The organism is Kribbella sp. NPDC048837 (assembly GCF_055586945.1).
Map to the genome: position 1 here is coordinate 1 of NZ_JBVJHF010000010.1, position 55,326 is coordinate 55,326.

Below are 55,326 nucleotides of genomic sequence, written 5' to 3' on the forward strand. Positions count from 1 at the left end.
TCCTTAGACAGCTCCACTTCACAACCGGAGGCCTTCACCTGTCAGACAGGCTCACCGATGCCGACCGGGACAACCTCCCTGGACATCACATCTAGACGAACTCCGTGCCGCCGGTACGACGGTGCTCCCCCGGTGTCCGCCCGTAGTGCCGCCGGAACGCCGTCGAGAACGGGCGTACGTCGGAGTACCCGCAGGACCGGGCCACGTCGGTCACGGTCAGCGTGGAATCGAGGAGCAACTGTGCGGCGAGTTCCAGCCGCAGCCGGCGCAGGGTCGACATGATCGACGCACCGGTCTGCTGCTGGAACAGCCGCTCGGCATGGCGCTCGGAGAGGTGGGCAGCCGCTGCCACGTCCCGGACGGTGATCGGCCGGGACAGGTTGTCGCGGAGGTGCCGTTGCATCGCCTCCACCACCAGTGGACCCCGGTCACGCCGTACGGGTTCCACGGCGAGGTCATCGTCGAGGGCGAAGGCTCGTGCGGTCTCGAGCACCAGAGTGGAGCCGAGAGCCGCCAGTGCGGTGGTGTAGCCGGAGAGCGGAGCCGCGGCCTCGGCGGCCAGTGCTGCGATGAGTGCCGGCAGCAACCCGGTCCGGTCGGACAGGACGGGACCGTCGGCGCGGGTCAGGCCGGACCACCAGCCTGCTTCGTCCGTTCCCGGGCGGAAGGTGAAGCCCCAGAACGCGATGCCCAGCGGCTCGGTCCGGCTCGACTCGATCTCGTGCACGTCGCCGGGGCGGGCCAGGAAGACCGAGCCCGGGTGGACGTCGTACTCGACGGCTCCTGAGTTGAAGCGGCCCTCGCCGGCGTACGCGAGGCAGACCTCGTGGAACGAGTGGCTGTGCCAGTAGTTGCGCCAGTACTCCGGGCGGTAGTGCCCCCAGCTGAGGAAGTCCGCACGGAAGCCGTCGACCTCGCAGGACTCCAGCAGTCCGGCGAGGTCGACGAAGCGGTCCGCCGCAGCGACGTCCGCGAGGCTCAAACAGCACTCCTGCCGGTCGGGTCGACTCCTCGCAGCATCATGCCCTGTCCGAGCGAGTGGTCGTGCGTCTTCACCGTCACCGGGTCCGCCGGGTCGCGGTACTGGATCAGCCAGGTCGTCCGGGCCTCGTCGCTCACGTTCACCCCGGACCCGTGCACGGTCAGGTAGGTGAAGAACAGTACGTCGCCCGCCTCGGCCGGCTGCGGTGTCGCCGACTCGAACGGTACGTCGGGCAGGTGGTACGAGCCCTCCGGGTCGTGCTCGCGCGGACCGTCCTTGTGGCTGCCCGGAATGACCCGGACACACCCCTTCTCCTCCGGCGCGTCGTCGAAGTGGAAGATCGCCGCACCGACCCGGTGGTAGGTGTGCGGGAAGAACGGGTAGTCCTGGTGCAGCGGGAACGGCGAACCGTTCTCCGGCGGCTTCACGAACAGCTTGGTGTGGTGCAGCTGGACGTTGTCCACACCCATCACCGCGGCGGCCACGTCGGTGAACCGCGGGTCCACCAGCAGCTTGGAGAACTCGGCGTCGTAGAACTGCGCGTCGTGCAGGTGCTGCAGCCGGGTCGCCCCGTCGGACAGCCCCATCGCGGACTTCCAGGTCGGGTCGTCGTGGCGGTTCAGCCGGGCCAGCAGGTCGTGGCTGCGCTGCCGGTAGTACGCCGCTTCCTCCTTGCTGAGCAGGCCTTTCACCAGCACGAAGCCGTCGTCGGCATACTGCCGCGCCAGCGTCGACAGCTCGGGCTTGTCAGAGGTGATCGTCATCTCGAAGTTCCTCCTGATCGGGTACTTCGAGCCTAGGAAGATCGGCGCCCGGACGGCAGGACCGCGCCGGACGCCGATGTTCGTCAAACGGACATGCTCACTGTCCCCGAGGGGTTACTCCTCCGCCGGCTTCTCGACCGGTACGGCGATCGGCCGGAGCCGGGCCCAGAGCACGAACAGGGCGGCGAACACGAGCATCGCCAGGCCACCCCAGAGGTTGATGTTGATCCCGTCCGCCTTGTCGATCTCCGCGGGGTCCGCGATGATCCCGAGGATCGTCAGCACCACGCCGTACAGCGCGACCAGCGCGGCGATCACCACGCGGATGTCGAACGCTCCGGCCTTCTTCTTCTGCTCAGCCATGATCAGTTCTCTTTCGTCAGCCGAAGACGATGTTCAGGACGACGGTGAGGGCCAGCGAGATCCCGGCCAGCAGGACCGGCTTGCGGTACCAGCCGTGGTCGCCCTCCTGCGGCACCTCGGTGCGCTGTTGCTTGGGCGTCAGCGAGTAGACGAGGCCGATCAGCTCGGTCTCCCGTTTGGGTATCGTCACCAGGCTGACGAGCACGCTGACCAGGATGTCCACCACGAAGGCCGCGCCCGCGCCGACGAAGCTCGCGCCCTGACCCGGCAGGTTGATCACGCCGTTCTCCGACAGGATGAACACCAGGACCGCCGTCGCCGTACCGCTCACCAGACCGATCCAGCCGGCCGTCGCGGTCATCCGCTTCCAGAACATACCGAGGATGAACGTGGCGAACAGCGGCGCGTTGAAGAACGAGAACAGCTGCTGCAGGTAGTCCATCAGGTTGCTGTAGCCGGACGCGATCGCCGCCGTCCCGATCGCGATCACGGTGCCGCCCACCGTGATCCAGCGGCCGGTTCGCAGATAGAACCCGTCCGGCCGGTCCTTGATGACGTACCGCTCGATGATGTCGTAGGACATCACGGTGTTGAACGAGCTGAGGTTGGCCGCCATCCCGGCCATGAACGAGGCGAGCAGACCGGTGATGGCCAGGCCGAGCATGCCGTTCGGCAGCAGGTCGCGCATCAGCAGCAGCAGCGCGTCGTTGTAGTCCACCTCGCCGCTGCCGGTGGCCTTGAACTGGGCCAGCTCGGGCACGATCACCGCGGCGATGATGCCCGGGATGATCACGATGAACGGGATGAACATCTTCGGGAACGAGCCGATGATCGGCGTCCGCCGGGCCGCCGACATGTTCTTCGACGCCATCGCCCGCTGCACCTCGACGAAGTTGGTCGTCCAGTAGCCGAACGACAGCACGAAGCCGAGACCGAAGACCAGGCCGATGACGGAGAGGAAGTCCGAGGTGAACCCGCTCAGGTTGTTGCCCGGCCAGGCGCTCATTTGCTCCGCGCCACCCGGCCCGGCGCTGACCTTGTCGACCAGGCCCTGCCAGCCCCCGACCTTGTGCAGGCCGATCAGCGTCAGCGGCAGCAGCGCGGCGACGATCACGAAGAACTGCAGTACCTCGTTGTAGATCGCCGCGGACAGGCCGCCCAGGGTGATGTAGCTGAGCACGATCGCCGCGGCCGCGAGCACCGACACCCAGATCGGCCAGCCGAGCAGCACGTTCACGATGGTCGCCAGCAGGAACAGGTTCACGCCCGCGATCAGCACCTGGGCGAGGGCGAAGCTGATCGCGTTCACCAGGTGCGCGGGCCGGCCGAACCGGCGCAGCATGAACTCGGGCACGCTGCGGACCTTCGAGCCGTAGTAGAACGGCATCATCACGACGCCGAGGAACAGCATCGCCGGGATCGCGCCGATCCAGAAGTAGTGCACGGTCGGCATGCCGTACTGGGCGCCGTTCGCGGACATGCCCATGATCTCGATCGCGCCGAGGTTCGCCGAGATGAACGCCAGGCCGGTCACCCAGGCCGGCAGCGACCGGCCGGACAGGAAGAAGTCGAGACTGTTCGAGACCGCGCGTTTGGCGAGGTACCCGATGCCGAGCACGAAGACGAAGTAGACCGCGATGATGATGTAGTCGATCGCCGTGGCATCCAGTCTGAGGATGGATTCTTGCGGAAGCATCGGCCCTCCGGTTCGCCGTTGTGACGCCTCGTGGTTATACCGCTGCTGAACGTTACTCCTGCTTTCAACTACAGTCCCGGCGACCCGCGCCAGGTGTTTCCTCCACCCGGATCTCCACCCCTGGACGGTCCGCGACCAGGGACCGCGCGTCCTACCGTCGCTGCCATGAGCTTCGGAACACTGCCCAACGCACTCGTCGTGATCGCCGTCGTCGTCGCCGTACTGGCCCGGCGGCTGTCCTGGTCCGAGCTGGAGAACTCCGACGCCGACGTCTGGCGCGGCCCGCTGGTGATGATGGGGATCGGGGTCTACCAGCTGTACGACCGGCACGCGCAGCTCGGCGTCCTGGACACCGGCCTGCTGGTCATCGGAGCCGCCCTCGCGCTGGTCGCCGGCGTCGCCTCCGGCCGGGTCGCCCAGGTCGAGCGGCGCGCCGGGAAGGTGTACTTCCGGCTCGGGTTGCCGGGACTGGGCATCATGGTGGCCTACCTGGTCGTCCGGCTCGGGCTGGCGGGACTGGGGCACCTGATCGGCGCGCCGGCCTCCGGTGGCGGTGCGCTGCTGGTCTCCCTGGGCGCGAACCTGCTGACCCAGTCGCTGGTCATCCAGTCCAAGGCACACCGCGACGCGGAGGAGTACACCAGCCGGTGAAGGTGAAGGCGTACCTGCCGACCCGGCCGCACGGTGAGAGCGGCTGGGTCGGTCGCGTGCTCACGGGCGGCGTCGCGATCGCCGTCCTCGCGACCGCCCATCCGGCCCACGGCTGGATCAGGATCGTGCTCGGCGCCGGCCTGGTCGCGTTCCTGATCGGTTCGTTCCTGATGGCCGAGCGCCCGTACGCCGCGTTCGCGGTGCTCTCGGCCGTTGCGGTGGGCAACGCCCTCATCTGCGGCTACGAGAACTCGAACTCGCTGGTGCTGGTGCTGGTCGCGGCCACCGATATCGCGGTGATCGACTTCGGCCGCCGCGGCAACCGCCCGATCGTTGCCGCCGGCATCGGTATCGCGGCGGGGTTCGCGGTCTCGGCCTGGTGGTTCGACCGCCCGGACAGCTGGTACTTCAGTCAGCTGCTGTGGACCGGCGTTCTGATCGCCTTCGGGCTGAACCGGCGGCAGTACGAGGTCCAGGCGCGGCAGACCGAGCAACTGCTCGAACAGACCCGGCTGGCGCAGAGCGAGCACGCCCGGGCCGCGGCGCTGGAGGAACGCGGCCGGATCGCCCGCGACCTGCACGACGTCCTCGCGCACTCGCTCGGTGCGCTGAGCGTCCAACTCGAGGTGGCCGAGGCGCTCCTGGACGAACGTGGTGACACCGCGGGCGCTCTCGAACGCGTCCGCCGGTCGCGGCGCCTCGCTGTCCAAGGGCTGATCGAAGCGCGGAACGCCGTGGCCGCCTTGCGCGCCGATGAGGTGCCGGAGCTGCCGCAGGCGATCGCCGCACTGGCGGAGCAGCACGAGAAGGACCACGGGACCCACGTCGGGGTCACGATCAGCGGGACGCCGAGCCGGCCCGAGTCCGGTATCACCGTGGCGCTACTCAGCACCGTCCGGGAAGCACTGACGAACGCGGCCAAGCACGCGGCAGGCCAGTCCGTCGACGTCGGTCTGAGGTTCGGCGGCGGCGTACGGGTCTCCGTGCGGAACAAGGGAGCGACGAGCGGAACAGGGTTTGGGCTGGCGGGGATGCGGGAGCGGCTGGCCCTGGTCGGTGGCACGCTGACGGCAGGTCCGGACGGGGACGACTGGCTGGTGGTCGCGGAGGTGCCAGATGAATGACAGCATCCGGGTGGTCGTGGCCGACGACCAGCAGGTGGTCCGGGAAGGGCTGGTCGCACTGCTCGGACTGCTGGACGGGATCGAGGTTGTCGGTGCGGCCGCGAACGGCGCCGACGCGATCGAGCTCGTTGCTCAGGGCAACGTGGACGTCGTGCTGATGGATCTGAAGATGCCGGTCCTGGACGGCGTCCAGGCGACCACGCGGATCACGGCCGACTTCCCGGAGGTCGCCGTACTCGTGCTGACGACGTACGCCGATGACGCCTCGATCGCGACCGCGCTCCGCGCCGGCGCGCGTGGGTACCTCACCAAGGACGCGGGCCGGGCCGAGATCGGCGCGGCACTCCGGTCGACCGCGGCCGGGCAGTCCACGTTCGACCCCGAGGTATCCAAGCGTTTGATCGCCGGACTCACCCCCGAACCGCCGGGCAACGACGGCCTGACCGCGCGCGAGACCGAGGTACTGCGTTTGATCGCGCGCGGACTCAGCAACCAGGAGATCGCCGCGCAGCTGTTCATCAGCGAGGCGACCGTGAAGACGCATATCAACAACACGTTCGCCAAGATCGGCGCCCGCCATCGGGCGGAGGCGGTCCGCTACGCCTACCGCAAGGGGATCGCGTCAGACCCGTAACTCGGCGATCACCGGCCGGTGGTCGCTGCCGGTGGGCTTCATCACCCACGCCTTGGTCGGGGTGACCCCGCGCACCATGATGTGGTCGATCCGGGCCATCGGGAACTTGGCCGGCCAGGTGAAGCCGAAGCCTTGTCCCGCCGCGCCCTGGGCGGAGCGGAGCCCGGCGGTCAGTGGGGCCAGGCTGCGGTCGTTCGCCGTACCGTTGAAGTCGCCCATCACGATCACGCCGGCCAGCTTCTCGTCGGCGATCTGCCGGCCCAGTGCCTTGATGGTGTCGTTGCGCTGGTCCGATGTGAAACCACTGGTGCCGACGCGCACGGACGCGAGGTGAGCGACGTACACCGCGACCTTTCCCTCGGGTGTACTGACCTCGGCCCGCAGTGCACGCGTCCACTTGAAGCCGACGTCGACCGACTCACTCTGCGCGACCGGGTACTTCGACCACAGAGCGACCGTGTCCCGGGAGACCTCGTAGGGATAGGTCTTGGCGAACTCGGCCTTGTAGACCTTCATGTCTGCCGTGGTGATCTCCTCCAGGGCCATCACATCGGCGTCGGCGGCGAGCAGGTCCTGCGCGGTCTGCTTCGGGTCCGGGTTGGCCGCGTCGACGTTGTGAGACAGAACACGCAGGTCGTAGGCGCCGCCACCCTTACCGGGGATCAGCAGGTCGCCGAACATCAGGCCCCACACCACCAGGGGCACGAGGAGCGCGACGCCGGCCGTGGCGGAGCGTCGTACCAGCGCTGCTACGGCCAGGACCGGTATGGCCAGGCCGACCCAGGGCAGGAAGGTATCGAGCAGGCTGCCGAGATTGCCGACCGAGTTCGGGACCCAGCGGTGGAACAGCAGCGGCAGCGCGGACAGGACCGCGAGGACGGCGATGAACCAGCCACGACGCCACATGCTGCCCTTCCGGCGCCGCCGTGAGGCGGTGCGCGGACGCGGCGGCTTGGCGGCGGCGACTGCGGTCTGGCGGTCCGACATGGAGCGATTGTTGCGGAGTCTCGGGCCGTACCAAAGTCCGTGCCCGGTCAAGGAGGCCGATTTCATCCCTCCGGACGACCGGATCAGGCCGAAATGATTAGCAGTCTGTGAGAGATCTGGTGCGTTGTGGGGACAGACCCGACAATGCGGGTATGCCGTCTGTGCAGAGCACCGAGCCGTTCGTGGTGAAGCGGCGCGGGCTGGGAACGACGAAGACCGCGCTCTACCTCGGCACGCTGCTGTTCGGATTGATGGTCCTGCTCACGGTGCTGCTGATCGTGGTCCAGTCGATCCGGGGCGGCCCGATCCGGGAGCCGCTCGAGGCGGTCTGGCTGGCCTGGGGCGGCATGCCGCTGATCTTCGCGGTCGGGCTGCCGATCCTGCTCCTGGTCGGCGCGGTCACCGCCTACGAGGAGCGCCGCGAGGCGGACACGGACGACGTCCTGCTGACGGTCGACGACGCCGGGATCTACCTGGGTGGCGAGCAGCCGCAGACGATCCCGTGGTCCGAGGTGCACGGCCTGTGCCGGGTCGAGCGCCACGACGACAACGGCGAGAGCGAATCCTGGCATCCGTACCTGATCGTCCTGCGGTACGACGACGACGCGTTGCCCCGCAGCTCGAAAGCCTGGGGCCCGTCACGCCCCTGGCCCGGTACGTTCGAGATCCTCGGGCGGCCGCTTCCGTTCGACGACCTGTGCGCGGCCGTCCGGCGGTGCGCCCCGGCCATCGAGGTCACCGACCGCGGCCGCGTCCCCGATTGAGCCCCCTCCCCCGGTTAGCGTCGGTCCATGGCCCGGTACGAGCTTCGCGGAACGCGGCCTCCTCCCGGTGAACGGAGCTTGAGATGGCCAAGCTGATCTACTCAGCGATCATGTCGCTCGACGGGTACGTCGAGGACGCCGACGGAACCTTCGAGTGGGCTGCCCCCGACGAGGAGGTGCACGCCTTCGTCAACGAGTTGGAGCGCCCGATCGGCACCTACCTCTACGGCCGCCGGATGTACGAAACGATGTCCTACTGGGAGACCGCCGGCGACGACTCCCCGGTGACCCGCGACTACGCCGGCATCTGGCGATCCGCCGAGAAGGTCGTCTACTCCCGAACCCTGCAAGCGGTCACCAGCGCCCGGACCCGCATCTGGCGAACCTTCGAACCCGACGCCGTCCAGCAACTGAAGGAGTCCTCAGCAGCCGACCTGAGCATCGGCGGCGCCAACCTGGGCAGCCAAGCCCTCAACACCGGCCTGGTCGACGAGCTCCACCTCTTACTCACCCCCATCATCGTCGGAGGCGGCAAGCGAGCGTTACCCGACCAACTCCGCACCAAGCTGGAGTTCCTCGACGAACACCGCTTCGAGAGCGGCGTCGTCCACCTCCACTACCAGGTGAACAACGCGCAGGGGTGATCCACCAGGCCGGTGTCATCAGCCTCACCTGCGAACTGGCACCAACCCGGCAACCGACCGCGCGACGCAGGAGAGCAACACGCGGGCGGCAGCCCGCAAACGGCCGGGCGATAGCCCGCAGGGAAACTTCGGGTGGGTGGGAGCGCGCGTAGCAGGTGCGACGTAGGAGTGCCTGCGTAGCACGCGTGGGAAGGAAACTAGCCCTTCGGACCCAGCAGCTTCTCCAAATCCGACAGCACGTCCATGGCTCCGAGCGGGCCGAGGCCCAGGAACCAGACCTCGTCGTCGACGCGCGCCACCTGGCCCTTCTTCACCGCCGGGAGCGCCTTCCAGAGGTTGCCGTTGACAACGGTGTTCTCGGCGGTGGTGTCCGGCTTGCCGTAGCTGGAGTAGAAGATCCAGTCGCCGTCGGCCTTGCCGATGTTCTCCTGCGACACCTCGACCGCGAGGTCCTGCACGTCCTGGATCTTGGGCCGCGGCAGCCCGATGTCCTTCAGGATCACGCCGATGAACGACAGGTTCCCGTAGAGCCGGATCTCCCCCGGCCGGAACCGGACCAGCGAGATCGTCGGCGTCCCCTGCACCTTCGACTTCACCTCGTCGGCACGCTTCTGGTAGTCGTTGAGGATCCCGGTGGCCTTGTCCTCCTCGCCGACGGCGTCCGCGACGAGCAGGAAGTTCTCCTTCCACGGGAACCCGGGCCGGATGCTGAACACGGTCGGCGCGATCGCGCTGAGCTTGTCGTACAGGTCGTTGGCGCGCAGCTTGCTGCCCAGGATCAGGTCGGGCTTGAGCGCCGCGATCGCCTCGAGGTTCAGTTCGCTGATCCCGCCGACGGTCTTGATCCCCTGCGCCTTGTCCGCCAGGTACGACGGTACGCCGGCCTGTCCCGCGGTCGTCGCCATCCCGACGGGCGTGATCCCGAGCGCCAGCACGTCATCCAGCTCACCGCTGTCCAGGACAACCACCCGGGAAGGCTTCTTCTCGATCGTGGTCTCCCCGAGCGCGTGCTTCACCGTCCGCGGGAACGCCCCCGGCTGCGCGTCGGACCCGAGCTTGGCGGTGTCCTCGTCGGCGGTCTTGAACAACCGCCCACCGGTCGCCACGTCCGTGTCTCCGACGCCGGTGTCGGCGCTCCCGGCGTCCTTGCCACCACACCCGGCCAGCACCAGCAGCGAGGCCGTAACGGCTATGACGATGCGCATCTTCACGGACGTGAGGATACAACAACTTTGGTTAGGCAGACCTAACCAGGTCCACCTTCCGGCCCGCCTCGAGCTCCACCTCCAGCTCACGGTCCGGCAGCGCGATCCGGTACGTACCGGACTGCGTCGCCACCACCGTCACAGCCGTCGGTACGCCGCCACGCCAGCTCACGTCGAAGCTCAGACCACCCCGTGCCCGCAGCCCGCGGAACCAGCCGTCGGGCCAGTCGGCCGGTAGTGCCGGGAGCAACCGAATCGTGTCGGTGTGACTCTGGATCAGCAGCTCCGGAACGCATCCGGTCATGCCGAAGTTCGCGTCGATCTGGAAGATGTCGCCGTCGCGGTGCAGCAGGTTGTCCGACACCAGCCGGCTCAGGTAGTCGCGGATCGCCGCCGACGCCTTCTCCGGCTCGAACAACCGTGCCCACAGCGCAACCAGCCATGCGGCCGTCCAGCCACCGTTGGTCGCTCCATCAGTCCTCAGCTCCAGCGAAGCACGAGCAGCCGCGGCCCATTCCGGCGTACGCGTCGGATCGATCTCGGCGCCAGGGTAGAGACCGTAGAGGTGCGACTGATGCCGGTGCTGAGGCTCGGACGGCTGCCAGTCGGTCGGCCATTCGAGCAGCCGGCCGTCAGGCGTCGTACCGATCTTCGGCAGGCGAAGACGAGCGGCCGTCGCACGAGCGGCGAGGTCGGAGGCCAACCCCAGAACGCCTTCCGCTTCGGCCAGGTTGGCGAACAGCTCGCGGATCAGCCAGATGTCGTACGTCGACGTCAGGTCGACCGACGCCTTCTCACCGGTCGGCAGAACGAAGTGATGCTCGGGAGCCGTCGACGGGATGAACTGCAGCGTCCCGTCACCATCCTCGACCAGCATCGACAGCACGAACTCCGCCGCACCCGCGATCACCGGGTACGCACGGTCGCGCAAGAAGTCCACGTCCTGCTGGAAGCGGTAGTGCTCCATCAGATGCGCGGTCAGCCAGACTCCGCAGGTGGCACACATCGACCAGACCGGGTCGTCGCCACCGTCACCCACCGGCCAGGTCGCGCGCCAGATGTCCGCGTTGTGATGCGACACCCACCCGGGAGCGTCGTACAGGATCCGCGCGGTCCGCGCGCCCGACTCCGCCAAGCCTTCGAGCAGATCGGTGAGCGGGTCGAAGCACTCCCCCAGACCGGTCAGGTCGGCGGGCCAGTAGTTCATCTGGGTGTTGATGTTGTTGGTCCAGTCGCTCGCCCACATCGGCCGGCGGTCCTGGTTCCAGATACCTTGCAGGTTGGCCGCCTGCGTCCCCGGCCGTGACGAGGCGATCAGCAGGTAGCGGCCGAAGTTGACCATCAGCGCGACCAGGTCCGGATCGTTGCCGCCGGCAGCGACCGCCTTGATCCGCTCGTCGGTCGGCAGGTCGATCGACTCGCCGAGCGCCAGCTCGGCGCGGTCGTAGAGCGCCGCATGATCCTCCACGTGGCGCTCGCGAAGCTTGTCCACGGCAACCGCATCCAGCAGGCTGATTGCCTTGCGCAACGCCACCAGCGGATCGCGGCCGGGCGGGACCGACCAGCCCTCGAAAGTGCTTGCCGCGGCGACCAGAACGGTCACGCTGCCGGCGCCACGGACCGAGACACCCTCCTCGGAGACCGTGACGGCACCGTCGGTCACCGTGCGGAGCGCGACACCGAAGCCGATGCCGCGCCCCTCCTCGTAGCGGATCGGGTCCGGGCTCTGCCGGTACTCGATGGTGAGGTCCGACGGGGCGTGGCCGACGACGCCATAGGTGCCGTCGGCAACGTCCGTACGGACCGCGTGCTGACTGTCCAGCGCGAGGCCGAGATCGATCGCCCCCGGCCGGTCGGCCGTGATCGTCCACACCATCACCTGGTCCGGTGTGGACACGTAGGTCTCGCGCCGGAACCGTACGCCGTCGATCGAGTACTCGACGGCGACGGTCCCGGTGCGGAGATCCAGACTCCTGCGGTACTCCTGTGGTTCCCCGGCCGCGGTGATCAGGAGATCGGCGAGCGGCTGGAACGACTCCACCAACGGACCCTGTAGAGCCCGGGTCCGCTCGGTCGCCGCCAGCTGATCACCGTCCTCGAGCAACAACCGCCGTACGTCGGCCAGCACCGACGGACCGTCCGTCACGGTCAGCTCGCGCGGACCGTCCCCGGACCAGACGTCGTCCAGGTTGAGGGCGATCCGTTCGTCGGCGACCCGGCCGAACACCTTGGCTCCGAGGTGACCGTTGCCCAGCGGCAACGCCTCGAACCAGTCCGGCGCGGGGGTGCGGAACCACAGTTCGTGGGACATGAGGGTTACTTGCTCCCGGACTTGTACTTGTCGTAGGCCTGCTGCTGGATCTCGAGGTACCGCGGCATGCCGGTGCTGTCCAGACCCTTCACGTACGCGTCCCAGTCGGTGTCGATGTTCTTCGACCCGGTGATGAACGCCAGCTGGTTCTGGTTCACGTAGTTGCTGAGGTTGGTCTGCAGCGTCGCGGTCTCACCGCTCAGGCTGGGGTCCGGCCAGACCGAGGTCTGCGGGAACCACTGCGACTTGTCCTCGTGGCCTTCGTACAGCTTGGTGGCCTGGAACAGCCGCCGCTCGAGGCCGGCGCCGGTGTAGATGTCCTTCGGGACGACCTGCGCGTTGCGGTACGCGAGCGTGTTGTTGTACTGACCGAGGGCGCCCCAGTTGATGTTCTTCGGCGCGTCCTGCTTCGGCTTGTACATCGGCTTGACGCTGTCGTCGAGCGCGATGTCACCGGGACCGGGCTTGGTCCAGCCGACGTTCTCCGGGCCCATGTTGGTGATCATCTGGCCCTCGTCGCTGTAGATCCAGTCCAGCATCTTGATCGCCGCGACCTGGGCCTCCTTGCTGGCCTTGTTGGTCAGCATGAAGGTGTAGCCGGTGGAGGTCGGGTGGTTGTAGCCGGTGTAGCTCTTGCCCTCCGGGCCGGTCAGCGGCGGCACCGCGTCGTACTGCTTGTCCCGGCCGTCCTTGGAGTCGAGCTGGACGAAGATGCCCGGCCACAGCACCGGCACCGAGCCGAGGACGACGGCCTTCGGGTTGTTGCCCTGGGCCTGCAGCGCCTGCGCGTTCTGGGTGAACGCGGCCTGGTCGATCAGGCCTTCCTTGTACAGCGAGGCGATGTACTTGAGGCCTTCCTTCCACTCCGGCGACGTCACGGGCGTCACGACCTTGTCGCCGTTCAGCGTGAGCAGCGAACGCTGGCCGTTGTTCGCGCCGACCGGGTCGTAGGCGAACGCGTTCATCAGGTACGCGATCAGGCTGCTGTCCTGGACGTCGGTGGTCATCGGGATCTCGTCGGCCTTGCCGTTGCCGTTCGGGTCCTTGGTCTTGAAGGCCTCGAGCACCTTGCGCAGGTCCTCGGTGGTCTTCGGCACCTGCAGGCCGAGCTTCTTCAGCCAGGTGCTGTTGATCCACAGCTTGTCCGGGTAGGTGCAGTGGAAGCAGTCCGCCCACTGCGGCAGCGCGTAGATGTGACCGTCGGGAGCGGTCGACATCTCCTTGTACTCCTTGTTGGAGTCCAGCACCTTCTGGATGTTCGGCGCGTTCTCCTTGATCAGGTCCTCCAGCGGGACCGCGACGCCCTGCTGGCCGAGCTTCAGCACCTCGGCCTGGGTGAACGCGTCGACCCACGGGATCAGGAAGAACAGATCCGGGTAGTCGCCACTGGCCAGCGAGATCTGCCGCTTCTCCTTGGCCGGCCCGGCGTCGAGCGTCGTGGTCTGCCAGCGGAACTGGATCTTGAACTTGTCGCTGATGATCTTGGTCACCGCGTTGGTGTCCATGTTGGTGTTCTGGTCGGCCGGGGTGAACGTGTCGATGACGACCTTGCCGTCCGCTGTCGTCTCGTTCGCCGCCCCCTTCGCCGACTTGTCGGAGCTGCACGCCGCCAGGGCGAGCGCACCGGCCGCGACCAGCGCGACGACCTTGCTCACGGATGAGCGCATTTCTGGTGTTCCCTTCTGAAGTGGGCTTCTCAGCCCTTGACCGCGCCGACCATCACGCCCTTGGTGAAGTGGCGGGCGACGAACGGGTAGATGATCAGTACGGGCAGACTCGAGATGACGATGAGCGCGTACTTGAGGACGTTGGCCAGTTGCTGCTGTTCGAGCTGCTGGGCCAGGTTCTGGGTGGTCGAGCCACCGGTGACTTGGTTCAGGATCAGGACGTTCCGCAGCACGATCTGCAGCGGGTAGAGACCCGGGTCCTTGAGGTAGACCAGGGCGTCGAAGTAGCTGTTCCACTGGAAGATCGCGTACATCAGCGCGATCACCGCGATCACCGGCTTGGACAGCGGCAGCACGATCGACCAGAGGAACCGCAGGTCGCTGGCCCCGTCGATGGTGGCCGCCTCGTACAGCTCGTCCGGGATGGTCGAGCGGAAGAAGGTCCGGGCGATGATCACCTGCCAGACCCCGATCGCGCTCGGGATCACCATCGCCCACCGGGTGTTCAGCATGCCCAGGTCCTGGACGACCAGGTAGGTCGGGATCAGGCCGCCGGAGAACAGCATGGTGAAGATCAGCAGGCTCATGATCACGTTGCGGCCGAAGAAGGTGCTCCGCGACAGCGGGTAGGCGATCGCGATCGTCAGCGTGACGCTGATCAGCGTGCCGCCCACCGCGTAGATGAACGAGTTCAGGTAGCCCTGCATGATCTGCGGGTCGCCGAACGCGGTCTTGTACGCCTGCAGGCTCGGTTCGACCGGCCAGAGCAGGACCCGGCCGGCGCTGACGGCCGACGCGCTGCTGAACGAGTTGGCGACGATGTAGATCAGGGGGACCGCGACGACGATCAGCGCGATCCAGAGCATGATCTTCACGCCGACCAGGAAGATCTTGTCGGTCGTGGTCTCTTCGATCGTGGTGCGCTCCGACCGGTTGCCCGTCGTACGCCGGAAGCCTTGCAACGTGATACTCATGACCAGAGTCCGTTTCCGGTGATGCGCTTGGCGGCGAAGTTCACGCCGAGCAGGAGGAAGAGGTTGATCACCGAGTTGAACAGCCCGACCGCGGTCGCCATGCTGAAGTCGGCGTTCAGCAGACCGGTCTTGTAGACGTAGGTCGCGATGATCTCCGACTGCGCCAGGTTCAGCGGGTTCTGCAGCAGGAAGGCCTTCTCGAACCCGATCGACATGATGTTGCCGACGCCGAGGACCAGGATGATCACCGCGGTCGGCATGATCCCGGGCAGGTCCACGTGCCGGATCCGCTGCAGCCGGCTGGCCCCGTCGATCCGGGCCGACTCGTGCAGCGCCGGGTCGATCCCGGCCAGCGCGGCCAGGTAGATCACCGCGGAGTAGCCGGTGGTCTGCCAGACGTCGGACCAGACGTAGATGTGCCGGAAGTAGTCCGGCTTACCGAGGAAGTCGACCGCGGGCACCCCGAACAGCCCGATCGCGTCGTTCACGAACCCGAGCCGCGGCGACAGCACCAGGATCGTCATCGAGACGACGACCACGGTGGAGATGAAGTACGGCGCGTACGTGACCAGCTGGACGACCTTCTTGAACCGGCCGTTGCGGATCTCGTTCAGCGCGATCGCCAGGATGATCGGGATCGGGAAGCTGGCCAGCACGGTGTAGGCCGCCAGGAAGAACGTGTTCTTCACCAGGGTCCAGAACACCGGGTTCTGGAAGAACAGTTCGAAGTTCTTGAACCCGACCCACTCGCTGCCCCACGGGCCCTTGACCGGGCTGTAGTTCTTGAACGCGATCACCGCGTTGCTGATCGGGATGTACTTGAAGATGACGAAGTACGCGAGCGGTACGACGACCAACAGGTAGAGCTGCCAGTGCCGGCGCAGGCTGCGGCCTGCCGCGGTCCGGCGGCTCGTCCTGGGGATTTTCCGGGCGGTTCTCACCGCCTCCCGGGGAGCCGGTGCCGGCGGCGCCGGTTTGACCTCGAAAGTTGCGCTCACTCCGCATCCTTTCCCTCACGCGCTGGAGTGGAACCGATATCCGATAGGATCTCGGGTTTCGCTATCCCGGAGGATGACACAGAACCACGGGCAGCGGAAGACTCTCCGGCCCCGTCGATACCGGACGGTGACCGAGACGCTCAGATCCCCTTGTCCACAAGGGATTCTTCGCGTTGCCCGCAGCAACCATCCGGCGGAAACGCCGAATGATCCGATGGCCAGCCATCGGATCCGGACACACGCCGATCGAGCCCGGGGTCGCTCTGAGCCACCGACACCGGACCGATCCAGAATTTATTTCTCTTGTGAACTATGTCGCAGTCAACCCGCCCCGGACCCCTCATGTCAAGACCTGAAGAAACCCGCCTCCGGGGCGTCGTGCAGGCCGGGGCTACCGGAAAGGGGTTTCTAGGCGTCGTAGCCGTGGAGGCCCAGCAGGAGGCCGGTGGGGTCCAGGATGTAGGCGCCTCGGCCGACGTCGGGGATGGTGAACTCGACGTAACTCACCGGCTGACTCACGGTCGATCTCCTCGGCGCAGCGGCGGCGCCTTCTCGTGACGGGCGGCCACGTCGATGGCCCAGTGCGCCAGTGCGTGGAGCGCGTCGGGATTCAGTTCGTGCCAGCGGTGGCGGCCGACCAGCGTGGTCCGCACGACGTCGGCGGTCTGCAGGATCTTCAGGTGCTGCGAAACGGCGGGCCGGCTGATCGGGAACAGCTCGGCCAGTTGCCCGGTCGTCGCCGGCCCCTGCGCGAGCCGCGCCACGATCCGCCGCCGTGACCCGTCCGCCACCGCGGCGAGTACGGCGCCCACCTCGATCGCCATGCCGCCCCCTCGACCCGTAAGCCGGACCTTACGCGTAAGGATCTACTTACGCAATGCGGCGAAAACCTGACCCGACCATCACGGGGGAACGGCCGGGCCAGGCACTATCGATGGTACTCCTGATCACCCGCAGTGGTCTGCAAATTCGGAGGCGGACGCGCCGGGTCCTGCCCTACCCTGGACGTCATGCAAACCCGCTCCTGAAAGCGCACCTCCGCCGTCCGCCGGCCGGGCCGCCGTCGTGCGTCACGTCAAGCGTTTGACCTACTCGGGTCGCGCTTCGTCCTGCACACTTTCGGGAGCAACCCACGATGGCTCTGCCTGCCTACCGGTCCGCCGATCCGGCCCGGACCTACTACGCCTACAACGGCGCCTGGGCGTTCTTCTCCGCGCTGACCTTCACGCTCAGCATGGTGTACTACGTCCGCGACGCCGGCCTGGACCCGCTCCAGATGGTCCTCGTCGGGACCGTCCTCGAGCTCGCCTGCTTCCTGTTCGAGATCCCGACCGGCATCGTCGCCGACCTGTACAGCCGCCGGCTGTCGATCATCATCGGCTTCGCCCTGATCGGCGCCGGCTTCCTGCTCCAAGGACTGGTGCCGGCGTTCCTGGCGATCCTCGCCGCCCAGGTGCTGTGGGGTGTCGGCTACACCTTCACCTCCGGCGCCGACCAGGCGTGGATCGCCGACGAGATCGGCACCGAGCGGGCCGCGAAGGTCTTCGTCCGCAGCCAGCAGTTCAGCCTCGGCGCGAAGATCGCCGGCACGGTGTGCGCCGGCGCGCTCGGCCTGATCAGCCTGCCGCTGCCGATGACCCTGTCGGGCGCCGGGATGATCCTGCTCGCCCTGATGCTCGCGCTGTTCATGCGCGAGCAGAACTTCCACCGGACGCCGCGGGAGGAGCGCGAGACCTTCCGGCAGATGGCCGACACGTTCAAGCACGGACTCGGAGTTGCCCGGCGGCGTCCCGTCGTACGAACGCTGGTCCTGATCAGCCTGATCTCCGGGCTGTCCAGCGAGGCCTTCGACCGGTTGTGGTCGGTGAAGATCCTGAACTTCAGCTTCCCGACCGTCTTCGGTACGTCGGACCCCGCGTTCTGGTTCACGGTGCTGGCCCTGATCGGGACGCTGCTGTCCCTGGTCAGCTCGCTCGTCCTCAACAAGGTCTCACCGGAGCGGGTGACCGCTACGCATCCGAACGGCGTACTCGCGCTGCTCGCGGCACTGCAGGTGGCCGGCGTGATCTCGTTCGCGCTGCTCGATCACCTCTGGCTGGCGCTGGCGGCGATGTGGGTCAACACGATCGCCGGCACCCTGGCCTGGCCGATCGAGTCCGCCTGGCTGAACCGGCACGTCGACTCCAAGTCCCGTGCGACGGTGATCTCGATGGTGTCGCAGGCCAACGCCATCGGCCAGGTCGTCGGCGGCCCGCCGCTGGGCGCGCTGGGCCGCACCAGCCTCCGTGCGGCGCTGCTCACCTCAGGATTGATCCTGACGCCGATCCCTGTGCTCTACCTCCGGCTCCGCCCGGCCCGCGCCGAGCAGCCCGAGCCGGTCTGAGGCGGACCGCCGCGGGGTCAGTCGTCGATCCGGATCTTGACCTCGACCCTGCGGCGGTCGTACGACGACTTGATCAGGCTGGCCACGGTCGTCACGAACAAGGTGGCGACAATGAACCCGAGCGACGTCAGGATCCCGATGTGCGGCAGGTGGATCGCGCCGATGTCGTCGATGTGCGAGCCGTGCAGCGCCTCGATGATCAGCTTCACGCCGATGAAGGCCAGGATCACCGACAGGCCGACGTTCAGGTAGATGATCCGCTCCAGCAGCCCGCCGATCAGGAAGTACAGCTGCCGCAGGCCCATCAGCGCGAACGCGTTCGCGGTCAGCACGATGTAGGCGTCCTGGGTGAGCCCGAAGATCGCCGGGATCGAGTCCAGCGCGAAGATCACGTTCGCCATCCCGATCGAGGCGATCACGATCACCAGCGGCGTCACCATCCGGCGGCCGTCGATCCGGGTGGTCAGCTTGGACCCGTCGTAGTCGTGCGACAGCGGCAGGACCCGGCGCAGCCCGCGCAGTACGACGTTCTCCTGGAAGTCGGCCTCGTCGTTCTCGCCCTCGAGCGCCAGCCGGACCGCGGTGTACACCAGGAACGCGCCGAAGATGTAGAACACCCAGCTGGCCGCCGAGATCGCCGCCGCACCGGCCAGGATGAAGACCGCGCGCAGGATCATCGACACCACGATGCCGATGTAGAGCACCTTGTCCTGCGCCAGACTCGGTACGGCGAACCGCGCCATGATGATGACGAAGACGAACAGGTTGTCGACGCTCAGGCTGTACTCGGTGATGTACCCCGCGACGAACTCACCGCCGGTCTGCCCCGGACTGAACACGAACAGCCCGACCGCGAACAGCCCCGCCAGCCCCACGTAGAACAGCACCCACCGCGTCGCGTCCTTGATCGTCACGGTGTGGTTGCGCCGGGCAATCACGATCAGGTCGAACGCGACGATCGCGAGCAATCCGATGATCGTGAGCACCCACACGACAGGGGACATGACAGAGACCATGACAATCCTCCGGACGACGGCGTACAGCTCGGTCCGGAGGTCTCTTCCACCCGGAAACCCCGGGCCGGCAGCACCGGTTCGGCCGCCCAGGCCTCCCGTGATGACGACACTGCCGTAGTCAGGCCCGCCGCGGCGCGACCCGAGAGGAATACTCCCCTCCACAAACGCGCCAAGTGTATCCAGTACCGATGAATCCCACCGTGCACCAGGTCACACACCAACACGCTCCGCACGATCGTATACCGCATACAGACTCCAACGCTAGAGGGAATGTAGTCGCCCCTCGCAGCCCGCTACGCGCGCTCCTGGCGTCGCGTGCTGCGCAGGCTGCCCCACCCGCCCCTTTGTGCGCTCGCACGGCTCGCGGTGCGCTCGCGACGCTCGCGATCGACTGCGGGTGGTCCCGGGCTGGCGTGCTTACTGGGCGGACTGCGCTGGTGTGTACCGCTGGCCAGTTGCAGCCGGCACCGGAGGTGATGCTGTGCGGCAGCCTGCAATATCCGAGGTGGCGACATCCATCACAACCCCCACCGCAGTCGCCGCCTCCACCACGGTCCCCCTCCACCGCAGTCGCCGCCTCCACCACGGCCCCCTCCCACGGTCGCCGCTCCGCCCCGGTCGCCCCGCCACCACAACTCCCCCACCACAGTTGCCCACACCACAACCCACCCCGCAGATCCGTCAGCCCGCGACCACCCGCAGTCGACCGGCGAGCATCGCGAGCCCACCCGCGAGCGCCGCGAGCCCACCCGCGAGCAACGCGAGCGCACAAACCGGGCGGGTGGGGCGGCCGGCGCAGCACGCGACGCCAGGAGCGCGCGTAGCCGGCCGCGAGGGGACAAACCACACCCACCCACAGCCCACCCCCGACTCACCCCAGCCCGTGACCACCCGCAGTCGACCGGCGAGCATCGCGAGCCCACCCGCGAGCACCGCGAGCACACCCGCGAGCAGCGCGAGCGCACAAACGGGTGGGTGGGGCGGCCGGCGCAGCACGCGACGGCAGGAGCGCGCGTAGCCGGCCGCGAGGGTCGATCGCGGGAGCTGCCGGGACGAGTCCTCTTGGGCAAAAAGTTTCCGTTTGGGTTTGAGGGGTGGGAGATTTCGCCGGATCGGAGTACAAAGAAATCCAGTAGGTCTTACCGCCCCTAGACCTGGAGGATTTGTCATGGCCGGACTCAACGGCGAAGTCTCGTGGTTCTGTTGCGGAAACGCATGGGGACCTTGTGCGAGCACCGGGCGTGGTGCTTGCGGAACCTGTCACTCGGGGAACTTCCAGCACGCGTGGCCGAACACCTCGGACGCGTGTTACGCCATCACCCATCCGGACACGTGCGGGATCTCCGGGATGTCCCGGCGTACGTGCGGTTTCAAGCACTCCACGACCAACTTGTGCAACAGCAAACGGGTGGTCACGTCGATCGCGGACTGTGGTCCGCAGACCGACCTGTTCTGTGGTGAACGTGCCTGCTGTGGTGGGACGTGCGCCTCCAACCGGATCGTCGACCTGACTCCGGCCGCGTTCTCCGCGATCGCGAGTCTGAGTGCCGGTCTGATTCCCGCTGCGATCGACGTCGGCTGAGAGGTGAACCGAGATGACATCCACGATGGACCGCCGTTCCCTGCTCACCCGTGCCGCGCTCGGGGCCACCGGGCTGGTCGCCGCGACGGCGATGGGTTCGCTTGCCCCGGAGACCGCGTTCGCCGCGGCGAGCCAGTTCCCCGAACCGGGACAACCGGACCCGAATTTCGCCGAGGGCCTGATCATGGGCCGCAACCAGGATCTCCTGCAGGTGCAGGGATCCGACGGCCGGCTGCACCGGATCCAGTTGACCGGCGTGACGAGTGTCTGGAAGCTCCGGCCGACCACGATCGACCAGGCCCGGATCGGCGATGGTCTGTACGCACGCGGCGTACTGATGCCGGACGGCACCCTGGCCGCCGAGTCGGTCTGGATCAACATCGTGAACCTGACCGTGGCCATCACTTCGATCGGGCGTTCCGCGGTGCAGTTCGACCATCATGGTCAGAAGGTCGTCGGGCACGTCCAGCCCAGCGTGACCGCGGCGGTGTACAACGGCACGCCCGCGGTGTCGGACCTGTCGATGCTCAAGGTCGGCCGGCACGCCCAGGTGATCGGCGCCTGGCGACCGGGGACCAACGAGATCGACATCGCGACGATCTACGCGTCGAACTGACATGGGCGCCCAGCAAGTGGCGGCCGCGCAGCCGCTCCTGATCGGCGTGCTTCTGCTGTGGACGTCGTACGGCAAGTTCGCCCACGCAGAACAAGCAAGTCGTACGGCGTTGCCGCGCCTCGTCGGCGAATCACGCGCAACCGCGGCCTATCGTGCCGTCGGTGGAGTCGAGGCCATCATCGCCGTGGCTCTGCTGCTTCCACCGGCCTCGAGAATTGAGGCAGTGGCGGCGGCCGCACTGGCACTCGGGTTCACCGGTTACCTGATCTACGCCAGGATCGTCGTCCCGGAGGCGTCCTGTGGCTGCGTCGGGAAGTCGGAGAAACCCGTTGGCCGACGGGCGATCGGGCGGGCCTTGTTGCTGCTAGCAACAGCTGCGGTGGCGACAACGGCGGATGTCGGCTGGTGGTCAGCCGGCCCGGCCGCGGTGGTGCTCGTGGTCGAGGCCGCCGTGTTCGTCATGCTGTCCGCCGAGCTGGATCGGTACTGGCTGCTGCCATTGCGTCGATTGCGGCTCCGGCTGAGCCACCCGCTCGCGGGTACGGCGACCGACGGTGTACCACTCGCCGCCACGCAGCGACGACTGCTGCTCAGCCCCGCATACCGCGCGGTCGACGGGCTGCTGCGGTCCGACATCCACGACTACTGGGACGACGGGGACTGGCGGTTCGTCAGCTACACCGCCAGGTACGACGGACGCCCGGCGACCGCCGTCTTCGCCGTACCGCATCAGGACTCCACTCCGGAGTCCATCCGGGTCGCCGTCGTCGACGACACGTCGGGTCAGACCCTGTACCGCCCGACGGCGCTGGCCGCGGCCGGCTGACAACCACCCGATCGAGCCCCCGGGTCCGGTCGTGGGCCCGGGGGCTCGTGGTCAGCGCAGGCCGTGCCGGTCCACCCAGGCGGAGATCTCGGTGCCGATCTCCTTGGGACGATCCTCCGCCGCGTGGTGCCCGGCTTCCCCCCCGTGGACGATGTCGAGTGCGGCGACATTGGCTGCGCACCACTCGGCCAGCTCCTTGCCGATCAGCAAGGTGGGCGAGCCCTCGAACGTGATCAGCAGCTTCGGTACGTCGGTGCTGCCGGCCAGCCACTCGTCGTACTGGTTGATCCGGGCAACGAGCTCGGCCGGATCGCCACCGAAGGGCAACTGGCGGGCCCAGGCGAGGATCGGCCGGCGCGACTCGGGGGTCGGGAACGGCGCCAGGTAGGTCTGCAGGTCGTCGTCGGCGACCGGCGTCAGGACACCGCCGGTGAAGGCCTGGCGGACGAAGAGGTTCTGCTCGAGGACGAGATCCTCGCCGGCGCCCGGCGTACGGATCAACTGCGAGCGCTCGCGGGCCTGCGGGCTCAGGTCCTCCCAGGCCATCGGCTTGATGATGGTCTCGAAGAAAGCGATGCCCCGGACGCGGTCCGGGTTCCGCGACGCCCAGTCGAACGCGAGCGCGCCACCCCAGTCGTGGCCGACCAGGATCACCTGATCGAGCTCGAGCGCGTCGAACCAGACGTCGAGGTAGCGGGCGTGATCGGCGAACTGGTAGGGGCTGTCGGGTTTGCCGGAGCGGCCCATGCCGATCAGGTCGGGGGCGAGCAGCCGGCCGCTTCCGACGTACGGCAGGACGTTGCGCCAGACGTGGGACGAGGCCGGATTGCCGTGCAGGAAGACGATCGGCGTACCGCTGCCGGTGTCCTCGTAGTGGATGGTCGAGTCAAGGATGTCGATCTCGGGCATGGCGGATTCCTTCACAGTGGAGTGTCGAGGAGTTCGGTGAGGTCGCGGACGAAGTCCTTCGTGCGCGCACCGCGGCGACCGCCGAGCGGCGCGAGCAGCTTGTCCAGCAGGGCGCCGACTTCCGCAATGGCGGGCTGGATCGTCTCGCGGCCCTTGTCGGTCAGCTCGAGGCGCATCGTGCGGGTGTCGACGGCGTCGCGGGTGCGCTGGATCAGCCCGTCGGCGTCGAGGCTGCGGGCCAGCTTGGATACGTAGAGCGCCTCCAGGCCGGTGTAGTCGGCCAGCTCCCGCTGACTCGGCACCTGCCCGGCGCGCTCCATCCCGTACAAGGACGCCAGCATCACGTACTGCGCATGCGTCAACCCCACCGGCGCCAACGCGCGATCCACCGCCACCCGCCACTTCATGGACAACCGCCACACCAGATGCCCCGGCGTCGCTCCTTTGACCTCGCTCATGTCAGATACAGTACATGGCTACTAAGTACATGGCTACTATTTTCCGGATCGAGCCCGACCCCCGATCCGGTCAGCGGCCGAAGTCGGCGTAGATCGGGGATCGGGTGGAGAGGGCTCGGTGGGCCAGGGCCAGGCGGCGGGCCATGGAGGGGCGGAGGCGAGGGGTTGCCTCGGGGAGGGTGAGGAAGTGGATGGCGCGGACCTCGGTGGGGTCGGGGGTGAGGTCGGCGTCGATGGTTCCGCCGTCGAAGACGAAGGCGAGGGCGTCGGTCCAGGGGCCGAGGGCCGGGACCCAGTCGACGACGAGGAGCGGGCCGATCTCGAGGTCGAGGCCGATCTCCTCCTTCACCTCGCGGCGGCAGGCGTCGTACGGCGATTCGTCGTACTCCGCAATGCCGCCCGGGATGTCGAGCGTCGGTTTGTAGGTGGGTTCGAGGAAGAGGATGCGCCCGGCGCGGTCACGGATCAGCGCGCCCCCGGCAGCGGTCTTCCGCGGTAACCGGGCGGCGATCCCGGGGTTGAACTCCCTCTCCGGTTCACCTTCGGCGGCCAGATCATCCTGTCGGTTCACGGGTCCAGTCTCGTACACACCGTGAGTTGGCAGCCGCTACGCCGACGGCCGATCGAGTACGCGGGTCATCCAGATCGAGTCGCCGCGCTCGGGATCCTCGCTCACCCGCCCGCTGTGGTAGAAGCCGAGCTTCTCCAGCACCCGGAACGAGGCCGCGTTCCACTCCCGCACCGTCGCCCACAACCGCCGCCGGCCCGTCCGCGCCGCCGCCTCGACAACCGCGCGGGCCGCCTCGGTGGCGTACCCGTGACCATGGGCCCGCTGGGCGAGCTCGTACGCGATCTCCGGCTCCTCGAACGACGCCTGGCCGACGGTCAGTCCGCAGTACCCGATGAACTCACCGCTGTCCCGCAGCTCGATCGGCAGCAACCCGAGCCCTTCCGCCGCCGCCCGCGGATTGCCGACAAGCCACCCGCGGATCTCGTCCACCGTCGGACGCCCGTCCGCGTCGATCCGGCGGAGCGCCCGCGGATCCCGCTCGACCCAGAGCGCGCGGTACTCCTCCGCATCCGACGGACGCCAGACACGCAGCCGCAGCCGCTCAGTCGTCAACTCCTCCGGAAACGGCGCGAAACTCGACACCACCTCAACCTAGCCGAGCCCCCGGCAGCAGACCGAGCCGACGGCGGTAAGACCGGATCGATCAGTTTTCGAGAAGCGCCGGGGGGAGGTGGGCGCCTAGCGTGGAGCTTGTTCAGACCGGATCACACAGACAGGAACCTCTGATGGCCACCACGCGGAAGACCACGGCGAAGACGACCTCGCAGCGCAAGTCGTACGACGGCTTCACGGCCGAGGAACGCGACGCGATGAAGGAGCACGCCAAGGAGCTCAAGGCCTCCCGCGGCCGGGCGGAGGACGAGGCCGCCGTCCTCGAGAAGATCGCCGAGCTGGACGACGACGACCGCGCGATCGCCGAGCGCCTGCACGCCATCATCAAGGCCAACGCGCCCGAGCTCGCCCCGAAGCTCTGGTACGGCCAGCCCGCCTACGCCAAGGCCGGCAAGGTCCTCTGCTTCTTCCAGCCCGCCGGCAAGTTCAAGACCCGCTACGGAACCCTCGGCTTCAACGACATCGCCACCCTCGACGACGGGCCGATGTGGCCCACCGCCTACGCCCTCACCGCCCTGACCCCCGCCCTCGAGAAGAAGATCGCCACCCTGATCAAGAAGGCCGTGAGCTGACATCACCACCGGGTTTGGCCCGGTGGGGCTGGTAGGGATGGATTCGTACGGGAGCCGCCCTGTCCGAGTGGAGTCTGCATCAGCTACGGTCCGCCCGAACCGAACCCGTCGTCCACCATGTCGACCGGCAGCAGGAACACCGCACACCCGGCCAGCCCGTTACCTGGCGGGCCTACTCCCCTCTCCCCTTCGCCGTTCCGGGGTTGGCGCTGGCGATTTTCGGGTGCATCGGCAACCGCCGCGGCAAGCCGCCGGCCGCGGTCGGTTGGGTCTTCTCCTCGATCGCCCTGATCCTCAGCCTCTTCATGGTCGTCCAGCGCTTCTAGCGGTCAGCTGCCCCCGAACGTCTCCAGCAGCTCCTGACGCTCGGCGTCGGTGAGGTTCGTGGCGATCAGCTTGCTGTGCATGTTGTGGAAGCGCTCGCCGACCCGGTCGAGATCACCCTGCTCGGTGACCACGAACAGGGCCGAGGTCCCCGGGGTCACCTCGGTGCGGATCTTCTCCAGCTGCTCCTTGGTGATGCCGGTGTCCTGCGTCATCTTGCTGATCGCGCCGATCGCGGCCCCCGCCACGCCGCCGACGAGGGGGACGAAGAAGAGGGCACCGAGGAGAACGCCCCAGAAGGCTCCCCACCCGGTCCCCCGCCAGGTTTCCTCGTGCGACTGCTTGGTGGTCGGCTGCGAGGCGTCTTTCGGCCAGCTGACGACCGCGTGGTCGAGGATCTTCACCAGCCCGTCCTGCTCACAGCCCTTGAGCACCGAGACGGCGTGCGCGGCGTCATCCGGACCCTCGAACTTCCACACCGTAAAGGCGGTCATTCGTCCACTCCTTGCCTTCGATCGAACCGGGCGCTCCCATCGTGTCCTTCAGAAGGCAGGGCAACGTCACCCCCTCAGGGTGAAACCGGCCCCTGACGCGTCAGTCCGGACAACGATGCCAATCGGCCGTGGCAAAATCGGCCGGGTGCAGATCGGGATGCTGGGCTCATTCGAGGTACGTACGGACGACGGCGTCCTGGCCGACGTACCGGGCGCCCGGCTGCGCGGGCTGTTGGTCGCCCTCGCCCTCCAACCGGGGCGGGTGGTCCCGAAGGCGACGCTGATCGACTGGATCTGGGGTGAACAGCCGCCCGCCGAGGCGGCGAACGCCCTGCAACGCCTGGCCTCCCGGCTGCGGAAAGCCCTGCCGGACGGCGTGGTGGAGGGCCAGACGGACGGTTACCGCCTGGTGGTGGACCCCGACGCCGTCGATGCGGTCCGGTTCGAACGCCTCGTCGGTCCGGCCCGCAACGACGACGATTCCCAGCGGGTACGGCGCCTCCGCGAGGCCCTCGCCCTGTGGCGCGGTGCGGCCATGCAGGACGTCGGCCTGCAGGACAGTACGGCGTACGACGCGGCCGTCACCCGGCTCGAAGGGCTGCGCCTGACGGCCATGGAGGACCGGTTCGAGGTGGAGATCAGCCTCGGCCACGGCGCGGAGCTGGTCACCGAACTCACCGACCTGGTGGCCGCGCACCCGGTGCGGGAACGCCTCGTCGCCGCCCTGATGCGTGCTCTCGTCGCGGCCGGTCGCAACGCCGATGCGCTCCTTGCGTACGAGCGCACGAGAGAAACGCTGGCCGACTCGCTGGGCGTCGACCCCTCACCCGAACTGTCCGCACTCCATGTCGCCCTGCTGCGGGGCGAGCTGGGACGGCGGGACGAGGACCGGAAGACCAACCTGCGCGCCGGGCTGACCAGCTTCGTCGGCAAGGACGCCGACATCACCGCGGTCCGTGAGCTCATCGCCGACCACCGGCTCACCACGCTGATCGGACCGGGTGGCGCGGGCAAGACCAGGCTGGCGACAGAGACCGCGAGTACGCTGCTCGGCGACCTGCCGGACGGGGTCTGGTTGGTGGAGCTCGCGCCCGTCGGCCCGGACAGTGACGTGGCGCAGGCGACGCTCGCTGCGCTCCGGCTGCGGGATGCGCTGCTCGGCGAGGTGTCGGACGTGGAGCCGACGGACCGGGTCATCACCGCGTTCCGCGAGCGCGAGGCGCTGCTGATCCTGGACAACTGCGAGCACGTGATCGAGTCGGCGGCGGCGTTCGCCGATCGGGTGCTCGGGGAGTGCCGCCGGCTGCGGATCCTCGCGACCAGCCGGGAACCGCTCGGCATCACCGGTGAGGCGCTCTGGCGGGTCGTCCCGTTGGCCCTGCCGGAGGACGATGCCGACCCGGGGTCTTCGCCGGCCGTCCAGTTGTTGCGCGACCGGGCGAGCGCCGTACGGAAGGATCTCGCGAACGACGCCCACACGTTGTCGACCATGGCCCGGGTCTGCCGGGCGCTGGACGGGATGCCGCTCGCGATCGAGCTGGCCGCGGCCAGGTTGCGGACGATGTCCCTCGATCAGCTCGCCGACCGGCTCGACGACGTGTTCCGCCTGCTGACCGGCGGGAGCCGGACGGCGCTGCCCCGGCAACGAACACTACGAGCGGTGATCGACTGGAGCTGGACGCTGCTCTCCGACGCCGAACGGGTAGTCCTCCGCAGGCTGTCCGTGTTCTCCGGTGGTGCGAGCCTGGAGGCGGCCGAGCGGGTTTGCGTCGGCGACTCGGTCGAGTCGTGGCAGGTGCTCGAGTTGCTGACCGCGCTGACCGAGAAATCGCTCGTGGTCGCCGACAGCGACGACGCGCCCCGGTACCGGATGCTCAGCATGATCAAGGAGTACGCCGGGCAGCGGCTGACGGAAGCGGGAGACTCGGACCTGGTCCGCCAGGCGCATCTCGCCTACTTCACCGAGCTCACCGAGACCGCGGAGCCGCATCTTCGCCGCGCCGAGCAGCTGGAATGGCTCGCCACCCTCCAGGCCGAGCACGACAACATCAGTGCCGCGCTGCGGGGTGCGGTCGCGGCGGGCGAGGCGCAGGCGGCGATGCGGCTCGCCGCGGCGGCCGCCTGGTACTGGTGGCTGATCGGGCACAAGGCCGAGGGCATGGAACTGATCAGCGCGGCCACCGAAACGCCCGGCGAGGTGGCCGATGAGATCCGGGCGACGGTGTACGCCCTCATCTCGATGTTCGTGAGCTCCGGGCCGTCCGACGAATACGCGGCGGCCGAGTGGATCCACAAGGCCTACCAGCTCGGCCGGCTCAGTCAGCACCATCATCCGGCGCTGGAACTGGTCGTCCCGCTCGAACAGATGCTGGTGGCCCCGGATGCGTTCCTGCCCGCGTGGGAACAGTTGCTGGAGAGCGAGGACCCCTGGGTCCGCGCGCTGGCCCGGCTCCATCTCGGCAAGATGCGGATCATGCTCGGAGAAGGTGGCCGAGACGCGGACGCGTACCTCGAGCGGGCCGTCGCCGAGTTCCGGGCCCTCGGCGAGCGGTTCGGGATCTCGTTCGCGCTGACCGAGTTGGCGGACCGGATCACCGTGCGCGGCGAGTTCGCCGCCGCGTGCGAGTACTACGAACAGGCGATCGCAGTCGTCACCGAAGTCGGCTCCATCGACGACGTCGTCCGGATGCGGGCGCGCCAGGCGCAGTTGTACTGGCTGCTGGGCGACAAGGACTCCAGCGCGGCGGCGATGGCTGAGGCGCAGCGGTTCGCGGACCGGGTCACCTGGCCGGGCACGCTGGCTCAACTGGCCCTCGAGAAGGCGGAGCTCGCTCGTTTGAGCGGCGATGCCGAGGAGGCGTACAAGCAACTCGGTGTCGTGACCACGCTGCTGGGCGACGAGGCGGAGCAGCCGAACATCCGCGCGTACACCCAGGACCTGCTCGGCTACTTCGCCGACGATCTCGGCGACGCCCGTACGCATCGGACGGCGGCCTTCCAGGCGGCAGCCGAGGCGGGGCACGCACCCCTGATCGCGAGGGCACTCGTCGGCGTCGCGGATCTTGCCCTGCACCGCGACCAGTACGAGCAGGCCGCTCGGTTGCTGGGAGCAAGTGCCGGGGTGCTCGGACTGCAGGATCGCTCCCATCCGGACGTGGCCCGGATCGAGCAGGCAGCGCGAAGCCGCCTCGGCGACGCGGGGTACGCCGAGGCGGCTCGAGAGGGTGCGGAGACGAGCTGGAGTGAGCTGGCCGAGGTCACGCTCGCTTCGTGAAGGTGGATCGCGCCCACAGGTACCCGACGAGGGCGATCCCGAGGCACCAGGCCACGGCGGTGACCGCGTCGCTGGTGTCCACCGCGCCGTTCAGGAACCCCCGCAGGGTCTCGATGATCGGCGTGAAGGGCTGGTACTCCGCGAACTGCCGGACGCCCTGACCCATCTTGTCCGCCGGGACGATCGCGCTGCTGAAGAACGGCAGCATGATCAGCGGTACGGCGGCCAGGCCCGCGGTCTCCGGAGTCTTCGCCGCCAGGCCCAGCGCGACCGTGAGCCAGGCGGTGGCGAACCCGAGCAGTACGACGATGCCGAGCACGCCGAGCCAATCGGTGAAGCTCGCCGACGGGCTGAACCCCAGCAGGAAGGCCACTCCGAGGAGGACCGCGATCGCGACCAGGTTGGTCAGCACACTGGCGACGACCTTGCCGGTCAGCACCGCACCCCGGGGCACGTCCATGACCTTGAACCGGTTGATGATGCCCTTCGTCATGTCGGAGTTCGCCGCGACCGCGGTGGCCCCGAGCCCGTAGCAGACGGCCAGCAGCATCATTCCCGGTGTCGCGTAGTCGACGTAGTCGACGCCGACGTTGAACGCGTCCCCGAGCAGGTACACGAACATGAACAGCATCACGACCGGCATCAGGACCGCGTTGAACACCGAGGTCGGGTTCCGGGCGATGTGGGTGAAGTCGCGGCGCAACATCACCATCGAGGGGGACTTCTTGCTCATTTCGCGACTACCTCCGTGGAGTGGCCCGTCAGGGCGAGGAAAACGTCATCGAGGTCGGGGGTGTGCACCGAGAACTCCTCGGCGCTGAGTGCGTACTCGTCGAGCCGGTCGAGCAGCGCCCGCAGCGAGCGGGTGCCGCCGTCGCTGGGGATCCGCAGGGCCAGCGCCTCGTCGTCCCGCGTGGCGTCGGCGAACAGGCCGGCGGCCGCGTCGAGCTCGTCGACGGTGCTGAACCGGAGGCGGACGTGCGTACCGGGGATCTGGCGCTTGAGCTCGTCCGGGGTGCCCTGGGCAACCAAGTGGCCCTGGTCGAGGACCGCGATCCGGTCGGCGAGCTGATCGGCCTCGTCGAGGTACTGGGTGGTGAGGAAGATGGTGACGCCATCCGCCACCAGCTCGCGGATGATCGCCCACATCGTGCGCCGGCTGCGCGGGTCCAGCCCGGTGGTCGGCTCGTCCAGGAAGATGATCCGCGGGTTGCCGACCAGGGTCATCGCCAGGTCGAGCTTCCGGCGCATACCCCCGGAGTACGTCGACGCCGGCTTCTGGGCCGACTCCACCAGGTCGAACCTCTCGAGCAGCTCGGTGACGACCCGCTGGTCCGCACCGATCAGGTCCACCATCAGCTGGAGGTTCTCCTGCCCGGTCAGCAGTTCGTCGACTGCCGCGAACTGGCCGGTGACACCGATGGCCGCGCGTACCGCCTTGGCCTCGGTCGCGACGTCGTGGCCGGCGACCCGTACCGACCCGGCGTCGGCCGCGATCAGCGTGGTCAGCACGTTCACAGTCGTCGTCTTGCCCGCGCCGTTCGGACCGAGCAGCGAGAAGACCGTGCCCGCCGGAACATCCAGATCTATACCGTCCAGGACGGTCTTGTCCTTGAAGGTCTTCCGCAGCCCCGAGACTGCAATCGCCGAAGTTGTCATGCAGTAACCATCGCGATCCGCCCAGACAGGACCCTGACACGGCCCTGACACGGCCTCTGACAGGAAGTTCCGGGTGAGATGTCGGACGGCGCCGGGCCCGTTTCGTAGCCATGGTGAGAGACCGGCAACGGCCGGTCGGAGCTGGAGGTCACCACGTCCGCCCCCGCCTACACCACCCTCTCCCCCACCGAAACAGCCCAGCTAACCACCGACCTCGGTCCCCTGGCCGCCAAGATCAACGCCACAGGCTACGGACGCCCCTCATGGGAGAGGCCCTCTCCCCGGCGGGAGAGGGCCTCTGAAGGTGGGGTCATTCGATCAGGTCTGGGTCGTACATGAACTTGCGGACATGTTGGGGGCAGCGGCAGGCGACGGCGATCTTCGCGGCCCACTGGAAGGCTTCCTCGCGGGTGGGTACGTCGACGATCGTCACGCCGCCGAGGAGTTCCTTGGTCTCCGGGTACGGGCCGTCGGTGATCAGCCCGTCGGTGCCCACCACGGCGTGCTCCACGTCGTTGTCCCCGTAGTCCAGCCCACCCGCGAAAAGGAACACGCCGGCGTCCTTGGCCTCCTGAATCACCGCACGGGCGGCCTGACCCACCTCGGGGATCTCCTCCGCGGGAATGTGGTCCATCGAACCGTTCCCGAACGAGATCAGGTACCTCGTCATCTCAGCACTCCTTGTTCCGACGGCAACCTCCGGCCGCTCTCACCCCTGCAACGAACGCCGCACCCCGGATCCGACACTACCGGCAGAATTTCTCAGCCGTGTCGATCCACGATCTCAGCTGGACGGCTTCCACTCGCCGTGCCACTGCTCGGCGCCGTACTTCACGAAGCGGTCCACCTCGGTGAAGCCCAGTTTCGTCGCGAGGCGCAGCGAGCGGTCGTTGGCGGTCTGGGCATAGAGCACCACCACCTCGCCGGGAAGCGCGCCGGCGAACCAGTCGAGTGCCGCAGCGCACGCCTCGAACGCGTACCCGAATCCCCAAGCCTCCGGCAGGAACATGTAGCCGAGCGCGACCTCCGTACGAACGTCACCCGGACGCTCCGGTTCCCGCCGATCAAGCGTGACCGTCCCGATCATCGCTCCGTCGAGATCAACCACGAACAGACCAGCGCGCCGCCGAGGCACCTCAGGTATGGCGCCCTCGAGCTCATCACGCTCCCGAGCCCCGCCGATATACGTGCCCACCTCCGCCGAGGCCAACAACTCGATCACCGCCGCCCGATCCCGAGCCTCAGGCTCACGAAGCACCAGCCGCTCGGTCCGGATCGGTGCAGGCGGCCAGCCAACGACTCCCAGCTCAGTCATGCCACGCAACCTACCAACGCACCGGCTCGCACCCCGCGGGCCCGGAATCGGCTTGTGCGGAGGGGCGAGGGCCTGCTTCGCTGATGCCCGTGACCGAACTTCGAACGCCGCGACTGTGCTTGTACGCCATCGACGCGGCAGAGGGTGAACGCATCGTCGGGCGGCGTGCCGGAGCCGGGGATGTGTGGGCTGAGGACTTCCCTTTCGACGGCGACGTCATGGGCGTCACAGCCTTTCTCAAAGCTACGACCGCCCACGGGGACCAGCGCCCTTTCGGGCACTACCGGATCACCCGGACCGCAGACGGGAAGGCCATCGGCGGGATCGGGTTCAAGGGTCAACCGAACGACGGATGTGTCGAGGTCGGCTACGGTCTCTCCCCGTCCGCCCGTGGTCACGGCTATGCGGCGGAGGCACTCACCGCCCTGCTGAACGTCGCGGCCGAGCACGGATTGTCCCGAGTTGTCGCGGACACCACCGGGGACAACGTCGCCTCCCAACGGACCCTCGAACGTGCCGGCTTCCGCCGTACCGGCACCAACGGTGACCTTTACCTGTACGAGGTACTCCTCGACGCCTAGCTGTTGCGGCGGGCAACGACTCGGGCGAGACCGAGCGTACGGCCGTCGTCGGCGCGAAGCATCTGAGCTTCTTCCTGTCCCGGCGTACCCGCGTCCTGGTCGCAGGCCTCGTTCCACTGCAACCAGTCTCGCCACCCCTCGGGAAGTCGATCGGCGACCTCGACGGTAACCAGCCCGGTCTTCTCCCAGTGCCGCCGCCACCAGGCCGCGCTGTGCCAGGCGCAGAAGTCCCACTTCCAGTAGGGCTCGAGGTGTGGCGGGGGAAGCGTCTCGTACTCCTCGGCGAGACCGGGCTGAACGATGCCGATCTGTCCGCCGCGTTTCACGAAGCGCGAGTAGTAGCCGAGATAGAGGTCGTCGGTGCCGAAGTAGTGGTAGGCGCCGATGCTGACGAGCGCGTCGAAGAAGTCGTCGGCGAAGGGCAGGGCATGGGCTTCCGCGGAGATCGGGTGAACCTGGTCTTCGACGTTCGCCTCGGCCACGCAGCGCAGGTTCTCGTCGGGCTTGACCCACAGGTCGGTCGCCCACACCTGAACACCGAACTCCTTGGCCAGAAAGATCGAGCTCAGCGCGGTGCCACATCCCAGGTCGAGTACCCGCATGCCGGGCTCGAGCACCATGCGCTCGCTCAAAGCCTCCGCCTGCCACACCGGGTTCGGCCCCATCCCCCCGTCCACCATCCACCGAGCCGAGTACCCCGCAGACCGCGGGTACCGCCCGTTCCTCAACATCACCTCAAGCTCGGCATCCTCCACCCGACCGAAGTCTGAGCGAGCCCCCACCACCAGGCAACCAGTTATCCACCCCCCTGCCCACCATGAGCCGGTGCCAGTTGGGGGAAGTAGTGGAAGGCGACGTCTCTGATGACTTCGACCATGAGCTGGGGTGTTAGTTCGGTGGAAGGGTCGTCGAGTTGCGGTGGGAGTTCGACGCCCAGCTGTCTGGCGTGCTCGATCATGCCGGGGGCGACGTCCTTGCCCAGGTAGCCGAGGGCCTTGCCCAGGGTCTCGTAGTCGATCGCCCAGGCAGGCAGCGGCTGGGCCGCGACGGTGGCCCAGGTCTGCGGGTCGCGCGGGGTGTCTCGGGTGAACACATGGTCGAAGGTGCGCGCGGAGGCATCACGCTGGGTGAACGGCGTACCGAGGTCCCAGGTTTTGCGCAGCGTCGCGATCAGCGAGGTGTGCCGGTACTCCTCGTTGTACACCGAGCCCGGCTCGACCCACGGCGACACGACGATGGCGGGAACGCGGTAGCCGGAGCGGTCGAACGTGAAGCCGAGCTCACCCGCAGGTGCGGCCGGATCGGGCGGCGGGACCGGACCCGGGGGCACGTGGTCGTACGTTCCACCCGGCTCGTCCCACCCGATCAGCAAGGTGGTGTTCCAGACGTTGGCGCCGGACTCCGCGGTAGCGGACCGGTAGGCGTTGAAGACCCGCTCCAGGAACGCCTCGCCGCCGAGCATCGCCGACGACGGGTCGAGCCCGATATCGACGTTGCCGCCGAAGAACGACCGGCCGAACGCCGGGTGATAGTCGCCGTGACCCGCGATCATGTCCGGCTCGATCAGCGAGAAGTCGGGCAGGGTCCCGGCCGCGGCGTCCTTCTCGAACTCCGAGAACCGCACGAAGTGCGTCGCCAGCCTGTCCTTCAGCCGGGGATAGTGGATGACACCGGTGAACGACAGGCACATCGGCTCCATCACGTAGACCTTCCAGGTCCTGCCGTGCTGCTCGAGCCGCTCGAAGATCGTCTCCGCGTCGTTCTTCGTGAACCACTTCCGCGCCGGGCTGTTCACGACCAGCCCCGACGACGTCGCCGCCGTCCAGAACGACCGGTTCATGAACGTCTGCGACGGCACCTCGGAGAACCAGTGGTCGAACACCCCGAACTCCCGCGCGATACCGCTCAGCACCGGCAGCTGCTCCGGGGTGTATCCGGTCATGATCTGGGCGTACTCGTCATACGTCGGCTGCCGCCCGACTTCCCCGGTGAACGTGCTGATGTAGTCCGCGACGAACCCGTCCATGGCCGGAACCGCACCCGGCGGCGGCGCGTTCCACGGTGCGGTCACACCCTCGCCGATCTTGAACCGGTTGTGGTCGTCGATCGCACCGAACAGCTGCGTGTTGGTGTGATACCACTCCTCACCCGAGTCCGGGTTAGGGGAATCCAGGTCGGTACTGACGCCGTACGGCACCGCCTTGCGGTCGACGCCGTGCTCCGCCCATTCCGGAATCGGGTTGCTCAGCTCCTTCCCGATGACCCCCTCGAAGGTCTTGCCGTCCCCCGGCCCGTACAAGCGACCCAGCACGTTGTCCAGGGATCGGTTCTCGAACAGCACGACCACGACGTGATCGAGCGCATTGGCTGAACCTGGCATTCCGGCCTCCACTCGGTTTCGGACGTTCGGGCGTGCCTGTCCCCCACATCCCACCCCATGAGCGCCTGCGGCTACTCACCCCGAACGGACGATTCCGTAATCCCGGTGACGTCGGAGGTCATCCCCGCGACAATGTCCGGCGTGGATGAGGTCGAGGTCGTCGTCGCCCATAGCGAGCGCGCGACTCTGCGCGTCGGTGACGTGTTCCTGAAGATCGACAGTGATCAGACGAACACGGACGTCGAGGTCGAGGCGATGGCCTTGGCGCCGGTCCCGACTCCGGAGGTGCTGTGGCGGAAGCCGCCCGTACTCGCGATCTCCGCCCTCCCGGGGATGGCACTCGGCCGCCTCGGCGAGCCATCGACCGCCTCGCCGGCGGCGTGGGCCGCGGCGGGTGCCGCCGTACGGACGCTGCACGACGCGCCACTGCCGCCCTGGTCCGGCCCGAGTGTCGACGAGATCGCATCGCGCCTCGACGCCGAATGCGACTGGCTGATCACGAACGGCGTCCTTCCCGCCGACCTGGTCACGCGCAACCGCGAGATCGCCGAGGCCGCACTCCGGCCGTGGACACCGGTGTTCACGCACGGGGACCTGCAGATCACCCACGTCTTCGTCGACGGCGACAAGGTCACCGGCGTGATCGACTGGTCCGAGGCGAGCCAGGGCGACGCGATGTACGACCTAGCCAGCCTCACGCTCGGCCACGAGGAGCACCTCGACGACCTCCTCGCCGGCTACGGCACCGACGCCGACCTCGACGTCATCCGCGCCTGGTGGTCCCTACGAAGCCTCCGAGCCGCCCGCTGGCTGATCGAACACGGCTTCGACCCCGCCACCCCCGGCTGCGAATTCGACGTCCTGAAATCCCGCATGTAAGGACAAACTGGAAGGGTCACCCCAGCCCGGCCGTCTGAGGAGGGGATAGCTCTTCATCTCGGTGCGACTGTGCCCTTCCGGTTGCTGGTGGCTCGCGAGGTCAGCTCGTACGGCGGAAGTCGGGGACGTCGGGGAGCCTTCGGAAGCCGGCCGAGGCGTACGCCGCCACAGCGCCGACGTTGCTACTCGGCGTACACACGGTCGCGCTGGACGCTCCCATCTCGCGTAGCGCGGCGGCCGCAGCCAGCGAGATGGCCTTGCCGTACCCGTGGCCGCGGTGATCCCGGTGGACACCCAGTGGTTCGAGCAGACCCGGCCGTCCCTGCCCGGCCGACCAGACCGTCACCACGGCGACTGCGGCCTCGTTGGCGTCGTACCCGACCAGGCACCGGGCCTGACGGTACGGCGAGGCGGCGGCCATCGTGTGCCAGCGCTCGAGGGTGAACGTCGAGTTGGGGAACACCGCACGCTGCACCGCGACCCGTGCGGGCGCGTTCTGCGCGTCGACGACCTCGACCCTGAGGCCGCAGTCCTCCACCTTGTCGGCGAGGTCACGACGCAGTGGCGTCCACGGCTCGTCGGCGACCCAACCGCACCGGTCGAGGAGCTCTCGAAAAGCAGTGCCGGACCGGGCCTCGACGCTCGCGGTGCCGGCGGGCAGCACCCCACGCGCCGGGTCGGACAGATCGGCCAGAAGCTGCGCGGCGAACGTATCGTCGCGATCGACGCTCGGTGCGATGCCCATCCGGATCAAGCCCGCGTCCTCGACGAGGCCAACGGCCAGGATCTGCCCGTCACGGCGCCACACCCGGACGGCCGCGGCCAGCTGCTCCGCGCCCAGGCTCCAGTTCCACCCAAGGTCACCCGGATGAAGCTGGACCGGCCCGCCATCCTGCTGCCAGGACCCGACCGCCTCGGCGACCTCGTCCAGCGAGGCAACGGTCGCGGTCTCAAGCGTGATCGACATACGCCGATCCAACTCCACCCATCGGCGCCGGCGCACATGGTTTTCCACCGCCGTCGGCCGTGGGCCGTGGGTCGCGCTCATCGGACCACAGCCGGCGCGCCTGACTCAGCTTCCGGCCGACCGCTTCGCGTTGTACTGGTTGAGGGCCGCGACGAGGGCAAGCCCGGCGGCCTCGACGACATCCGTGGACGACGCCCGTACCGCAACCCTGCGGCCCGGCAGCTCCACCTCGAGCTCGACCTCTCCGACAGCCTCGCTGCCCGGGCCGACCGAGTACGCGCGGAACGCGACGACCCGCGCCTCCACACCGGTAGCCTGCGAGATCGACTGGCACACCGCGTCGACGAGCCCGGTACCAGAACCCTCGGCGTGCACCTGTTCCCCGGCCCGGGAGAGCTTCACGTTGGCGAGCGGCCCGTCCTGCGTGCCCCCGGAGTACGTGATCGCGTCGAGCTGCCAGCCGGTGGACGACTCCGTCATACGATCCCCCCTTGATGCCCAGCCTAACTGCTCCGACCTGCGAACGGACCTCCCCCACAGCTCTCCGTCGCCTGTGGAGGCCCACCGAATCTTCTGGCAGGGTGTCGGATCCGGAGCATAGCGTTCGTAGTACAGGTGAACGGCGGCCACTCGAGCACGCCAGGACAAGGAGTCAGGCGATGACGCACCCACGGTTTGTACGCCCCACGAATCCGTCGCACTTGGCTCGGGAGGCGTCGTGAAGCTCCTGCTCACCTCCGGAGGCGTGACGAACAACAGCATCCGCGATGCGCTGGTCGATCTGCTGGGCAAGCCGATCTCCGACTCCCGGGCACTCTGCATCCCGACAGCGCAGTGGGGCCACCCGATGTGCGGGCCCGCCTCGGTGCGGGGCTTCGTCGCCGGCGAGGCTCCGCGGGACATGTCGAGCCTGGGTTGGAAGTCCGTGGGCGTCCTCGAGCTCACCGCGCTGCCCAGCATCGGCGAGGAGCGATGGGTGCCGTGGGTGCGAGAGGCCGACGTACTGCTGGTGGACGGCGGCGACGCGACGTACCTGTGCCATTGGATGCGGCAGTCAGGGCTGTCGGAGCTCATGTCCTCGCTGCCCGAAACGGTCTGGGTGGGGGTGAGTGCCGGCAGCATGGTGATGACACCGCGGATCGGCGAGGACTTCGTCGCGTGGCCGTCCGCGGCGGACGACCGCACGCTCGGGGTCGTCGACTTCTCGATCTTCCCGCACCTCGACCACGAGCTCATGCCGGACAACACCATGGCGAACGCCGAGCTATGGGCCGCCGACATCGCAGGCCCGTCCTACGCCATCGACGACCAGACCGCCATCAAGGTGACCGACGGCACGATCGAGCTCATCTCCGAAGGCCACTGGAAGGCCTTACCCGCCTAGCCGCGAGCGCACACGATGTGCGCGCTATTCGCGGCCGAGCCAGGTGGCGACGCAGGCTTCGTTGCCCTCGGCATCGGCGAGGACCCACCACATCGGCGCATGCGCGTCGGAGACCAGACGGCCGCCGGCGGCCAGGGCGTCGGAGATGCGAGCCTCGGCCTGATCGTGGGGTACGGCGACATCGAGGTGCATGCGGTTGCGCTGTGGGCGCGCCGCAGTCATCTGCTGCAACCCGAAGCCCGGGCCGCGGCGCAACGGGTCGAACAGGTAGTCGTCGCCGATCTGGCGATAACCGAGCAGCGCTCGCCAGAACGGCAGCACATCCGAACCGACGAGTGCGTCCAAGGTGACGTTGACGACCTGTACGGCGGTCGGGTCGGCGGGAATGTCCAGTTCCTTGGCGGCAGCCGAGATCCGCCGGGCCAGCGCGATGTCGCGCACCCCCAGGGACACCGTGACGCCGGCGGACCGCAGGTCGATGTTGAGGTACTGCTGCTCGGCCACGCCGGCGAGTCGCCCGATCTCCTCGACGAGCGCGATGCCCTTGGCCAGCGAGCCGGTCCGGAAGTGGGCCGAGACCAAGTGGTAAAGCGAGCGCCAGTCCTCGACATCGCCGGCCGCGTGAAACTCCCCGGCCGTGATCTGCTCGGTCATGCCGGCGAACCTAACATCGCCGGCACGACGGTCGTCTCCTACAGCTGACCCGTCGTCGCTGTCGGCCGGGCTACGTTCATCGCGGACGGCGGCTCAGTCGATGCAGAACTCGTTGCCCTCGATGTCCAGCATCGGGATGCACGCATCGTTGCCGTCGTACAGCGTTTGCACGTGTACCGCACCGAGAGGGACCAGCCGCGCGCATTCGGCCTCAAGTGCGGCGAGGCGCTCCTTACCCACGAGGCCGGTGCCGACCCGCACATCGAGATGCACTCGGTTCTTGACGGCCTTCCCCTCGGGAACGCGCTGGAAGTACAGTCGCGGGCCCACCCCTGAGGGATCTATGCAGGCGAACCATGAATCCCGCTGCTCAGGTGGCTGCGAACGTTTGAAATCGTCCCAAGTGACAAAACCTTCCGGTGCGGGCGGTACGACGTACCCCAACACCTCGCACCAGAAACGAGCGAGGCGCTCAGGTTGTGCGCAGTCGAAGGTGACTTGGAACTTCTTGATCGTCGCTGACATCGGCGCACGATAGCAGGGGCCCTCTGCTGCTCGTCCAAGATCAGTTGCGGGGCAACCCTTGGACACACCCATCCCCGTTCTGCGCGGGCGCAGGCCTGCGATGATTCGTGGGTGAACACAGACCGTCACGTGGAACCGCGCTTGGCTGACGGTGCGGCCAGCGACTGTTGGCGGGTGGGCCTGGCCTTCCGGCTCGGTACGGGAGCGGCGATCATCGCCACTAGCGCGATCGCTCTGATCTCCACCGCGATGCAAGACGACCACCCGATCAGCGACCCACTGACGATGATCGCGATCTACGTGGCGCTCTGGTGGTTCGGCGTCATACGGCCCGCGGTCTGGCTCTCAGCCGACGAGCTGGTCGTGCGCAATCCGCTGCGGACTCACCGAATCGCCAGAGACAACGTCGTTTCAGCCAGGCCCGGCTCTTTCGGGGTTGTCATCATTCGGCGAGATCGTCGCCCTTGCACCGCCCTGGCCTTGCGGAAGCCCACCATCGCCCAGGAACGCGCGGCCGGCCTGATCACCTACTGGGCGCAGACCCCGCCATCGAGCAATCAAGGCGAGGCCACCGAGAGTTCTTACGCGAAGACCCCGGAGAGCCCGACCAGTCGGCGCGTTGTCGACCTGTTGGCCGCCGCCAGCCTCGCCATCACCCTCACCATTCCCGCCCTACTCCTGGCCTGGCCCCGCAACCCTCAGTGGCTGCGGATCGTCGCCGTCCTCATCATGGTCATCGCTATCGTGCCGTTCGGCATCACGCAACAGGCAAGAGATGCGCCGGCGCCATCACTGAGACCCCACAGACCCCCGGACGACCCTGAACAACCATCAACCCCTGACCACTGAGCCTGTGACCGCTGATGCAACGATTCGCCAGACCTGGAGCGTCTCACAAGCATGATGTCCGTTCGGCGCGGTGCGAGGTGGCGTGCGCACTTCTGGCCTGCTGTCGTTCTCAGCGCCCTTGCTCTCGCGGCGTGTGGGAACGAGGTAGCGCCATCGTCTACGGCAAGTACTGCGACACCCGTCACCCGGCCGACGGCACCCCGTGGTGCGGCTCCGAGCCAGATCCCGTCAGCTTCTGCGCCTCCGGTGTTTCTCGACCGGGCGCGCGCCGTGGCGCAAGTCGTCCGGGCTGCGGGGATCCCGAAGCCTCCGGAGGGGATCTTCCTGTACTCGTCGCGGACACCGGACCTGGGCTTCGACACGATCGAGCAGAAGGTCGCGTGGGGGGCCGGACGGGTCACCATCGCACCGGGCGTACAACTCGGATCAGGTGGCACCACCCGCATCGAGTTCGGCGACGGATCGAGTCTCTCGGCGAGTGTCCTCGATCCGCGGCCCGCACTGACTGAAGCGATCGGACCCCCGTACGACAACTGCGGACACCTGCGCGTACCGGCATCGACGTGCAGACTCACGATCACCGGTGCTTCCTTGAGAACGGCCGGCGTGGACACCAGCAACGGCCCGGCGACCGTGCCTGCGTGGTCCTTCACTGCGAAGGGGCTATCGAGACCGATCGTCGTCGTCGCAGTCTCTGCGGACGTGCTCAAGCCTGTGGTCGAGCCCGTCCCACCGCCGGGGCTCGCGAAGCTGGACCTCGACCTCCTCCACGTCCAGAGCCTTACTCGGGTCGAGGGCAGCACGCTCACCTTCATCCTCAGCCACGGAGACTGTGACACCGACCTTCGAGCTCACGTCCTCGAGTTCGAGGACCTGGTGGTCATCGGAGGCAGCCACGGTCGCACGGCCCCCTGTGCCGGCACCGACGTTGGGTATGCGAAGACAGCGGTCGTCACCCTGGCCACGCCGCTCGGAGACCGGGCAGTCATCAGCGCCGCTACAGGCGTCAGGCTCACACCCCGAGAATGAAGGCGCACCCCAAACCTCCACCTCCGCAGGCTGCCGTCAGGGGTGAGTAAGCGGTGCCCCGGTACGTACGGAGACGACGACGTCGTGGATTGCCCGGGTGACCGCTGCCGCGTGATCCGGGTTCTCCACGAGGGAAGCGTGGGTTGCCCCTGGCACGACGCGATGAAGGCTGTTGGTGGACAGAGTGACCGACTTGTCCTGGTCGTCCATCCACCCCTCGGAGTTTCCGCGTTCTGCGGTCAGGACGACGAGTGGCTTCGCATCGAGGCTACGGAGTGCTCCCGCCTCGGCCGTGGACCGATTCGCGACGCCGTACTCATCGAGCGTCCCACCCAATCCCTTCCCGGTGGCGGCGGTGGCGCGGGCGTCGTCCCGGTACTCCGGTGGTAGATCCGAGTACGAGCTGTTGGCCAGAAGCCGGCCAACGCCGAGCCGAGAGGTTGTCGCGACCAACGAAGACACGTGCTTCAAGACGCTGTAAGAACCAGCCACCGGCGGGGGCGGCGCGGGCTCGTTCTTGGCAGCGGTGGAGTCGATCAGGACGAGACCAGCGACCTCCCCGGGATACCGTGCGGCAAACGTCCGCACGTACAGCCCACCGAAGGAATGTCCGGCCAGGACATACGGACCCGGAACCTGTGCACGCTCAAGGAGCGTGTGAAGATCCGTGGCGATCTGCGCACCATCGGGTGGACTCGCGGCCGGATCACTCCAGCCGCGGCCCGCCCGGTCGTAGACGCATACTCGGCTGTCACTGGCCACAGCGGGGGCGATCAACCCCATCGACGCCGCCGATCCGCCCGCGCCGGGCTCGAGGATCACAGTCGGACCGCGTGAGCCGTGGCATTCCAGGTGGAGTCGGTACGGTCCCACGTCGACGAGTTGCCCGGGCATGGCAACCGCCGGTGCGGTGGACCGAATGATCCGTTCATACCCCCCACCCACGGCGAGAAGCGCCAGGACGACCAACACCGGGCACAACAGCCATGCCCTGATGCGGCTATGCAGCTCACGCTTAGCACGGATCCACATCCAGACGACCAAGACCAACACAGCGGGCGGCCAAACCCACCCCAGCGCGTCCACCGCAGAGTCCGGGAGCATGAGCACCAACGCACCAGACACGGCCATGAAGACCGCAGGCACCACGGCCCAGCGCTGAGGTTGGTCGGTGAACCGCATGGACAGGACCGCCAAGAGCGCCCAGCCGAGCGCGAACCCGAACAGCACCATCGCTGTGGAGAAGTTCACGTCCACGGTGTCGACCGGCAGGAACGAGAAAATGATCGCCGCTGCGAGCCCAGCGGCCAGCGATCCGGCCACTACCAGGCCGATACGCGCTGACTCTGGTGCAGGGGCAGCACCCTGCTCGGCGCGCGTGGTCTCAGTTGAACTTCGCCGGGTCACGACAACCACCTCCCCCTGTTGAGGGCCACCCCGCCCTCGTCTTCCAGCATGCGCTCAACGCCCCGAGGGCGTTGGGTTGAGAGGTTTAGATGCTGTCAGCCATGGACGTTCGGCGAGCAGTTCCGCGGTGCAGAGCCAGATGTCCGCCGAGGAAGCCCGCACCCGCCACGACCAGGTTCCCGGCCACGGCAAGCTTCGTGCCGAGCCGGTGCTCGCCGCGCAGCCGCGCGACGAGCGAGCCGGCAAAGAGGAACGTCGCAGCGTCCATGCCGAGCCCGTGGACCGCACCGATCCTGCGTTCATCGCCTGACAGTTCCGCCCAGTCTGCGGCACCTGCGAGAGCCGTCGGCACCGACGCCAGCAGTCCGAACCCGGCGAGGATCGTCGCCCCGCGACGCGACCCGGACCCACCGGCGAGGTCGAGAATGGACGTGCCGAGCCAGCACCCGGCGGTCACGTCGGTCAGCGACGGATGCAACGAATGACCGAGTACGTCGGTGTGCAGCGGGCTGCGCCGTACCCGTCCGATCAACGGCCCGTACGCCAACTCCTGAGCGCGGGCAAGCCGCTCGGAGACCGCGCTTTCGCCGACCGCGCGGACCGCACGCTGCGGCAAGGATCTCGACGCCACGCCCTCAAGATACGCTCACGCCCGTCACTCCAGGAAGCGCCAGCGCCTGGTCGGCCACGTGTGTACCAACGTCCCCGAGAAGGCCTACCGAGACCCGCTTTGCCTCCCGAAAGGCGGCTCCGCCTCCCGCCCGCTACACCCTCGCGGGTGACCCGCAGCGACCAGGCCGGGCTCGTCCGTAGCGGGTGAGGGCTGCTGCGGGGTGTCCGGCCTACCGTTGGTTCGGGCTCGGTCGGCCTCGAGCCGGTCACGGGAAGGAAGCGCATGAGCGACGCCGTTGAGGTCAAGAATCGGGCGGGTGGGGTACTCGCGGCCACGTGCATCTCGACGCTCGTGGTGAACGCGAACACCTCGGCGGTCAGCATTCTCCTTCCCGCCATCTCGGAGGACACCGGCACCTCGGTCGAGACGCTGCAGTGGGCGGTCACCGGCTATTCGCTGGTCGGTGCCGCGGTCATCGTCACCTCGGGCTCTTTGGGTGACGTCTTCGGCCGCAGGCGGATCTTCCAGTTGGGCCTCCTGCTGTTCGTGGCGTCGTGCGTGATGATCGCGCTCGCCGGATCCGGTGGGATGGTGATCGCCGGACGTGTCATCCAGGGCGCGGCCGGGGCGACCATTCTCGCGTGCGGCCTGAGCCTGCTCACGGTCGCCAACGAGGACGCCGCGCAACTGCGGGCGGTGTCCCTGTGGGGCGCGGCCGCAGCCGTCGGCGCGGCCGCCGGTCCGTTGGTGGGCGGCGTGCTCGTCGAGGTCAGCGGGTGGCAGGGGCTGTTCTGGATCGACGCCGGAGTGGCCGTGCTCTGCATGGTGCTGACCGCGGCGACCGTGAGCGAGTCGAGGGACCCGGATCGACCGAGGACGATCGACTACGCGGGCACCGTGCTCATCGCGCTGACCCTGACTCCGCTGATCCTCGGAGTCACCAAGAGCAGCGACTGGGGATGGCTCTCCTTGGGCACCCTGGGTTGCTTCGCGATCTCGATCGCGGCCGGGTACGCGTTCATCGCCGTCGAGGGACGGGTCGCCGTACCGTTGCTCGATCTCGCGCTGCTCCGTAACCGCGTCCTGGTGGGCTCGACCATCGCGATTCTGATCGGGGCGGGCACGATCAACGGGCTGATGTACCTGCTCAGCCTCTACTTCCAGGATCCCGCCACCCTCGACTTCAGCCCGCTCCAGGCCGGCGTGGCGACGTTGCCGGCGACCGTCGGTCTCGTCGCCGTGGCGCCCTTCGTACCGCGTTTGGCGAAGAAGTTCGGCGGCCGGCAGACGATCGGCGCCGGGTTCGCGCTCACCACGATCGGCTTCGTCATCGTGGGCTTCGTGGGCGCTTCATGGACGTACGCCGCATTCCTGCTGCCGCTGGTTGCCATCGCGGTGGGCATGGGAATGTCCAACGGTCCCGCGTCGTCGGCGGCGACGGCGTCGGTGCCGGAGAACCAGGTCGGTGGGGCCTCCGGTGTCTCCAACATGGCCCGGTACGTCGGCGCCGCGGTGGCAACCGCTCTGGCCGCCACGATCTACGGCACGGTGATCGGCAACCAGACCGCCGACGGCGCGCCGCAGGGTGATGCTCTCGCCTCGGGCCTGGCCGCGGCCTCCTGGATGATGGCGATCTTCAGCTTCCTCGGCGTCCTGATGGCGTTCGTGATCGGCCGGCACCGCGCGGCCAGCGGGACATTGCACGACGCCGCCTCAGCGGCGGCCGCCCACACCCACACCCTGCCAACCTCGGCAACAGCCGGACGAGCCGCGCCCGAGCAAGGCTGAGGGCGAAGGCCGTCCCCGGGAGGAACAGATGACCACGACCCAGCCGACACCACCGGCACCCTTCACGACCGAGGACTACTCGGCCCGGATGCGACGCGTCGTGGCCGACGCCGAGCGCGCCGGGCTGGACGGGCTCCTCATCACCCCCGGGCCGGACCTGGTCTGGCTCACCGGATACCAACCCACCGCCATCACCGAGCGGCTGACGATGCTCTTCCTTACCCCGGACCAGGAGCCGACGCTGCTGGTGCCGACCCTGGAACGGCCGGACGCCGAAGCGGCTGTGGGCGCGCCGGGCCTGACGATCGTGGACTGGGCCGACGGAGACGACCCGTTCGCGAAGGCCGGCAGCTACCTTCGCGAGACCGCGACCATGGGCATCGCGGACTCGGCCTGGGCGATGCACCTGCTCGGCCTGCAGGAGGCGCTGCCCGGATCGTCGTACCGATCGCTCACGCAGAGCCTGCCGATGCTCCGGGCGGTCAAGGACTCCGACGAGCTCGCCCGGCTGGACGCGGCGGGCGCTGCCGCGGATGCGACGTACGAGCAGATCGTCGGAGTCCGGTTCGCCGGCCGGAAGGAGACCGACGTCGCGGCCGATCTGGCCCGGCTGCTGCGGGAGTTCGGGCACGAGCAGGTCGACTTCACCGTGGTCGGCTCCGGCCCCAACGGCGCCAATCCCCACCACGAGGCCGGTGACCGCACCATCGAGGTCGGCGACGTGGTGGTCCTCGACTTCGGCGGACTGATGTACGGCTACGGATCGGACACCAGCCGCACGGTGTGTGTGGGCGAGCCGTCCGCCGAGGCCCGTGAGGTGCACGAGATCGTGCGACTGGCCCAGCAGGCCGGCGTCGAGGCGGTCCGGCCGGGCGTCGCCTGTCAGGAGGTCGATCGGGCGGCCCGGAAGGTGATCACGGACGCGGGCTACGGCGAGCGGTTCATCCATCGCACCGGCCACGGCATCGGTACGACGACCCACGAACCGCCGTACATGATCGAGGGTGAGGAGCAGCCACTGGTGCCCGGGATGTGCTTCTCCGTCGAGCCGGGCATCTATCTGGCCGGGGAGTTCGGGGTCCGGATCGAGGACATCGTGACCGTCACCGAGGCCGGCGGTCGTCGGCTCAACAACACCGAGCGCGACCTCCGCATCGTCCAGTAGGGCCGGGCATCAGGCGGAGGCCGGGGCGAGGTCGACCCGGTAGGTCATCCGCCGAGGATGAGGTCCGGGCATCTGGGCCGGTTCCAGACTGTCACCGGTGGCCTACTTACTGGGGCCCGTGGCGGAGGCTCTCACTCATGGATGTACGAGCTCTACCTCGAGGAATGTCATGAGCGCAGCGGAGGTACCGGCCGACGGCGCCGAAGCCGTTGCCGCCGGACGCACACGCGCCAACACCCAGTGGATCTCGTGGGTGGCGCTGGCGATGATGACGACGAGTTCGGTGGCCAGCCTCAGGGCGGCGCCGACGATGGCGGTCTACGGACTGGCCTGCGTCTTCTTGTACCTGCTCCCGGCCGTCGTGTTCCTGCTGCCCACCTCGCTGGTTTCCGCGGAGTTGGCGTCGGGTTGGAACGGCGGGATCTACAACTGGGTCTCGCAGGGCATCTCGAAACCGGCGGGCTTCCTGGCCGTCTGGTGCCAGTTCGCGATGACGATCTTCTACTACCCGAGTCTCCTCGGGTTCGTGGCGAGCACGCTCGCCTACGTGTTCAACCCTGAGCTGGCCAGCAGCGGGGTGTGGACCGCGGCGGTCATCATCGTCGTCTACTGGTCCGGCGTCTGGGTCTCCTCGCGCGGCACCAAGGGCGTGGCCGGCCTGGCCAGCGGCGGTCTGATCATCGGGACGTTGATCCCGGGCGTCGTCCTGGTCACCCTCGGCATCGTCTTCCTTGGCCAGGGCAACCAGTCCGCGGCACCGATGACCGCCGACAACATCTTCCCTGCCTGGGCAGGGCTCTCGAGCCTCGTGCTCATCGTCAACAACTTCCTCTCCTACTCCGGCATGGAGATGAATGCGGTGCACGTGTCGTCGCTGCGGAAGCCGGCCAAGGAATTCCCGAAGGCGATCTTCCTGGCCATGGGCCTGGTGCTCGCGATCTTCATCCTCCCCGCGCTGGCGATCAGCTGGATCGTCCCCGCCAAGGAGCTCTCCCTCACCGCCGGCGTCATGCAGGCCTTCGACGCGGTCTTCGCGAACTTCGGCTGGCAATGGCTGACGCCGATCGTCGGGATCATGCTCGTCACCGCATCCGTGGCCGGAATGCTGACCTGGCTGGCCGGACCCTCCAAGGGCCTGCTGCTGATCTCCCGCCAGGAGGGCTACCTCCCGCCGTACCTCCAGCGACTCAACAAGAACGGCGTCCAGCAGAACATCCTGGTCGTCCAAGGCCTGCTCACCACCGTGATCGGCCTCGCGTATGCGTTCATCCCCGATGTGTCGAGCGCGTACTGGATCTTCTCGGTGATCACCACGCAGGTCTATCTGATCATGTACCTGCTGATGTTCGTGGCCGCGGTCCAGCTGCGTCGCAAGGACCCGGACCACCCCCGTGGCTACCGGGCGCCGATGCTGGTCGGGCTGTGCGGCGTCGGGTTCGCGGCCTCGCTCGCCGCGCTGCTGGTCGGGTTCATCCCGCCCTCGCAGTTCGAGTCCGGCAACCCTTGGGTGTACCTCTTGATCGTCGGCGGCGGCGCCCTCGGTCTCGGCCTGCTGGTGCCTTTCCTGTTCTACCGGCTCCGCAAGCCTTCCTGGAAGCAGCCTGAGCCGCAGGGGGTGAGTCCGGAATGAGCACACCTGTCGAGACCCAGTCCGGACGCGAACGGTCGTGGATCTACATCACGGCCTGTGTCGTCCTCGGTGTCCTGCTGATCGTGGGGCTGCTCACCTTCCGCGCCCAGAGGCAGAGCAACGAGGCCAGCCAGAAGGCCGACCAGCTGATCGCCGCGCTGGCGGCCACCGGATCCCGGACCCCTGACAAGGACCAGATCGTGCGGGTGCTCGGGACCGACGGCGGCGCGACCTGCGACGACCCGAACAACGCGCTGAGCCGGGCCGTGCTGTTCACCCAACTCGCCAACGGTGCCGCAGGCCCGGGGGCCAGACCGGTCATCGTCGACAGCCGGGCGCTCAAGGGCCAGCTACTGATCATCCAGATCTACTGTCCCAACGAGCTGAACGACTTCCAGAGGTTCGTCGACGACCTCAAGACCGACGACGTGGTGGGCGACTGAGATGGCGGACCTGCGACAGCGCATCGCGGACCTGATGCCGATGGCACGCGACGAACTCGCCGAGCTCGTCGCGCTGCGATCGGTGGCCGATCCCCGCCAGTACCCCGCCGAGGAGTGCGAGCGCACCGCCCAGTGGGTGCTGGAGAAGTTCGCGGGCATCGGTTTCACCGACGCCCATCTCGAAGAGACCGCGGACGGCAGCATGGCGGTCGTCGGATCCAGGAAGTGCTCCGAAACGGGGGCGCCCACCGTGCTGCTCTACGCCCATTACGACGTACAACCTCCGCTCGACGACGCTGCCTGGCGCACGCCCCCGTTCGAGCTGACCGAGGTCGACGGACGCTGGTACGGCCGCGGGGCCGCCGACTGCAAGGGCAACATCGTCATGCACCTGGCGGCTCTGCGGGCACTCGGGGATGAAGTCCCGGTCGACTTGAGGCTGGTGGTCGAGGGTTCCGAGGAGCAGGGCACCGGCGGCCTCGAGGCGTTCGTCCCGGCGAACGCTGATCTCCTTCGTGCCGATGCGATCCTCGTCTGCGACACCGGCAACGCCGCGGTCGGCCGCCCGGCGGCCACCGTGAGTCTTCGCGGCATGGTCAACGTCGTCGTCACCGTCGAGGCCCTCGCCTCGGAGATCCACTCCGGGATGTTCGGCGGCGCCGCCCCTGACGCCCTCGCCGCCCTGGTGGCGATGCTGTCCTCGCTGCGTGACGCGAAGGGGAACACCACGATCACCGGACTGGACAACACCCGTACCTGGTCGGGCGCGCCGTACCCGCCCGAGCAGTTCGCCGCGGACGCCGGGGTCCTGGACGGAGTCTCGCTGCTCGGGGACGGCAGTGTGTCCGACATGCTGTGGGCCCGGCCGTCTGTCACCATCCTGGGCATCGACTGCCCACCGGTGGTCGGCTCGGCTGCCGCCGTAGTTCCCAAGACCTCGGCACGGCTGAACCTGCGCATCCCGCCCGGTCTGTCGCCCGAGGTCGCCCAGCGTGCTCTCATCGAGCACCTGAACGCCGCCGCTCCGTGGGGGGTGCATGTGACGGTCGAGGTCGAGGCGACCGGTGCTCCGTTCGAGGCGGCCACCGACGGTCCGGCGTACCGGGCGATGGCCACAGCGATGCAGGAGGCCTACGGCCAACCGATGACGAGTCTCGGGCAGGGCGGATCGATTCCCCTGTGCAACGTGTTCGAGGAGACCTACCCCGACGCCGAGCTCATCCTGATGGGGGTCGAGGAGCCGTTGGCCCTCATCCACGCCCCCAACGAGAGCGTGGACCCGACCGAGATCGAAGCCATGGCCCTGACCGAGGCACTGTTCCTCCGGCACTATGCCTCCTTGAACAGCTGAGACGCCGGCGGCTCCGTGACCGGCTTCGACGTCGTGGTCCGCGTGGCCCGGCTCGCCCTGGCGTCCAGTGCCGAGGGCGTCGAGACGCTGGAGGATTCGGTCACCAAGGCGGCTTCGGCGTACGGCCTCGACGTCGACCTGGTGGTCCTTCCCGAGCAGATTCTGCTCACCGAGCGGTCGTCCAGGGAGGTCGGACGGGCGGCGGTGGTGAGGGCGGCTCCTGGCATCTTCCGGCTCGACCAGGTCGCCGCCCTCAAGCGCTTTCTCGTCCAGGTGAACGACCAGCCGCTGGACCCCGACGAGGCATGCCGTCGTCTCGACGCGATCGCGCGGTCGAAGCCCCGTTGGCCCGCGTGGGCGCGGATCCTCGGCGTCGCGCTGTTCGCGGCGGGGTTCGCCCCGAGCGTGGTGGCGACCTGGAGCGAGGCAGGCGCGGCCGCCATCCTGGGGCTGGTCATGGGCGCGCTCGTCATCCTCTCCGCCGGGCGTCCCCTCGAAGGGCTGCTCCCGTTCTTCGGCGCCTTCATCGTCACCACGCTCGGACTCACCGTGATGTCCGGCCTGGCCGAGACCACGGGCGTGACGCTCATGGTGCTGCCGGCTTGTTCATCGTGGTCCCGGGCGACACTCTGTCCGCCGCCGCCGAGGAACTCCTGGGTGGCCGACTCACCGCCGGGGCGGTGCGCCTCGTGTTCGGGTTCCTCACACTCGGCCTGATCGTGATCGGCATCGTCGCGGCGACCGGTGTCACCGGCAACGGATCCGCTCTCGTCGAGACACTGCCCCCGCCCGAGCTTTCCTTCGTCGTCGTCCTGGCCGGGTGGCTGGTGTTCTCCGTGGGCCTGATGCTCGCGTTCAACGCCGAACCCGGAGTGCTCGTCTGGTTGGTGCCCGGCGTGATCGGTACGTTCCTCCTCCAGCAGGGAGTGACCCGTCTCGCCGGCGCGGTCATCGGCACGCTGGTGGCCGGTACCGTGCTCGGTGCCTGCGGCAACCTGGTGGGCGCCCACCCGCAACGGCCGCCGCGCCTCATTCTGTTGTTGGGCGGGTTCTTCGTCCTCACCGTGGGCGGGGTCGGCGTCCGCGGCGCGACCGCCCTCCTCGGCGGGGACATCGTGACCGGACTGCAGAACCTGTCGGACTTCGCCCTCCAGGTCCCGACCGTCGCCCTGGCGATCGCTGCCGGCGTCATCCTCAGCGACCATTGGGTACGCCACAACCGCTCCCAGGTGGCCGCCAACTCCTGACCTGTTCGACCTTTGCCAGGGGTGCGGGCTAGGTGTCCTTGTCGGTGCGGCGTCGCAACGGGCCGACCATGTGTGGGCCGGCGAGCCGGGTCTCCAATCGATGCGCCTCACGCTTGACCGGCTGCGCGAGGTACTGACCGAGGATCACGCCGGCAGCGAGCGCGAGCGCCGTGGCGAGCGCGGAAGCCAACTCGAGGGCACCGTCCTTGCCCTCCGCGAAGAGGGCGAGTCCCCGGTAGATGTCGAGTCCCGGCAGCAGCGGCACGATCGCGGGGACCACGACGACGAGCGCCGGGACCCGGAAGCGACCGGCAACGAGGTAGCAGACCGCGCCGATGGTGACGGCAGCGACCGCCGACCCCCACGTCCGGCCGACCTCGGACCTGTCGACGGCCAGCAGCACCCCCTGTCCGAGCGCCGCAACCAGGGCCACCGCGATCAGGGAGCGCCGCGGCGCGTACGACGCGAACGCGAAAGCCGCGGCGGCCAGGGCGGCGCCGAACACCGTGACCCCGACCTCCGCCGGGCTGGCCGCGCCCGGTGTGAAGGTGGTCAGGCCCACCCCGAGCATGTCGCCGACGGTGAGCCCGGCACCGACGCCGGCAATGATGCCCGCCGTGTTCAGCACGGCATCGATCAATCGGGCACTGGCCGTCACCGGGAAGCCGGTCAAGGCGTCCTGGGTGGACCCCATGATGCCGACTCCCGCCAGGAGCATGACGATCCCCGTGGTGACGACGCGAGACGGGTCCACCGCGAGCCCCGTGGCCGAGGCGATCACCGCTACGAGCGTGGCGACGAAGCCCCCCGCCGCCTGTTGGTAGAACGCCGGGATGCGGTGCAGGGGCAGGAGCAACTGGGTCCCGTCGATCGCGCAGGCCGCCAGGAACGCGAGCAGGCAAACGACCGGGCTACCGCCCAGGGTGAGCGCGACACCGGTTCCCATCACGCCCCAGCCGATGGTCACCGCCCAACGGCGTCGGTGGTGACCGGTCGACACGATCCGGGCGACCTGATCACGAGCCTCGCCCCGGGTGACATCGCCGCGGACGAGGCTGCTCACCGTTTCGTCGACCTCGATCAGCTGCGCATAGTCGACCGGGCGCCGGGTCACCCGGCGAACCCGAATGGCGGCGGGCTCGTCGCTGGTCGGTTGATGGCGGAGGGTCAGGTCCACGAACGTCACGTCCGCGGTCACATGACTCACCCCACAGGCCTGGGTCACCGCCAGCATGGCGACCGTGACATCAGCCGCCCCGGCCCCCGACGACAGCAGGACTTCGCCGATCCGCAACGCCAGATCGAGCGTTTCGTAGACCTCGCGCCGCTCCGTCATGTCCCTGTCCGATCACGACACCCCAAGTCGCGCCACGCGCGCTGGGCGCAAGACGGACGACACTCGTCAGGCGGCCATCGTCGGAGCCTCAGGCACCCGCGTCATCGTCCGGCGCGGGTGATTGCGCCGGACATCCCACATCCAGCAACGCACTACACCGCGGACGGCCTGCTGAACAAGGACGGCACCGCCCTGCTGATCTGCATGCTGCTGGACCAGCAGGTGCCGATGGAGAGGCCGTCAGCATCCCGGCCAAGCAGCAGAGGCCTTTCCCATCGGGAAAGGGAGCTTTCTCACGATGTTCCTTGGCCGCCAGTCAGTCATGGTTGGCTCGGGAGACCATGTCGCTGGGGCCTGGTGGCGGGCGCTCACCGCCTGTACGTACGGCTATCACGCCGCCGTCCAGGTATGTGCGCTCCAGGGCCGGCCGCACTCGGAGAACTTGGTCATGGTCCGCCAACTGCTTGAGCACGTCGTCGGTGACTCAGCGCAGGAACGTGAGCACGCGCCCCGCGAACTCCTCCGGAATCAGGTCGATCGCGATGTGCTGCTGGCCGTCCATGACGGTGACCCGCGCATCCGGAAGGGCAGCGGCGACGGTCTCGTAGTCGGCCTGCATCGCGGGCGGACTGTCGCCGCCGACCATGAGCAACACCGGCACCGTGATCTTCTTCGCCTCCTCGGGATCGAAGGTTCGCTCGGCATCCCCCCGGTCCTCACGGGTGATCGTGTGCGCCGCGGCGATGCGCGCCTGCCAGGCGGGCAGGGCGCGATACTGCTCGAACTCGTGGTCGGGCATTCGCACGATCTCGCGGAAGAACACCTCCAGCGCGCGCTCGCGCTCGCCCTCGGCCAGCAACGCGTCCATCCGCTCCTGAAGCTCCGGTGCGATGGCCAGCACCTCCGGGGCCGGCGCGGGCCAACCCTCGTACAGCACCAGCTTGCGAATGTTCGAGGTCAGCGTCGCCGCGCCGAACGCGCAGAACCCGCCGAAGGAGTGGCCGAGCAGGCCGACCGCCGAACCGGAGGTATCGGCCACGGCGTCCACCACGGCGGCGACGTCCTCGAACTCGCGCACCACGTCGTACTCGGCCGCGTCGCCGCTGCCTCCTCGGCCGCGGCGGTCCATGGTGTGCACCGTGACGTGCGGCTCCAGGTACCTCAACACGGGCGCCCAGCGAGTGTGGTCGGCCGTCGTGCCGTGCACCAGCACGAGCGGAGGCCCGTCGCCGCCCGTCCAGTAGGCGATCTCGGTGCCGTCGCGGGACACCACTCGCGCGCTTGTAAGTTCCTCCGGGCGTGTCATGGCAACCACCCCTTCGTCCGGTGCTGCCACGCTCCCGCGGCGGCGCCTGGGCCCGCATCGGTAGACCTACCCATCCTGTTCGCAAGCAGGTTGGTGCACCGCCGCGAAAGGCGCAGCCGCCGCAGTGCCGGACATGCCGATCTTGGTGCAGATCTGCTGGATCAGATCACGAGACCGCCGCCGCAGCACCACACACGCGAACCGATCCCTCATCCGACCCATCAGGTCACGACGCCTATTCCCTTATCTACAAGGAGTTTTCGCGGTCCTGGTTGTTGCGGGTCGGACCCACTTGAGGGCCGTTGTCACCGATGGTTCGCTCCCAAAATCCCGTCCGGAACGCCGCCAAGTCGCGCGACTGGTACCGCGGGCTGTTAGGGCTGGACCCGGACGACGGCTCGCTCGACGGCCACCATCTGAGCGTCGTACCGCTCGATGGCGGTCGCGACCTGGTCCTCGACGAGATGCCGATGTGGGGCGGCGACCGCCCGGACGGGCCCCCGACTTACCAGACCCCGGCCTTCATGTTCGACACCGACGATGTCCACGCGGCGCACACGTTCGTCCGCGAGTACGGCGCCGAGGTGGTCACCGACGTGCAGGAGTTCGACGAGCAAGGCTGGTTCGCCTTCCGCGACCCCGACGGCAACCTGCTCATGATCTGCGGCGCCCACCCGTCCGGAGAAGGCCTGGCATCCGAGCCTCCGCTCGACGGGGATGAGGTGCGCCTGGTCGGCTCCGGTTCGATCCATGCCGTCGGGCTCGTAGCAACCTGTGCGGAGTCCGAATTGAGCGTCATGGTGCCGAGGTTGTGGGACGTGCTCGGCCGTCGGGTGGGTGACGTTGCCGAACGGCTCGACTCTGATCGGCAGGTCAGCGTCTTCCTGGGTCGGCGCGGGGAGATCTTCACCGAGTTCGTCGGCGTTGTCGTGCCGGAACATGCGGCGACTCCCGACGGGATGGTCCGCGTCGACGTTCCGGCCGGCAGGTATGCGACGACGCACCACGTCGGTCAGGACGTCCAGGGCTCGTATCGGCGGATCTTCGACTGGGCCGCGCAGCAGGGTCTCGTCCTCCGGCCGCACGAGCGGGCGCACCACCACCTGGAGTGGTACCGAGAGCCGGTGCTCCCAGGGCGAACTCGAGTTCGACATCTGGGTGCGGGTGCGATCGGTGAATTCATAGCAATCGAACAAATAGACGCACGCACAAGGAAGGGTGGGACAGCCGCAACCTCGTGGCCTTGACAGTACTTCGAGGTATGACGACGCCTGAGACGGGTAACCCACGCCGTCGACTTCGGTTGCCATGGTTGAGTCAGCGGCTGTGGGGCCGACTGACTCGCAAATCGTCGGAAGGTGTCGGTACCGAGGATGAGTCGATAGCCGCCCGGCCGTCCGAGACTCCGCTGTATTGG

Annotated in this window: 56 protein-coding genes; 25 read left to right on the forward strand and 31 right to left on the reverse strand. The window is 68.1% G+C overall.

Going from position 1 to position 55,326, the window contains the following annotated elements; translation table 11 throughout:
• Positions 1 to 91 precede the first annotated feature (91 nt).
• The 4 genes from ACZ6O0_RS37120 to ACZ6O0_RS37135 form a co-directional block, all read right to left on the reverse strand.
• Positions 92 to 982: a helix-turn-helix domain-containing protein gene (locus ACZ6O0_RS37120; protein WP_465769746.1), complete on the reverse strand. Its 891-nt coding sequence runs from the start codon at positions 980 to 982 to the stop codon at positions 92 to 94.
• Complete coding sequence (locus ACZ6O0_RS37125; RefSeq protein WP_465769747.1) at positions 979 to 1,746, reverse strand: phytanoyl-CoA dioxygenase family protein; 768 nt, start codon at positions 1,744 to 1,746, stop codon at positions 979 to 981. Before ACZ6O0_RS37125 ends, ACZ6O0_RS37120 begins: the two co-directional genes overlap by 4 nt.
• Before the next feature lie 114 nt (positions 1,747 to 1,860).
• A complete protein-coding gene (locus ACZ6O0_RS37130) occupies positions 1,861 to 2,109 on the reverse strand; it encodes a hypothetical protein (protein WP_465769748.1) in 249 nt (82 codons plus the stop codon).
• 16 nt (positions 2,110 to 2,125) lie between these two features.
• Positions 2,126 to 3,805 (reverse strand): sodium:solute symporter family protein, encoded by a 1,680-nt coding sequence (locus ACZ6O0_RS37135; RefSeq protein ID WP_465769749.1) that lies wholly within the window; start codon positions 3,803 to 3,805, stop codon positions 2,126 to 2,128.
• A 165-nt stretch (positions 3,806 to 3,970) separates the two neighbouring features.
• Between ACZ6O0_RS37135 and ACZ6O0_RS37140 the strand changes: the two genes are divergently transcribed.
• Genes ACZ6O0_RS37140 through ACZ6O0_RS37150 form a run of 3 tightly spaced genes read left to right on the forward strand, consistent with a single transcriptional unit; the run spans position 3,971 to position 6,214 of the window.
• Positions 3,971 to 4,456: a hypothetical protein gene (locus ACZ6O0_RS37140; protein WP_465769750.1), complete on the forward strand. Its 486-nt coding sequence runs from the start codon at positions 3,971 to 3,973 to the stop codon at positions 4,454 to 4,456.
• Entirely contained in the window at positions 4,453 to 5,580 is a 1,128-nt protein-coding gene (locus ACZ6O0_RS37145; protein ID WP_465769751.1) for a sensor histidine kinase, read from the forward strand. The genes ACZ6O0_RS37140 and ACZ6O0_RS37145 overlap by 4 nt, the downstream gene beginning before the upstream one ends.
• Entirely contained in the window at positions 5,573 to 6,214 is a 642-nt protein-coding gene (locus ACZ6O0_RS37150; RefSeq protein WP_465769752.1) for a response regulator, read from the forward strand. The genes ACZ6O0_RS37145 and ACZ6O0_RS37150 overlap by 8 nt, the downstream gene beginning before the upstream one ends.
• Here the strand turns inward: ACZ6O0_RS37150 and ACZ6O0_RS37155 are convergent.
• Positions 6,203 to 7,201, reverse strand: a complete 999-nt coding sequence (locus ACZ6O0_RS37155; RefSeq protein ID WP_465769753.1) for an endonuclease/exonuclease/phosphatase family protein — start codon at positions 7,199 to 7,201, stop codon at positions 6,203 to 6,205. The two genes, ACZ6O0_RS37150 and ACZ6O0_RS37155, sit on opposite strands and share 12 nt — an antisense overlap.
• Before the next feature lie 152 nt (positions 7,202 to 7,353).
• Here ACZ6O0_RS37155 and ACZ6O0_RS37160 point away from each other — a divergent pair, with 152 nt between their 5' ends.
• Positions 7,354 to 7,965 carry a hypothetical protein gene (locus ACZ6O0_RS37160; RefSeq protein WP_465769754.1) on the forward strand — a complete coding sequence of 204 codons (612 nt, stop codon included), beginning with the start codon at positions 7,354 to 7,356 and terminating at the stop codon, positions 7,963 to 7,965.
• A gap of 83 nt (positions 7,966 to 8,048) precedes the next feature.
• Positions 8,049 to 8,609 carry a dihydrofolate reductase family protein gene (locus tag ACZ6O0_RS37165; RefSeq protein WP_465769755.1) on the forward strand — a complete coding sequence of 187 codons (561 nt, stop codon included), beginning with the start codon at positions 8,049 to 8,051 and terminating at the stop codon, positions 8,607 to 8,609.
• A gap of 197 nt (positions 8,610 to 8,806) precedes the next feature.
• Here the strand turns inward: ACZ6O0_RS37165 and ACZ6O0_RS37170 are convergent, their stop codons facing one another.
• From ACZ6O0_RS37170 to ACZ6O0_RS37195, 6 genes are all read right to left on the reverse strand, one after another.
• Positions 8,807 to 9,814, reverse strand: coding sequence for an ABC transporter substrate-binding protein (locus ACZ6O0_RS37170; protein ID WP_465770095.1), 1,008 nt, complete (start codon positions 9,812 to 9,814; stop codon positions 8,807 to 8,809).
• A 31-nt stretch (positions 9,815 to 9,845) separates the two neighbouring features.
• Positions 9,846 to 12,125, reverse strand: coding sequence for a glycoside hydrolase family 95 protein (locus tag ACZ6O0_RS37175; RefSeq protein ID WP_465769756.1), 2,280 nt, complete (start codon positions 12,123 to 12,125; stop codon positions 9,846 to 9,848).
• Positions 12,126 to 12,130: 5 nt separating this feature from the next.
• Positions 12,131 to 13,792, reverse strand: a complete 1,662-nt coding sequence (locus ACZ6O0_RS37180) for a type 2 periplasmic-binding domain-containing protein (RefSeq protein ID WP_465769757.1) — start codon at positions 13,790 to 13,792, stop codon at positions 12,131 to 12,133.
• A 29-nt stretch (positions 13,793 to 13,821) separates the two neighbouring features.
• The gene (locus ACZ6O0_RS37185) at positions 13,822 to 14,766 is read right to left on the reverse strand and encodes a carbohydrate ABC transporter permease (protein ID WP_465769758.1); all 945 of its coding nucleotides are present in this window, start codon (positions 14,764 to 14,766) and stop codon (positions 13,822 to 13,824) included.
• Positions 14,763 to 15,764, reverse strand: a complete 1,002-nt coding sequence (locus tag ACZ6O0_RS37190) for an ABC transporter permease (RefSeq protein ID WP_465769759.1) — start codon at positions 15,762 to 15,764, stop codon at positions 14,763 to 14,765. The genes ACZ6O0_RS37185 and ACZ6O0_RS37190 overlap by 4 nt, the downstream gene beginning before the upstream one ends.
• A gap of 515 nt (positions 15,765 to 16,279) precedes the next feature.
• A complete protein-coding gene (locus tag ACZ6O0_RS37195; RefSeq protein WP_465769760.1) occupies positions 16,280 to 16,588 on the reverse strand; it encodes an ArsR/SmtB family transcription factor in 309 nt (102 codons plus the stop codon).
• A 311-nt stretch (positions 16,589 to 16,899) separates the two neighbouring features.
• On the opposite strand from ACZ6O0_RS37195, the gene ACZ6O0_RS37200 reads away from it, so the two are divergent.
• On the forward strand, positions 16,900 to 18,147 hold the full coding sequence (locus tag ACZ6O0_RS37200; protein WP_465769761.1) for an MFS transporter: 1,248 nt from the start codon (positions 16,900 to 16,902) through the stop codon (positions 18,145 to 18,147).
• A gap of 17 nt (positions 18,148 to 18,164) precedes the next feature.
• On the opposite strand, the gene ACZ6O0_RS37205 is transcribed toward ACZ6O0_RS37200, so the two are convergent.
• The gene (locus ACZ6O0_RS37205) at positions 18,165 to 19,151 is read right to left on the reverse strand and encodes a TerC/Alx family metal homeostasis membrane protein (protein WP_465769762.1); all 987 of its coding nucleotides are present in this window, start codon (positions 19,149 to 19,151) and stop codon (positions 18,165 to 18,167) included.
• A gap of 1,360 nt (positions 19,152 to 20,511) precedes the next feature.
• Here ACZ6O0_RS37205 and ACZ6O0_RS37210 point away from each other — a divergent pair.
• Genes ACZ6O0_RS37210 through ACZ6O0_RS37220 form a run of 3 tightly spaced genes read left to right on the forward strand, consistent with a single transcriptional unit; the run spans position 20,512 to position 22,187 of the window.
• Positions 20,512 to 20,745: an RlpA-like double-psi beta-barrel domain-containing protein gene (locus tag ACZ6O0_RS37210; protein WP_465769763.1), complete on the forward strand. Its 234-nt coding sequence runs from the start codon at positions 20,512 to 20,514 to the stop codon at positions 20,743 to 20,745.
• Between the two features lie 13 nt (positions 20,746 to 20,758).
• Positions 20,759 to 21,361, forward strand: coding sequence for a cell wall protein (locus ACZ6O0_RS37215; RefSeq protein WP_465769764.1), 603 nt, complete (start codon positions 20,759 to 20,761; stop codon positions 21,359 to 21,361).
• Position 21,362: 1 nt separating this feature from the next.
• Entirely contained in the window at positions 21,363 to 22,187 is an 825-nt protein-coding gene (locus tag ACZ6O0_RS37220) for a MauE/DoxX family redox-associated membrane protein (protein WP_465769765.1), read from the forward strand.
• A gap of 51 nt (positions 22,188 to 22,238) precedes the next feature.
• Here the strand turns inward: ACZ6O0_RS37220 and ACZ6O0_RS37225 are convergent, their stop codons facing one another.
• The 4 genes from ACZ6O0_RS37225 to ACZ6O0_RS37240 all read right to left on the reverse strand — a co-directional run bounded on the left by ACZ6O0_RS37225 (position 22,239) and on the right by ACZ6O0_RS37240 (position 24,707).
• On the reverse strand, positions 22,239 to 23,096 hold the full coding sequence (locus ACZ6O0_RS37225; protein WP_465769766.1) for a haloalkane dehalogenase: 858 nt from the start codon (positions 23,094 to 23,096) through the stop codon (positions 22,239 to 22,241).
• Positions 23,097 to 23,107: 11 nt separating this feature from the next.
• Positions 23,108 to 23,554 (reverse strand): MarR family winged helix-turn-helix transcriptional regulator, encoded by a 447-nt coding sequence (locus ACZ6O0_RS37230; RefSeq protein ID WP_465769767.1) that lies wholly within the window; start codon positions 23,552 to 23,554, stop codon positions 23,108 to 23,110.
• 70 nt (positions 23,555 to 23,624) lie between these two features.
• Positions 23,625 to 24,125 carry an NUDIX domain-containing protein gene (locus ACZ6O0_RS37235; RefSeq protein WP_465769768.1) on the reverse strand — a complete coding sequence of 167 codons (501 nt, stop codon included), beginning with the start codon at positions 24,123 to 24,125 and terminating at the stop codon, positions 23,625 to 23,627.
• A gap of 36 nt (positions 24,126 to 24,161) precedes the next feature.
• Positions 24,162 to 24,707, reverse strand: coding sequence for a GNAT family N-acetyltransferase (locus ACZ6O0_RS37240; RefSeq protein ID WP_465769769.1), 546 nt, complete (start codon positions 24,705 to 24,707; stop codon positions 24,162 to 24,164).
• A gap of 143 nt (positions 24,708 to 24,850) precedes the next feature.
• Here ACZ6O0_RS37240 and ACZ6O0_RS37245 point away from each other — a divergent pair, with 143 nt between their 5' ends.
• Together ACZ6O0_RS37245 and ACZ6O0_RS37250 are read left to right on the forward strand one after the other, a co-directional pair.
• Positions 24,851 to 25,309 (forward strand): iron chaperone, encoded by a 459-nt coding sequence (locus ACZ6O0_RS37245; RefSeq protein ID WP_465769770.1) that lies wholly within the window; start codon positions 24,851 to 24,853, stop codon positions 25,307 to 25,309.
• Between the two features lie 203 nt (positions 25,310 to 25,512).
• A complete protein-coding gene (locus ACZ6O0_RS37250) occupies positions 25,513 to 25,635 on the forward strand; it encodes a hypothetical protein (RefSeq protein ID WP_465769771.1) in 123 nt (40 codons plus the stop codon).
• 3 nt (positions 25,636 to 25,638) lie between these two features.
• Here the strand turns inward: ACZ6O0_RS37250 and ACZ6O0_RS37255 are convergent, their stop codons facing one another.
• Positions 25,639 to 26,127, reverse strand: coding sequence for a DUF1269 domain-containing protein (locus ACZ6O0_RS37255; RefSeq protein WP_465769772.1), 489 nt, complete (start codon positions 26,125 to 26,127; stop codon positions 25,639 to 25,641).
• A 145-nt stretch (positions 26,128 to 26,272) separates the two neighbouring features.
• On the opposite strand from ACZ6O0_RS37255, the gene ACZ6O0_RS37260 reads away from it, so the two are divergent.
• Positions 26,273 to 29,401, forward strand: coding sequence for a BTAD domain-containing putative transcriptional regulator (locus tag ACZ6O0_RS37260; protein ID WP_465769773.1), 3,129 nt, complete (start codon positions 26,273 to 26,275; stop codon positions 29,399 to 29,401).
• On the opposite strand, the gene ACZ6O0_RS37265 is transcribed toward ACZ6O0_RS37260, so the two are convergent.
• The 4 genes from ACZ6O0_RS37265 to ACZ6O0_RS37280 form a co-directional block, all read right to left on the reverse strand.
• Complete coding sequence (locus ACZ6O0_RS37265) at positions 29,385 to 30,134, reverse strand: ABC transporter permease (protein ID WP_465769774.1); 750 nt, start codon at positions 30,132 to 30,134, stop codon at positions 29,385 to 29,387. The genes ACZ6O0_RS37260 and ACZ6O0_RS37265 overlap by 17 nt on opposite strands.
• Positions 30,131 to 31,060, reverse strand: coding sequence for an ATP-binding cassette domain-containing protein (locus ACZ6O0_RS37270; RefSeq protein ID WP_465769775.1), 930 nt, complete (start codon positions 31,058 to 31,060; stop codon positions 30,131 to 30,133). The genes ACZ6O0_RS37265 and ACZ6O0_RS37270 overlap by 4 nt, the downstream gene beginning before the upstream one ends.
• Positions 31,061 to 31,370: 310 nt before the next feature.
• On the reverse strand, positions 31,371 to 31,730 hold the full coding sequence (locus tag ACZ6O0_RS37275; RefSeq protein WP_465769776.1) for a YciI family protein: 360 nt from the start codon (positions 31,728 to 31,730) through the stop codon (positions 31,371 to 31,373).
• Between the two features lie 114 nt (positions 31,731 to 31,844).
• Positions 31,845 to 32,375 carry a GNAT family N-acetyltransferase gene (locus tag ACZ6O0_RS37280; protein WP_465769777.1) on the reverse strand — a complete coding sequence of 177 codons (531 nt, stop codon included), beginning with the start codon at positions 32,373 to 32,375 and terminating at the stop codon, positions 31,845 to 31,847.
• An 89-nt stretch (positions 32,376 to 32,464) separates the two neighbouring features.
• Here ACZ6O0_RS37280 and ACZ6O0_RS37285 point away from each other — a divergent pair, with 89 nt between their 5' ends.
• Complete coding sequence (locus ACZ6O0_RS37285) at positions 32,465 to 32,956, forward strand: GNAT family N-acetyltransferase (RefSeq protein WP_465769778.1); 492 nt, start codon at positions 32,465 to 32,467, stop codon at positions 32,954 to 32,956.
• Here the strand turns inward: ACZ6O0_RS37285 and ACZ6O0_RS37290 are convergent.
• On the reverse strand, positions 32,953 to 33,636 hold the full coding sequence (locus ACZ6O0_RS37290; RefSeq protein ID WP_465769779.1) for an SAM-dependent methyltransferase: 684 nt from the start codon (positions 33,634 to 33,636) through the stop codon (positions 32,953 to 32,955). The genes ACZ6O0_RS37285 and ACZ6O0_RS37290 overlap by 4 nt on opposite strands.
• Positions 33,637 to 33,752: 116 nt before the next feature.
• Positions 33,753 to 35,336 (reverse strand): alkaline phosphatase family protein, encoded by a 1,584-nt coding sequence (locus ACZ6O0_RS37295; protein WP_465769780.1) that lies wholly within the window; start codon positions 35,334 to 35,336, stop codon positions 33,753 to 33,755.
• A gap of 141 nt (positions 35,337 to 35,477) precedes the next feature.
• Here ACZ6O0_RS37295 and ACZ6O0_RS37300 point away from each other — a divergent pair, with 141 nt between their 5' ends.
• Positions 35,478 to 36,215, forward strand: coding sequence for a phosphotransferase family protein (locus ACZ6O0_RS37300; RefSeq protein WP_465769781.1), 738 nt, complete (start codon positions 35,478 to 35,480; stop codon positions 36,213 to 36,215).
• Positions 36,216 to 36,315: 100 nt separating this feature from the next.
• On the opposite strand, the gene ACZ6O0_RS37305 is transcribed toward ACZ6O0_RS37300, so the two are convergent.
• Together ACZ6O0_RS37305 and ACZ6O0_RS37310 are read right to left on the reverse strand one after the other, a co-directional pair.
• Positions 36,316 to 37,182: a GNAT family N-acetyltransferase gene (locus tag ACZ6O0_RS37305; RefSeq protein WP_465769782.1), complete on the reverse strand. Its 867-nt coding sequence runs from the start codon at positions 37,180 to 37,182 to the stop codon at positions 36,316 to 36,318.
• Positions 37,183 to 37,287: 105 nt separating this feature from the next.
• Positions 37,288 to 37,662: an alpha-isopropylmalate synthase regulatory domain-containing protein gene (locus ACZ6O0_RS37310; protein WP_465769783.1), complete on the reverse strand. Its 375-nt coding sequence runs from the start codon at positions 37,660 to 37,662 to the stop codon at positions 37,288 to 37,290.
• Between the two features lie 238 nt (positions 37,663 to 37,900).
• Between ACZ6O0_RS37310 and ACZ6O0_RS37315 the strand changes: the two genes are divergently transcribed.
• Complete coding sequence (locus ACZ6O0_RS37315; RefSeq protein ID WP_465769784.1) at positions 37,901 to 38,566, forward strand: Type 1 glutamine amidotransferase-like domain-containing protein; 666 nt, start codon at positions 37,901 to 37,903, stop codon at positions 38,564 to 38,566.
• A 24-nt stretch (positions 38,567 to 38,590) separates the two neighbouring features.
• Here the strand turns inward: ACZ6O0_RS37315 and ACZ6O0_RS37320 are convergent, their stop codons facing one another.
• Positions 38,591 to 39,220 (reverse strand): VOC family protein, encoded by a 630-nt coding sequence (locus ACZ6O0_RS37320; protein WP_465769785.1) that lies wholly within the window; start codon positions 39,218 to 39,220, stop codon positions 38,591 to 38,593.
• A gap of 93 nt (positions 39,221 to 39,313) precedes the next feature.
• Positions 39,314 to 39,745: a VOC family protein gene (locus ACZ6O0_RS37325; protein ID WP_465769786.1), complete on the reverse strand. Its 432-nt coding sequence runs from the start codon at positions 39,743 to 39,745 to the stop codon at positions 39,314 to 39,316.
• A 174-nt stretch (positions 39,746 to 39,919) separates the two neighbouring features.
• Here ACZ6O0_RS37325 and ACZ6O0_RS37330 point away from each other — a divergent pair, with 174 nt between their 5' ends.
• Both ACZ6O0_RS37330 and ACZ6O0_RS37335 read left to right on the forward strand, forming a co-directional pair.
• Entirely contained in the window at positions 39,920 to 40,594 is a 675-nt protein-coding gene (locus ACZ6O0_RS37330) for a hypothetical protein (protein WP_465769787.1), read from the forward strand.
• Between the two features lie 606 nt (positions 40,595 to 41,200).
• Positions 41,201 to 41,623, forward strand: a complete 423-nt coding sequence (locus tag ACZ6O0_RS37335) for a hypothetical protein (RefSeq protein WP_465769788.1) — start codon at positions 41,201 to 41,203, stop codon at positions 41,621 to 41,623.
• A 36-nt stretch (positions 41,624 to 41,659) separates the two neighbouring features.
• Here ACZ6O0_RS37335 and ACZ6O0_RS37340 read toward each other — a convergent pair whose 3' ends face one another.
• Positions 41,660 to 42,946, reverse strand: coding sequence for an alpha/beta hydrolase (locus ACZ6O0_RS37340; protein ID WP_465769789.1), 1,287 nt, complete (start codon positions 42,944 to 42,946; stop codon positions 41,660 to 41,662).
• Positions 42,947 to 43,115: 169 nt separating this feature from the next.
• Positions 43,116 to 43,661, reverse strand: coding sequence for a DUF2231 domain-containing protein (locus ACZ6O0_RS37345; protein ID WP_465769790.1), 546 nt, complete (start codon positions 43,659 to 43,661; stop codon positions 43,116 to 43,118).
• A gap of 264 nt (positions 43,662 to 43,925) precedes the next feature.
• Between ACZ6O0_RS37345 and ACZ6O0_RS37350 the strand changes: the two genes are divergently transcribed.
• The 7 genes from ACZ6O0_RS37350 to ACZ6O0_RS37380 all read left to right on the forward strand — a co-directional run bounded on the left by ACZ6O0_RS37350 (position 43,926) and on the right by ACZ6O0_RS37380 (position 51,267).
• Positions 43,926 to 45,431 carry an MFS transporter gene (locus ACZ6O0_RS37350; RefSeq protein ID WP_465769791.1) on the forward strand — a complete coding sequence of 502 codons (1,506 nt, stop codon included), beginning with the start codon at positions 43,926 to 43,928 and terminating at the stop codon, positions 45,429 to 45,431.
• 28 nt (positions 45,432 to 45,459) lie between these two features.
• A complete protein-coding gene (locus tag ACZ6O0_RS37355) occupies positions 45,460 to 46,596 on the forward strand; it encodes an aminopeptidase P family protein (RefSeq protein ID WP_465769792.1) in 1,137 nt (378 codons plus the stop codon).
• Between the two features lie 169 nt (positions 46,597 to 46,765).
• Positions 46,766 to 48,226 (forward strand): APC family permease, encoded by a 1,461-nt coding sequence (locus ACZ6O0_RS37360; RefSeq protein WP_465769793.1) that lies wholly within the window; start codon positions 46,766 to 46,768, stop codon positions 48,224 to 48,226.
• Positions 48,223 to 48,669, forward strand: a complete 447-nt coding sequence (locus tag ACZ6O0_RS37365) for a hypothetical protein (RefSeq protein ID WP_465769794.1) — start codon at positions 48,223 to 48,225, stop codon at positions 48,667 to 48,669. Before ACZ6O0_RS37360 ends, ACZ6O0_RS37365 begins: the two co-directional genes overlap by 4 nt.
• A 1-nt stretch (position 48,670) precedes the next feature.
• Positions 48,671 to 50,020: a M20/M25/M40 family metallo-hydrolase gene (locus tag ACZ6O0_RS37370; protein WP_465769795.1), complete on the forward strand. Its 1,350-nt coding sequence runs from the start codon at positions 48,671 to 48,673 to the stop codon at positions 50,018 to 50,020.
• Between the two features lie 15 nt (positions 50,021 to 50,035).
• Positions 50,036 to 50,737 (forward strand): threonine/serine exporter family protein, encoded by a 702-nt coding sequence (locus ACZ6O0_RS37375; RefSeq protein ID WP_465769796.1) that lies wholly within the window; start codon positions 50,036 to 50,038, stop codon positions 50,735 to 50,737.
• Positions 50,710 to 51,267 carry a hypothetical protein gene (locus ACZ6O0_RS37380; RefSeq protein WP_465769797.1) on the forward strand — a complete coding sequence of 186 codons (558 nt, stop codon included), beginning with the start codon at positions 50,710 to 50,712 and terminating at the stop codon, positions 51,265 to 51,267. The genes ACZ6O0_RS37375 and ACZ6O0_RS37380 overlap by 28 nt, the downstream gene beginning before the upstream one ends.
• 28 nt (positions 51,268 to 51,295) lie before the next feature.
• Here the strand turns inward: ACZ6O0_RS37380 and ACZ6O0_RS37385 are convergent, their stop codons facing one another.
• Positions 51,296 to 52,603, reverse strand: coding sequence for a threonine/serine exporter family protein (locus ACZ6O0_RS37385; protein ID WP_465769798.1), 1,308 nt, complete (start codon positions 52,601 to 52,603; stop codon positions 51,296 to 51,298).
• A gap of 484 nt (positions 52,604 to 53,087) precedes the next feature.
• Positions 53,088 to 53,909 (reverse strand): alpha/beta fold hydrolase, encoded by an 822-nt coding sequence (locus ACZ6O0_RS37390; protein ID WP_465769799.1) that lies wholly within the window; start codon positions 53,907 to 53,909, stop codon positions 53,088 to 53,090.
• 311 nt (positions 53,910 to 54,220) lie between these two features.
• Between ACZ6O0_RS37390 and ACZ6O0_RS37395 the strand changes: the two genes are divergently transcribed.
• Entirely contained in the window at positions 54,221 to 55,156 is a 936-nt protein-coding gene (locus tag ACZ6O0_RS37395) for a VOC family protein (RefSeq protein ID WP_465769800.1), read from the forward strand.
• Positions 55,157 to 55,326: the final 170 nt, after the last annotated feature.

Coding starts and splice junctions, on each gene's coding strand:
- ACZ6O0_RS37265 (WP_465769774.1), bottom strand. CDS start 30,134: ATGAGCAAGAAGTCCCCCTCGATGGTGATGTTGCGCCGCGACTTCACC.
- ACZ6O0_RS37360 (WP_465769793.1), top strand. CDS start 46,766: ATGAGCGCAGCGGAGGTACCGGCCGACGGCGCCGAAGCCGTTGCCGCC.
- ACZ6O0_RS37385 (WP_465769798.1), bottom strand. CDS start 52,603: ATGACGGAGCGGCGCGAGGTCTACGAAACGCTCGATCTGGCGTTGCGG.
- ACZ6O0_RS37255 (WP_465769772.1), bottom strand. CDS start 26,127: ATGACCGCCTTTACGGTGTGGAAGTTCGAGGGTCCGGATGACGCCGCG.
- ACZ6O0_RS37180 (WP_465769757.1), bottom strand. CDS start 13,792: ATGCGCTCATCCGTGAGCAAGGTCGTCGCGCTGGTCGCGGCCGGTGCG.
- ACZ6O0_RS37230 (WP_465769767.1), bottom strand. CDS start 23,554: ATGAGCGAGGTCAAAGGAGCGACGCCGGGGCATCTGGTGTGGCGGTTG.
- ACZ6O0_RS37225 (WP_465769766.1), bottom strand. CDS start 23,096: ATGCCCGAGATCGACATCCTTGACTCGACCATCCACTACGAGGACACC.
- ACZ6O0_RS37170 (WP_465770095.1), bottom strand. CDS start 9,814: ATGCGCATCGTCATAGCCGTTACGGCCTCGCTGCTGGTGCTGGCCGGG.
- ACZ6O0_RS37350 (WP_465769791.1), top strand. CDS start 43,926: ATGAGCGACGCCGTTGAGGTCAAGAATCGGGCGGGTGGGGTACTCGCG.
- ACZ6O0_RS37325 (WP_465769786.1), bottom strand. CDS start 39,745: ATGTCAGCGACGATCAAGAAGTTCCAAGTCACCTTCGACTGCGCACAA.
- ACZ6O0_RS37165 (WP_465769755.1), top strand. CDS start 8,049: ATGGCCAAGCTGATCTACTCAGCGATCATGTCGCTCGACGGGTACGTC.
- ACZ6O0_RS37185 (WP_465769758.1), bottom strand. CDS start 14,766: ATGAGTATCACGTTGCAAGGCTTCCGGCGTACGACGGGCAACCGGTCG.
- ACZ6O0_RS37125 (WP_465769747.1), bottom strand. CDS start 1,746: ATGACGATCACCTCTGACAAGCCCGAGCTGTCGACGCTGGCGCGGCAG.
- ACZ6O0_RS37220 (WP_465769765.1), top strand. CDS start 21,363: ATGGGCGCCCAGCAAGTGGCGGCCGCGCAGCCGCTCCTGATCGGCGTG.
- ACZ6O0_RS37195 (WP_465769760.1), bottom strand. CDS start 16,588: ATGGCGATCGAGGTGGGCGCCGTACTCGCCGCGGTGGCGGACGGGTCA.
- ACZ6O0_RS37355 (WP_465769792.1), top strand. CDS start 45,460: ATGACCACGACCCAGCCGACACCACCGGCACCCTTCACGACCGAGGAC.
- ACZ6O0_RS37290 (WP_465769779.1), bottom strand. CDS start 33,636: ATGGTGGACGGGGGGATGGGGCCGAACCCGGTGTGGCAGGCGGAGGCT.
- ACZ6O0_RS37155 (WP_465769753.1), bottom strand. CDS start 7,201: ATGTCGGACCGCCAGACCGCAGTCGCCGCCGCCAAGCCGCCGCGTCCG.
- ACZ6O0_RS37130 (WP_465769748.1), bottom strand. CDS start 2,109: ATGGCTGAGCAGAAGAAGAAGGCCGGAGCGTTCGACATCCGCGTGGTG.
- ACZ6O0_RS37150 (WP_465769752.1), top strand. CDS start 5,573: ATGAATGACAGCATCCGGGTGGTCGTGGCCGACGACCAGCAGGTGGTC.
- ACZ6O0_RS37270 (WP_465769775.1), bottom strand. CDS start 31,060: ATGACAACTTCGGCGATTGCAGTCTCGGGGCTGCGGAAGACCTTCAAG.
- ACZ6O0_RS37275 (WP_465769776.1), bottom strand. CDS start 31,730: ATGACGAGGTACCTGATCTCGTTCGGGAACGGTTCGATGGACCACATT.
- ACZ6O0_RS37310 (WP_465769783.1), bottom strand. CDS start 37,662: ATGACGGAGTCGTCCACCGGCTGGCAGCTCGACGCGATCACGTACTCC.
- ACZ6O0_RS37200 (WP_465769761.1), top strand. CDS start 16,900: ATGGCTCTGCCTGCCTACCGGTCCGCCGATCCGGCCCGGACCTACTAC.
- ACZ6O0_RS37135 (WP_465769749.1), bottom strand. CDS start 3,805: ATGCTTCCGCAAGAATCCATCCTCAGACTGGATGCCACGGCGATCGAC.
- ACZ6O0_RS37140 (WP_465769750.1), top strand. CDS start 3,971: ATGAGCTTCGGAACACTGCCCAACGCACTCGTCGTGATCGCCGTCGTC.
- ACZ6O0_RS37160 (WP_465769754.1), top strand. CDS start 7,354: ATGCCGTCTGTGCAGAGCACCGAGCCGTTCGTGGTGAAGCGGCGCGGG.
- ACZ6O0_RS37365 (WP_465769794.1), top strand. CDS start 48,223: ATGAGCACACCTGTCGAGACCCAGTCCGGACGCGAACGGTCGTGGATC.
- ACZ6O0_RS37305 (WP_465769782.1), bottom strand. CDS start 37,182: ATGTCGATCACGCTTGAGACCGCGACCGTTGCCTCGCTGGACGAGGTC.
- ACZ6O0_RS37245 (WP_465769770.1), top strand. CDS start 24,851: ATGGCCACCACGCGGAAGACCACGGCGAAGACGACCTCGCAGCGCAAG.
- ACZ6O0_RS37205 (WP_465769762.1), bottom strand. CDS start 19,151: ATGTCCCCTGTCGTGTGGGTGCTCACGATCATCGGATTGCTCGCGATC.
- ACZ6O0_RS37370 (WP_465769795.1), top strand. CDS start 48,671: ATGGCGGACCTGCGACAGCGCATCGCGGACCTGATGCCGATGGCACGC.
- ACZ6O0_RS37210 (WP_465769763.1), top strand. CDS start 20,512: ATGTCCCGGCGTACGTGCGGTTTCAAGCACTCCACGACCAACTTGTGC.
- ACZ6O0_RS37175 (WP_465769756.1), bottom strand. CDS start 12,125: ATGTCCCACGAACTGTGGTTCCGCACCCCCGCGCCGGACTGGTTCGAG.
- ACZ6O0_RS37280 (WP_465769777.1), bottom strand. CDS start 32,375: ATGACTGAGCTGGGAGTCGTTGGCTGGCCGCCTGCACCGATCCGGACC.
- ACZ6O0_RS37395 (WP_465769800.1), top strand. CDS start 54,221: ATGGTTCGCTCCCAAAATCCCGTCCGGAACGCCGCCAAGTCGCGCGAC.
- ACZ6O0_RS37390 (WP_465769799.1), bottom strand. CDS start 53,909: ATGACACGCCCGGAGGAACTTACAAGCGCGCGAGTGGTGTCCCGCGAC.
- ACZ6O0_RS37295 (WP_465769780.1), bottom strand. CDS start 35,336: ATGCCAGGTTCAGCCAATGCGCTCGATCACGTCGTGGTCGTGCTGTTC.
- ACZ6O0_RS37215 (WP_465769764.1), top strand. CDS start 20,759: ATGACATCCACGATGGACCGCCGTTCCCTGCTCACCCGTGCCGCGCTC.
- ACZ6O0_RS37320 (WP_465769785.1), bottom strand. CDS start 39,220: ATGACCGAGCAGATCACGGCCGGGGAGTTTCACGCGGCCGGCGATGTC.